Annotated in this window: 41 protein-coding genes and 1 tRNA gene (1 of these 42 cut by a window edge); 21 read left to right on the top strand and 21 right to left on the bottom strand. The window is 55.5% G+C overall.

Annotated elements, in window-relative coordinates; genetic code table 11:
• Positions 1 to 246 precede the first annotated feature (246 nt).
• A complete protein-coding gene (gene sucB / locus JIN85_RS10010; RefSeq protein WP_200270209.1) occupies positions 247 to 1,680 on the bottom strand; it encodes a dihydrolipoyllysine-residue succinyltransferase in 1,434 nt (477 codons plus the stop codon).
• Between the two features lie 30 nt (positions 1,681 to 1,710).
• The gene (locus JIN85_RS10005; RefSeq protein WP_200270207.1) at positions 1,711 to 4,500 is read right to left on the bottom strand and encodes a 2-oxoglutarate dehydrogenase E1 component; all 2,790 of its coding nucleotides are present in this window, start codon (positions 4,498 to 4,500) and stop codon (positions 1,711 to 1,713) included.
• 127 nt (positions 4,501 to 4,627) lie between these two features.
• Here JIN85_RS10005 and JIN85_RS10000 point away from each other — a divergent pair, with 127 nt between their 5' ends.
• Positions 4,628 to 5,560 (top strand): ABC transporter ATP-binding protein, encoded by a 933-nt coding sequence (locus JIN85_RS10000; RefSeq protein ID WP_200270205.1) that lies wholly within the window; start codon positions 4,628 to 4,630, stop codon positions 5,558 to 5,560.
• Positions 5,561 to 5,642: 82 nt separating this feature from the next.
• On the opposite strand, the gene JIN85_RS09995 is transcribed toward JIN85_RS10000, so the two are convergent.
• Both JIN85_RS09995 and JIN85_RS09990 read right to left on the bottom strand, forming a co-directional pair.
• Positions 5,643 to 6,887, bottom strand: coding sequence for a PDZ domain-containing protein (locus JIN85_RS09995; RefSeq protein ID WP_200270203.1), 1,245 nt, complete (start codon positions 6,885 to 6,887; stop codon positions 5,643 to 5,645).
• A 37-nt stretch (positions 6,888 to 6,924) separates the two neighbouring features.
• Positions 6,925 to 7,926, bottom strand: a complete 1,002-nt coding sequence (locus tag JIN85_RS09990) for a S1C family serine protease (RefSeq protein WP_200270201.1) — start codon at positions 7,924 to 7,926, stop codon at positions 6,925 to 6,927.
• A 95-nt stretch (positions 7,927 to 8,021) separates the two neighbouring features.
• Between JIN85_RS09990 and JIN85_RS09985 the strand changes: the two genes are divergently transcribed.
• From JIN85_RS09985 to JIN85_RS09960, 6 genes are all read left to right on the top strand, one after another.
• The gene (locus JIN85_RS09985; protein WP_200270199.1) at positions 8,022 to 10,391 is read left to right on the top strand and encodes a transglycosylase domain-containing protein; all 2,370 of its coding nucleotides are present in this window, start codon (positions 8,022 to 8,024) and stop codon (positions 10,389 to 10,391) included.
• Between the two features lie 283 nt (positions 10,392 to 10,674).
• Positions 10,675 to 11,766 carry a PDDEXK-like family protein gene (locus JIN85_RS09980; protein ID WP_200270197.1) on the top strand — a complete coding sequence of 364 codons (1,092 nt, stop codon included), beginning with the start codon at positions 10,675 to 10,677 and terminating at the stop codon, positions 11,764 to 11,766.
• A 292-nt stretch (positions 11,767 to 12,058) separates the two neighbouring features.
• A complete protein-coding gene (locus JIN85_RS09975) occupies positions 12,059 to 12,292 on the top strand; it encodes a type II toxin-antitoxin system VapB family antitoxin (protein WP_200270195.1) in 234 nt (77 codons plus the stop codon).
• A 2-nt stretch (positions 12,293 to 12,294) separates the two neighbouring features.
• Positions 12,295 to 12,660, top strand: coding sequence for a PIN domain-containing protein (locus JIN85_RS09970; protein ID WP_200270193.1), 366 nt, complete (start codon positions 12,295 to 12,297; stop codon positions 12,658 to 12,660).
• A 336-nt stretch (positions 12,661 to 12,996) separates the two neighbouring features.
• Entirely contained in the window at positions 12,997 to 14,709 is a 1,713-nt protein-coding gene (locus tag JIN85_RS09965; RefSeq protein WP_200270191.1) for a transglycosylase domain-containing protein, read from the top strand.
• Between the two features lie 64 nt (positions 14,710 to 14,773).
• The gene (locus JIN85_RS09960; protein ID WP_234047350.1) at positions 14,774 to 15,229 is read left to right on the top strand and encodes a Minf_1886 family protein; all 456 of its coding nucleotides are present in this window, start codon (positions 14,774 to 14,776) and stop codon (positions 15,227 to 15,229) included.
• A gap of 19 nt (positions 15,230 to 15,248) precedes the next feature.
• Here the strand turns inward: JIN85_RS09960 and JIN85_RS09955 are convergent, their stop codons facing one another.
• Complete coding sequence (locus tag JIN85_RS09955) at positions 15,249 to 16,193, bottom strand: ABC transporter permease (protein WP_200270189.1); 945 nt, start codon at positions 16,191 to 16,193, stop codon at positions 15,249 to 15,251.
• Positions 16,194 to 16,313: 120 nt separating this feature from the next.
• Here JIN85_RS09955 and JIN85_RS09950 point away from each other — a divergent pair, with 120 nt between their 5' ends.
• Together JIN85_RS09950 and JIN85_RS09945 are read left to right on the top strand one after the other, a co-directional pair.
• The gene (locus JIN85_RS09950; protein ID WP_200270187.1) at positions 16,314 to 16,685 is read left to right on the top strand and encodes a DUF2237 family protein; all 372 of its coding nucleotides are present in this window, start codon (positions 16,314 to 16,316) and stop codon (positions 16,683 to 16,685) included.
• A 96-nt stretch (positions 16,686 to 16,781) separates the two neighbouring features.
• A complete protein-coding gene (locus tag JIN85_RS09945; RefSeq protein WP_200270219.1) occupies positions 16,782 to 18,194 on the top strand; it encodes a TonB-dependent receptor in 1,413 nt (470 codons plus the stop codon).
• 88 nt (positions 18,195 to 18,282) lie between these two features.
• On the opposite strand, the gene JIN85_RS09940 is transcribed toward JIN85_RS09945, so the two are convergent.
• The 6 genes from JIN85_RS09940 to JIN85_RS09915 all read right to left on the bottom strand — a co-directional run bounded on the left by JIN85_RS09940 (position 18,283) and on the right by JIN85_RS09915 (position 24,052).
• Complete coding sequence (locus JIN85_RS09940; RefSeq protein ID WP_200270185.1) at positions 18,283 to 19,218, bottom strand: transporter; 936 nt, start codon at positions 19,216 to 19,218, stop codon at positions 18,283 to 18,285.
• A 125-nt stretch (positions 19,219 to 19,343) separates the two neighbouring features.
• The gene (locus JIN85_RS09935; protein WP_200270183.1) at positions 19,344 to 20,387 is read right to left on the bottom strand and encodes an ABC transporter substrate-binding protein; all 1,044 of its coding nucleotides are present in this window, start codon (positions 20,385 to 20,387) and stop codon (positions 19,344 to 19,346) included.
• A gap of 33 nt (positions 20,388 to 20,420) precedes the next feature.
• Positions 20,421 to 21,203, bottom strand: a complete 783-nt coding sequence (locus JIN85_RS09930; protein WP_200270181.1) for an ABC transporter permease — start codon at positions 21,201 to 21,203, stop codon at positions 20,421 to 20,423.
• The gene (locus JIN85_RS09925; protein ID WP_200270179.1) at positions 21,200 to 22,033 is read right to left on the bottom strand and encodes an ABC transporter permease; all 834 of its coding nucleotides are present in this window, start codon (positions 22,031 to 22,033) and stop codon (positions 21,200 to 21,202) included. The genes JIN85_RS09930 and JIN85_RS09925 overlap by 4 nt, the downstream gene beginning before the upstream one ends.
• Positions 22,030 to 23,184: an ABC transporter ATP-binding protein gene (locus tag JIN85_RS09920; protein WP_200270177.1), complete on the bottom strand. Its 1,155-nt coding sequence runs from the start codon at positions 23,182 to 23,184 to the stop codon at positions 22,030 to 22,032. Before JIN85_RS09920 ends, JIN85_RS09925 begins: the two co-directional genes overlap by 4 nt.
• Positions 23,185 to 23,338: 154 nt before the next feature.
• Positions 23,339 to 24,052, bottom strand: a complete 714-nt coding sequence (locus JIN85_RS09915) for a PEP-CTERM sorting domain-containing protein (RefSeq protein ID WP_200270175.1) — start codon at positions 24,050 to 24,052, stop codon at positions 23,339 to 23,341.
• Positions 24,053 to 24,507: 455 nt separating this feature from the next.
• Between JIN85_RS09915 and JIN85_RS09910 the strand changes: the two genes are divergently transcribed.
• On the top strand, positions 24,508 to 25,158 hold the full coding sequence (locus tag JIN85_RS09910) for a PEP-CTERM sorting domain-containing protein (RefSeq protein ID WP_200270173.1): 651 nt from the start codon (positions 24,508 to 24,510) through the stop codon (positions 25,156 to 25,158).
• A 198-nt stretch (positions 25,159 to 25,356) separates the two neighbouring features.
• Here JIN85_RS09910 and fusA read toward each other — a convergent pair whose 3' ends face one another.
• Entirely contained in the window at positions 25,357 to 27,447 is a 2,091-nt protein-coding gene (gene fusA, locus JIN85_RS09905; protein WP_200270171.1) for an elongation factor G, read from the bottom strand.
• 158 nt (positions 27,448 to 27,605) lie between these two features.
• Between fusA and JIN85_RS09900 the strand changes: the two genes are divergently transcribed.
• The 5 genes from JIN85_RS09900 to JIN85_RS09880 all read left to right on the top strand — a co-directional run bounded on the left by JIN85_RS09900 (position 27,606) and on the right by JIN85_RS09880 (position 32,831).
• Positions 27,606 to 28,505: a hypothetical protein gene (locus JIN85_RS09900; protein WP_200270169.1), complete on the top strand. Its 900-nt coding sequence runs from the start codon at positions 27,606 to 27,608 to the stop codon at positions 28,503 to 28,505.
• A gap of 48 nt (positions 28,506 to 28,553) precedes the next feature.
• Positions 28,554 to 29,822: an aminodeoxychorismate synthase component I gene (pabB, locus tag JIN85_RS09895; protein ID WP_200270167.1), complete on the top strand. Its 1,269-nt coding sequence runs from the start codon at positions 28,554 to 28,556 to the stop codon at positions 29,820 to 29,822.
• Positions 29,823 to 29,901: 79 nt separating this feature from the next.
• A tRNA-Arg gene (locus tag JIN85_RS09890) sits at positions 29,902 to 29,976 on the top strand.
• Between the two features lie 50 nt (positions 29,977 to 30,026).
• Positions 30,027 to 30,488 carry a hypothetical protein gene (locus JIN85_RS09885; RefSeq protein ID WP_200270165.1) on the top strand — a complete coding sequence of 154 codons (462 nt, stop codon included), beginning with the start codon at positions 30,027 to 30,029 and terminating at the stop codon, positions 30,486 to 30,488.
• Positions 30,489 to 30,782: 294 nt separating this feature from the next.
• Positions 30,783 to 32,831 (top strand): TonB-dependent copper receptor, encoded by a 2,049-nt coding sequence (locus tag JIN85_RS09880; RefSeq protein ID WP_200270162.1) that lies wholly within the window; start codon positions 30,783 to 30,785, stop codon positions 32,829 to 32,831.
• A 72-nt stretch (positions 32,832 to 32,903) separates the two neighbouring features.
• Here the strand turns inward: JIN85_RS09880 and JIN85_RS09875 are convergent, their stop codons facing one another.
• The 6 genes from JIN85_RS09875 to JIN85_RS09850 all read right to left on the bottom strand — a co-directional run bounded on the left by JIN85_RS09875 (position 32,904) and on the right by JIN85_RS09850 (position 38,337).
• Positions 32,904 to 33,428, bottom strand: coding sequence for a hypothetical protein (locus JIN85_RS09875; protein WP_200270161.1), 525 nt, complete (start codon positions 33,426 to 33,428; stop codon positions 32,904 to 32,906).
• Positions 33,425 to 34,579 carry an ABC transporter permease gene (locus tag JIN85_RS09870; RefSeq protein ID WP_200270159.1) on the bottom strand — a complete coding sequence of 385 codons (1,155 nt, stop codon included), beginning with the start codon at positions 34,577 to 34,579 and terminating at the stop codon, positions 33,425 to 33,427. The genes JIN85_RS09875 and JIN85_RS09870 overlap by 4 nt, the downstream gene beginning before the upstream one ends.
• Positions 34,580 to 34,617: 38 nt before the next feature.
• Positions 34,618 to 35,757: an ABC transporter permease gene (locus JIN85_RS09865; RefSeq protein ID WP_200270157.1), complete on the bottom strand. Its 1,140-nt coding sequence runs from the start codon at positions 35,755 to 35,757 to the stop codon at positions 34,618 to 34,620.
• A 3-nt stretch (positions 35,758 to 35,760) separates the two neighbouring features.
• Positions 35,761 to 36,453 (bottom strand): ABC transporter ATP-binding protein, encoded by a 693-nt coding sequence (locus JIN85_RS09860; protein WP_200270155.1) that lies wholly within the window; start codon positions 36,451 to 36,453, stop codon positions 35,761 to 35,763.
• Positions 36,450 to 37,835: an efflux RND transporter periplasmic adaptor subunit gene (locus tag JIN85_RS09855; RefSeq protein ID WP_200270153.1), complete on the bottom strand. Its 1,386-nt coding sequence runs from the start codon at positions 37,833 to 37,835 to the stop codon at positions 36,450 to 36,452. Before JIN85_RS09855 ends, JIN85_RS09860 begins: the two co-directional genes overlap by 4 nt.
• A 97-nt stretch (positions 37,836 to 37,932) precedes the next feature.
• Entirely contained in the window at positions 37,933 to 38,337 is a 405-nt protein-coding gene (locus tag JIN85_RS09850; protein WP_200270151.1) for a hypothetical protein, read from the bottom strand.
• A gap of 66 nt (positions 38,338 to 38,403) precedes the next feature.
• Between JIN85_RS09850 and JIN85_RS09845 the strand changes: the two genes are divergently transcribed.
• The gene (locus tag JIN85_RS09845; protein ID WP_200270149.1) at positions 38,404 to 39,045 is read left to right on the top strand and encodes an HAD family hydrolase; all 642 of its coding nucleotides are present in this window, start codon (positions 38,404 to 38,406) and stop codon (positions 39,043 to 39,045) included.
• Positions 39,046 to 39,050: 5 nt separating this feature from the next.
• On the opposite strand, the gene JIN85_RS09840 is transcribed toward JIN85_RS09845, so the two are convergent.
• Positions 39,051 to 39,572: a C40 family peptidase gene (locus tag JIN85_RS09840; protein WP_200270147.1), complete on the bottom strand. Its 522-nt coding sequence runs from the start codon at positions 39,570 to 39,572 to the stop codon at positions 39,051 to 39,053.
• 43 nt (positions 39,573 to 39,615) lie between these two features.
• Positions 39,616 to 40,209, bottom strand: coding sequence for an RdgB/HAM1 family non-canonical purine NTP pyrophosphatase (gene rdgB / locus JIN85_RS09835; protein ID WP_325108938.1), 594 nt, complete (start codon positions 40,207 to 40,209; stop codon positions 39,616 to 39,618).
• Positions 40,210 to 40,287: 78 nt separating this feature from the next.
• Between rdgB and JIN85_RS09830 the strand changes: the two genes are divergently transcribed.
• The 5 genes from JIN85_RS09830 to JIN85_RS09800 all read left to right on the top strand — a co-directional run bounded on the left by JIN85_RS09830 (position 40,288) and on the right by JIN85_RS09800 (position 46,656).
• Positions 40,288 to 40,764 (top strand): thioredoxin family protein, encoded by a 477-nt coding sequence (locus JIN85_RS09830; protein WP_200270145.1) that lies wholly within the window; start codon positions 40,288 to 40,290, stop codon positions 40,762 to 40,764.
• Positions 40,765 to 40,868: 104 nt separating this feature from the next.
• Positions 40,869 to 44,102, top strand: coding sequence for a class I tRNA ligase family protein (locus JIN85_RS21945; protein ID WP_325108935.1), 3,234 nt, complete (start codon positions 40,869 to 40,871; stop codon positions 44,100 to 44,102).
• A 68-nt stretch (positions 44,103 to 44,170) separates the two neighbouring features.
• Positions 44,171 to 44,950: a hypothetical protein gene (locus tag JIN85_RS09810; protein WP_200270143.1), complete on the top strand. Its 780-nt coding sequence runs from the start codon at positions 44,171 to 44,173 to the stop codon at positions 44,948 to 44,950.
• Positions 44,928 to 45,704, top strand: a complete 777-nt coding sequence (locus tag JIN85_RS09805) for a hypothetical protein (protein WP_200270141.1) — start codon at positions 44,928 to 44,930, stop codon at positions 45,702 to 45,704. Before JIN85_RS09810 ends, JIN85_RS09805 begins: the two co-directional genes overlap by 23 nt.
• Before the next feature lie 70 nt (positions 45,705 to 45,774).
• Complete coding sequence (locus JIN85_RS09800; protein ID WP_200270138.1) at positions 45,775 to 46,656, top strand: endonuclease/exonuclease/phosphatase family protein; 882 nt, start codon at positions 45,775 to 45,777, stop codon at positions 46,654 to 46,656.
• Between the two features lie 239 nt (positions 46,657 to 46,895).
• Here the strand turns inward: JIN85_RS09800 and JIN85_RS09795 are convergent, their stop codons facing one another.
• A protein-coding gene (locus JIN85_RS09795) for a glycoside hydrolase family 16 protein (RefSeq protein WP_200270136.1) crosses the window boundary here: on the bottom strand, position 46,896 shows a 1-nt sliver of it. 848 nt of this gene lie beyond the right edge of the window; just 1 of its 849 coding nucleotides falls inside the window; the start codon falls outside the window, past its right edge; its stop codon straddles the right edge of the window (only 1 of its three bases is visible, at position 46,896).

The following is a 46,896-nucleotide window of genomic DNA, read 5'->3' as shown; positions in this document are numbered from 1 at the left end:
CTTCACTCCAAACGCTTCTCGATCAACCGCGAACCGTGAGCTCCGTATGCTCACTTCCGAATCTCAATCGGAAATGAGTTCTGGCAATCAGTCTAGTCTAAGTTAGGAGGGTGGATTCACCCCAATCTCATCAGAGACGAGAAATAGAAAAAAGACCCGGGAAGCCGGTCTTACCAATCTATCGGTAATCGCGTCTTCCTGGGCCTGAATTTTGAGTGGTCAGTTCGACCCCACCTCAGCGGAAAATCACATTTCCAGCAGCAAGCGGGTCGGATTTTCGAGGCAATCCTTGATGCGGATCAGGAACGTCACCGCCTCCTTGCCGTCCACCAGGCGGTGGTCGTAGCTCATCGCCAGATACATCATCGGGCGAATCACGACTTGGCCATTCACCGCAACCGGGCGTTGCTGGATGGTGTGCATGCCGAGGATTCCGCTTTGTGGAGGGTTGAGGATCGGTGTGCTGAGCAACGATCCGTAAGTGCCACCATTCGAAATGGTAAACACACCACCGGTGAGATCCTCGATCGTGATTTTGCCATCGCGAGCTTTGGTCGCGTAGTCGATGATGTCTTTCTCGATTTGGGCAAATGACTTTTTGTCAGCATCGCGAAGCACTGGAACCACGAGGCCTTTTTCTGTGCCGATCGCGACTCCTATGTCGTAGAAATGGTTCTCGATGATTTCGTTGCCTTCGATCCGGCCGTTGATCGCAGGCACATCCTTGAGCGCCTGTGCGACGGCTTTCACGAAGAACGACATGAAGCCGAGCTTCACTCCGTGCTTCTTGATGAACTGATCCTGAACCTGCTTGCGGAGGTCCATGACGGCGCTCATGTCGACTTCGTTGAAGGTCGTGAGAATCGCCGCCGTTTGCTGGGCATTCACCAAGTGAGTCGCGATCTTGCGGCGCAGCATCGACATTTTCTTGCGGGTCGTGCGGCCATCCGATGCTTGCGGAGTCGCTGCCGCCTCAGCCGGTTTTGGCGAAGAAAGCACGGTGAAATCCGGCTTGAGCTTGGCTGGTGCTGCGGGAGCAGACTCAGCCGCTTTCGGCGCAGGCGCGGGTGACGCAGCCGCTGCTGCTGGAGCAGGAGCTGGTTTCGACTCGGCAGCAGGAGCTGCTGCTACAGCACCTGGCTCAATCTTGCCGATCACCGTGCCGATCGAAACTTCCTCACCTTCGTGCACCAAAATGCGGAGGACGCCATCGACGTCGGCTTCCAGTTCGTTCGAAACTTTATCGGTGTCGAGCGTGACCAGGATTTCACCTTTCTTCACGACATCGCCGTCTTGCTTGCGCCAGGCAGCTACGTTCGCAGAAGTGATCGATTCGCCAGCTGCCGGCACCTTGATGTCGACTGGCTCACCCGATGATGGTGAAGCTGCGGGAGCTGCGGCTGGGGTAGGCGCTGCAGGTTCACTGGCGCTCGCAGGAGCTGCTGCACCTTCTTCGATCCGTGCAATCACGGTCCCGATGTTCACCTCTTCGCCTTCGTTCACCAGAATTTCGAGAGTGCCGTCGACATCGGCTTCCAGCTCGTTCGAGACTTTATCGGTTTCAAGGGTGACAAGGACGTCGCCTTTTTTCACGGCGTCACCGCTGCTTTTATGCCAGCGGGCGACATTGGCGGAGGTGATGGATTCACCGGCTGCGGGGACTTTTACATCGAGAGACATGGATCTGCGGAGTGGTAAAGATAGGGAAAATCAGACTTCGAAGGCTTTGGCGAGGAGCGCTTTTTGCTCGCGGTAGTGCTGGGCTTTGGACCCGGCAGCCGGGCTGGATGCCTGGCCGCGACCGGCGTAACGAACTTTCTGGCCGACGACTTTTTCGAGTCGTGGGAAAATGTAAGACCAGGCCCCCATGTTGAGCGGCTCTTCCTGGCACCAGACGAACTGCGAGGCGTTCGGATACTGGCTGATGATCGCTGCGACCATTTCGTCGTGGAATGGATAAAGTTGCTCCATCCGGACAATGGCGGCGTCTTCGATGTTGTTCTCCTGACGATGGTTGACCAGATCGTAGAAAACCTTGCCGGAGCAGAATACCACGCGCGAAACGTCGCTCGGGTTGGAAAAGATTTTGATATCCGGGAGCACTTCCTGGAAGCAGGTGCCTTCGAGGAAATCCGATTCTTGGGAAACTGCCTCGGCCCGCGTCAGCAAGCTCTTCGGCGTCATCAGAATCAGAGGCTTGCGGAAGTCACGGCGTTTCTGACGGCGCAGTGCGTGGAAATACTGAGCCGGTGTGGTGAAATTACCGACGATCAGGTTTTGCGCGGCGCAAAGCTGCAGGAACCGCTCAAGTCGTGCGCTTGAGTGCTCAGGCCCCATGCCCTCGTATCCGTGAGGAAGCAGCATCACCAAATCAGATGGGGTCTGCCATTTTGACTCTGCCGAGGAAATGAACTGGTCGATGATGACTTGGGCACCGTTTGAGAAATCGCCGAACTGGGCTTCCCAAAGCGTCAGCATGCTTGGGTAACCGAGGGAATATCCGTAATCGAATCCAAGCACGGCGAACTCGGAAAGGAACGAGTTGTAAACGCAGAACTTCGCTTGATCCGCGGAGACTTGCTCCAGCGGGATGTGACGCTCACGGGTTTCATAATCGTAGAAAACCGCGTGGCGCTGGGAGAAGGTGCCGCGGCGGCAGTCCTGACCGGAAAGTCGGACCGGATTGCCTTCCATCAAGAGGGAACCCATCGCGAGCGATTCGGCGAAGGCCCAGTCGATCGGTCCACCGCTGGCCAAAGCCTCGATGCGGCGCGGAATGAAGCGTTTAGCCAAAGTCGGATTCAGATGGAATCCATCCGGAATGCTGGTGAGAACCTTACCGATGTGCTGGAACTTCTCGCGATCGATTCCAGTCGGAACCGGAGCGTGGGAATATTCCGGCTGCGCAATCGCGGTCGATCCACTGAACACGGTGCGATCACCAGCTTCGGTGAGCTCGATCATCTTCTGATAACCCGCTTCCAGCGTGTCCCATATGGTTTGCTCGACCTGATCCGCTTGCGGTTGGGTGAGCGTGCCATCGTCGACCAAGCGCTTCTTGTACATCTGGCCGAATGGCTGACGTGCGGCGATTTTCTTGGCGATGATCGGTTGGGTGAATGCTGCCTGGTCCGCCTCGTTGTGGCCTTGGCGGCGGTAGCAATACATATCGATCACGATGTCGCGGCCGAATTTCTGGCGGAATTCCAGAGCGAATTGCGCCGCCCAGTAAAGTTCCATCGGCTCTTCGCCGTTCACGTGAAGAATTGGAGCATCGATCATCCGGGCAACGTCCGTTGCGTAGGACGACGAGCGCGCATCGGCTGGCGACGTGGTGAAACCGATCTGGTTGTTGATGATCAGGTGAATCGTGCCACCGGTGCGATAGCCCGGGAGCTGGGAAAGGTTGAGCACTTCGGCAACCGAACCTTGACCCGCAAAAGCCGCGTCACCGTGAAGGAGAATCGGCAGCACCTGGGTGCGGTCGGTTTTGGCACCGTCGTCACCGAGGATGCGCTGACGGGCGCGGGCCTTGCCCTCGACCACTGCGTTGACAGCTTCCAAGTGACTTGGGTTTGCAGCCAGGCTGACGCGGACGGTGCCGTCTTCCAGCTCGCGCACACTTTCGTAACCGAGGTGGTATTTCACGTCGCCATCACCGGCCACGAGATCCGGCACGTAGTTTGGCGTGAATTCGTAAAGAATGGTGGTGAGTGACTTGCGGACGAAATTCGCCAGGACATTCAAGCGACCGCGGTGTGCCATGCCCATCTCGATTTCCAGCACGCCGTTGGATGGGCAGCTTTCGAGAATCGCGTTCAGGACCACCATGGTACCTTCGCCGCCTTCGATCGAGAAGCGCTTCTCGCCGAGGAATTTCTTGCCGATGAAGTTTTCGAACACTTCGGCTTCGAGCAACCAGCGCAGGGATTTGACCTTCCGCTCAGCGGCGAAGCCCTTGTTCAGCGCATGCTTTTCAATCCGCTCACGCACCCAATGGCGCACGGCGGTATTGTGGATGTGCATGAATTCGAAGCCGATCTTGTCAGAGTAGGTCGACTGCAGGGCGGCCACCATGTCGCGCAGCTTCATCGTTTCGCCATTGCGGAACCATGGATTCGACGCTTCGCGATCCATGTCTGTTTCGGTGAAACCGTATTGGTCGAGGCTCAGGCGTGGATTCCACTCCGGCTCGTCTTCCAGGGGATTGATGGCAGCCTGGGTGTGGCCAAGCGTGCGGAAATTGTAAACCAGGCTCACGACCCGACCGTAAAACGCCAGATCCATGTCCGGGGTCGAACTGACCGATACCGGTGTGGCGGCAGGTACCGCGGCGGTCGAAGAAGACTCCTCTTTTTTACGGGATTGTGCTGCACCAAGTTCGAAACCTTCAAAAAAGGCAGCCCAAGTAGGTTCAACCGAATGAGGATCTTCGCACCATTGTGCGTATTTATCGTCGAGCAAATCCGCGTTGAGACGCGCCGAAACCGAGGAGTTCATGGGAGATGGATGAAATTCAACGTGCAGTCCGCGAATTTCCCGCTTGGCCCGCCACGCACAACGCTTAGTTAAGGGGAACACACCACCCCGTCAACCGAACATGCGGGATTTTCACCCGAAGTGCGCCATGATTGAAGTTCAGCAACTCTCCAAACGTTTCGCCCGCCACGAGGCCGTCCGCGGAATCTCCTTTTCCGTCGACCGCGGCGAGATCGTCGGCTTCCTCGGCCCCAACGGCGCCGGCAAGACCACCACCCTGCGCATGCTCACCGGATACCTGCCACCCACCTCGGGCAGCGCCCAAGTCGCCGGATTCGACATCTTCCGGCAATCGCTAGAAGCCAGAAAACGAATTGGTTACATGCCGGAAAACGTCCCGCTCTACGAAGACATGCGGGTCCGCGAATACCTGAAATTCCGCGCGCGGCTGAAGGGACTCAACTCCAAGCAAACCCGCCAACGCGTGGGCGAAATGCTGGAAACCTGCGGGCTGGAAGCGGTGCGCCGTAAAATGATCAAAACGCTGTCGAAAGGCTACCGCCAGCGCGTCGGCCTCGCCGATTCGCTGGTCCACAATCCGGACCTTCTGATCTTGGACGAACCCACCAACGGATTGGACCCCAATCAGATCCGACAAATCCGAGAACTGATCAAACGGCTGGCGGAGTCTCACACGGTGCTCGTTTCCACGCACATCCTGTCCGAAGTCGAAATGACCTGCAATCGCGTGATCATCATCGATGGCGGCAAGATCAAAGCGGCCGACACGCCGACCAATTTGATCAACCAGATGCGATCCGCCGGGCGGGTGCATGTCGAACTCCAGGCCGATGCCGAAGTCGCCAGCGGTGCGATTTCACGGCTCGACCGGGTGAAAAAAGTCAGTTCCGAGGCATTGGACGAGGGCTGGACCCGTTTCACCGTCTGGGTCGATTCCGGCACGGACGCCCGGGAGCGCATCAACAACCTGGCCGCTCAATATGGCTGGCCACTGCGCTCGCTGTATCGCCACGAGGCAACTCTGGAAGACGTTTTCGTCGAACTGACTCGAAAGGACTGAACCCAAAGGCGGTTCCGAGAACGAAAAAAGGAAGGCAGATTCAGATCCTGCCTTCCTTCGTTCAGCATCAGGGAGATTTCCTTTACTCGTTATCCAGCGCACCCAGCTCACGCATGATGCGATCGGCCAAGCGCCCCATATCGGTGAGATTCCGGTTCATTTTTTCCATCATATCCCGTCCTTCTTGCGGCGAAAGCGGGATGACTTGCGGGCGTAGACGTGGAGCGGATTCCAGCGCTTCTTCCCGCTCTTTCAGCTTGGCCAATGCAACCGCGGGATCCGTCGAGGGTTGACCCAGCAATTCCTGAACCCGGCTGGCAGATACAAAGTAGTTCCGGGTCCGGGATGCCTGCGCCAAACTGACTCCGACGACATTGCCGTGGAGGTCAACCAGCGGCCCGCCAACCTGATCCGGCAGCAGGACCATGTCGGATTCGACAACTTTGGAAAATCCGGAGCGCACCTGGCTCCAACCTTCCTCAAGGCCCATTCGCTCCATTTGCGCGAGACGGCTACCGGCGAATTGCGAGGCATCCGGCTTGCTGCCAAGAATGGTATCGACCGCCAGCTCCTGGCCATCGCGCTTGATCAACAGGTCGACTCCCGTGCCCGGGCTGGCACCTGCGAGCGCATCGACGAGTTCCGACATGCCGGTCAGCACCTTGTCGTTCACGCGCAGGATCAAATCCCCCTCTTTCAATCCAGCATCATCCGCCGCGGTCCCGCGCAGGACTTCCTTCACCCGCACACCCGGTCCATTGAATTCCGGATCGCCGTAAACGCCGAGATAGCCGGGCTCACCATCGCGCAGATTTCGCTCCAACACCCCAACAACTCCGTAGGCTGCCATTTGGCCATCGGGCTGGGTTGCGATCAAAAATTTGCCGAGCGGTAATGGTTCCGAAGACCACTTCACCGGCACCAACGGGTCTCCGGTGATGGTCAGCACCGCCAAATCCTCGTCTTCATAGACTCCGCTGACTTCCACGGGGCGCACCTGGTGATCCCAGGTTTCGACGCGGAAATCCTCCGTCACCTTGGCCACTTGGCTCCATTTCGTTAAAATCTGGTGACCATCCCCGATGACCGTTCCGTAGGCGAGACGAACATCCCGTCTCCCCTGAACGCCCCAAATCCGAACGGTTGATTGCGAGGCTTTTTCCAACACCGGGCGGACTGCGGAGATGAATTCCGCGTCCTGTTCCTGCACCACCGCTTTTTCATCCGCACTCAGTAGAGGAACTCCGAGGTCTCCGTCCGGATTGCGCTGTGCGAGAAGCACACCGGGAGATCCCAATAGCAGCAAGATACCCAAAACTGTCTTCATGACTTCTTTCTAAATGATTGATTCTTCGTTGCTAAACTCAGCGTTCATCCTCGTTGGTCTGCTGGAGGCTCTCCAGCTTGGCCAGGGTTGCCTTGAACTCCATTTTTTGATCGTCCCGCAAAACGCCGATCGTGACCTCATCGCCGGCCCGTCGTTTGACGATGTTCTGCTCCACATCCTGCGGGCTGCGAACCTCGTCGCCATCAATGCTGGTGATCAAATCCCAACTGTGCAAACCGGCTTGCGCGGCAGGACTGCCTGGCACGACCGATTCCACCAAGGCCCCGACAACTCCGCGCCTGCGCCCGTAGTCGATGCCCAAGGCCGGCCGCTCCGGATTGACGAATGGGTTCATTTCCAGCCGTCCCCAGGATTCTCCGGCAATCAGCCGATCCCAGTCTTCCTGGAATCCATCGATCCCGGCGTGGTTGTTGTTTTTCAGATCCTCACCAATGGAGGAATTGATGCCAATCACCTTGCCATCGAGATCAAAAAGCGGGCCACCCGAGTCACCACCGATCAAGCGGCAATCGGTGGTGAGGAAATTTCCAGGACCTTTCGAGACCACACGCCCGAATCGCACCGGTGGTGTGCGGAATTTATCAAATCCGGCCGAATGTCCCATCGCGATCACCCAATCTCCGGCTTCCAGCGAGTTGGATTTGCCCAGATCGACGAACGGCCAGGGGCCTTTTTCCTCGATTTTCACCATGCCGATATCCTTGGAGTAATTCGCTCCCAGAACCTTACCGGTGGCTTTGCTACCGTTCGGAAAATTCACGGTCAGTTCCTCCGCTCCCTGCACCACGTGCGCAGCAGTCAGGATCAATCCATCTTTCGAAACGATCACCCCGGAGCCTGACGACCCGACTTTTTCCGAAACCAATGCCACCGTCGACGGCTGGACTTTGACGGCGACCGCTTCCACCTTGGATTCCAGCTTTTCCAAATCTGCAACACTTCGCAGCGGCTCGCGCCCCATGAGCGGAAGTTGCAGCGTGAAGATCAAGGCGACTGAAAGAATTGGCAACGCTCTCATATTAACAACTTCAATAGCGGCGCTGCACTTCCCCTTCGTCTGAGGAGTAATCAGAGTGGAACGTCGCCCATCAATGAGCTAGTCTAGCGACGCACATGGCACAACGCAAACCTGCAGACCCAAATCGGCGCCGCAATCAAAAGGCAGCTGCGACCAAGCGCTCCCCCGACGCCTTCAACCTTTTCCTGTTCTGGCCGTTTTATCTGGTGAATTTCCTCACCAGAAATCTCAGCTTTGCCCTGCGCATCCTGGCCCGCCTGATCGGTCATCCGCTCGCCGCCAGCCTTTACGTTCTGCTTTTCCTCTCCGTGGTTTATGGCTTCCGGGCATCCCGCTATGATTTGAACAAGTTGCACGCCATGCCCGAGCGCACGATCATCCTAGATCGTAATGGCGAGGAAATCGGCCGCATCCATGGCGAAAAACGCTCGATCGTCCCACTGCGGCAAGTCGCGGAAAATTTCCGCAAGGCAATCATCGCCCGTGAAGACGAGCGATTCTACAAACACGGGGCTTTCGATATCATGGGGATCGGACGCGCGGTCATGAAGAACCTCGAAGGCAAAAAAGAAGGTGCCTCCACCATCACCCAGCAGCTCGCCTCGGATATTTTCCAGCTCAAGCGCCGTGACCAAGGCCAAACCATTCGCCAGATCGATCGCAAATTCCTCGAAATCGCCATCGCCGTCCGCATCGAGGCAGCGATGAGCAAAGACGAGATTCTCGAAGCCTACATCAACCAGATCAACTGGGGCCGCCAGATCAAAGGCGTCGGTGAAGCATCCCGGATTTATTTCGAAAAACACCCATCGGAGCTCACTCTTTCGGAATCCGCCATGCTCGCCGGGATCGTTCGCGGACCTGACGTGTTCAACCCGTTTTCCTCAAACGAAGCTGCCACCCGCGAACGCAATACCACGCTCGAACGCATGGTCGATGCCGGCGTTCTGACCCGCAAGGAAGCGGACGAGGCCAAGAGCAAAGCCATCGAGGTGCGTCCTGAGTGGCGCCGCAAATACCACGAGTCCTATGCCATGGATGCCATCCGCCGTGAGCTCGAGGTGATCTTGGAAAAAAGCAACATCGAGCTCGGCGGCCTGACCATCCACACCACCATCGACCTCCGCTTGCAACAATCCGGTGAAGAGGCGCTCAACAAGAAACTTCGCGAGGTGGAGCGCCAGCCCGGCTACGCCCACCAGACCCGCAGCCAATGGGCAGAACTGCCGGAGGACAAACGGGGCGACCCCGACTACATGCAGGGCGCGGCCCTCATCATGGAAAACCACACGGGAGCCGTACTCGCCATCATCGGCGGGCGCGATGCCGATGAATCCCGCTACAACCGGGCCATGCAAGCGCGGCGGCCGATCGGCTCCGTCTTCAAACCCTTCGTTTACCTCGCCGCCTTCGACAAGGGCCTCACCCCGCAAACTCAGATCAGCGATGGCCCAATCCAACCCGGAGAAATCAAAGGCGGCGGCAACTGGCGCCCCCACAACTCCGACGGGAAATTCGGTGGCATGTTCCCCGCCTCCTACGGCCTCATCCGTTCCCGCAACACCATGTCTGTCCGCGTCGGCAATTACGCCGGAATGGACCATATCAAAGAAGTCGCCCGCAACGTTGGCTTCACTTCAGAAATCACCAACAACCCGGCATCCCTCCTGGGCACCTGGGACGCATCGCCATGGGAAGTGACCTCCGCCTACAGCATTTTCCCCAATGAAGGCGAACGCCAGATGCCCTTCCTGATCACGGAAATCCGCGACCGCGATGGCAACGTCCTGCACAAACCCCGCGTCACCTCCTACACCGCCACCAACGCCGGCTCCGCCTGGTCCGTTTCCCAAGTCCTCAACCAAGTCACCGTCAGCGGCACCGCTTCAGCGATCAAGCGCCTCGGGTTTGACAAACCCTGCGGCGGCAAAACCGGCACCACCAACGATTTCAAGGACGCCTGGTTCGCCGGCTACACCTCGAACCTCACCTGCGCCGTCTGGGTCGGCTTCGATCAACCGAAAAAAACCATCCAAGGCGGCTACGGCGCGACACTGGCACTGCCGGTCTGGGTCGACATCATGAAAACGGCCGATCGCCTCGGCTACAAAGCCGGCGAATTGAATCGCAAAGTCAATCTCGTCACCTGCCGCCTCTGCAATCTGTCCGGCAAGCGCGCGACCGCAGGCTGCGAAGAAGCAGGCACCGCCTACGACGCCCAAGTCCCGTCCGACATCGCGCCTGACACCAACGACTTCTGCCCGATCCACCCGGTGCGAGCCCTACCCGTCAGCCCCGAAGACCTTCGCGACGCTCAACCTGCCAATTCTCCGCAGCAACCGACCCGTCGCGACAATCCCCCCCGCGCCCTCCCCGTCCAGGACCCACAGCCGCCACGAGCTCTCCCCATCGACGAACCCGACTACGAAGACCCACCACCCCCAAGAGCCCTACCGGTGAGGTGATGGGAAAGTTTGCTGGTTTTCAGGGTTCAGTTTTCAGGACTCGTTCCGCTGGAACAACTTCCCGCCTCGACTATGCCTCAACGCATCGCTTGAGTTCCTAAACGGGCACCGACTCATCACTGACGATGCGGGGCCACGTTCCGATTTTTGCCACCCACATGCACTGGACCGAACCCGCTTTCCTCAGACGCCTGATTAGAAACTTGAGTGACCGCAATCAATCCCTTCGCCAAACCCGCGCCCTGCTGCTTCCCAAGCTGCTTGCGCCCCCCGAATGCCACAGATGATTGATTCCGAATATTGGAGGGAGCTTGGTCCGTTCTTCGAACGGGTGTCGGAGCATGCGCCATCTCAGGTTGAAGAGACGATCTTTTCATTGGGTGGGCGTGGTTACTATGAGAACCCGACATCCGATTTGTTGGCGTTTTTCCTAAAGCCCGATGGGGCGCACGGTTTGGGAAGACTCTTTCTGGATGCCTTTTCTGTATGCATGGGAGTGGGGCTTGCGGACGCTTTGGGAGCAGGTGTGGATGTGATGCGGGAGAAAGACACAGGAACTGGCGGGCGCATCGACTTGATCTTAAAGGGAAGTGACGGGATGCTGCTGATCGAGAACAAGATCCGCCACCATCAGGATTTTAACCCGTTCGATGCCTACCGGGAGTTTGGCAAGGCACTGAACCGGGGGCGGGTTCCCTTCCTCGCCATTCTTTCTCCGGATGGATCCACCGCACATGCGGAGTGGACAGGTGTTTCCTACCGGGACTTCTGCGGTAGTTTGAGAGTTGCTCTCGATGCCGTAGTTCCAGCGTCCGAAAGGTCAAAGTGGTGGTTCTTTGCCAAGGAGTTTGTGAGCCATCTCCAGAACGAGCTTTTTTCCCCAACAATGACAGAAGAGCAAATCAAGTTCGCCGAGCAGAATGAGTTCCAGATTCAAAAGTCCAGAGAGCTGGGCGACGCATACAGACAGTTTCTGGTAAGCTCGCTTCGTGAAGCCCTCGCAAAGGAGTTCCCCCATCACGGTATGATCACGAAGGATGCTGGATGGGGAATCCGGTGCCAGTCCGATAAGTGGATTTATTCCGAAATCGTCTGGAGGTCGGAGATTGCCGCCAGCAAGACAATATATGGATTGAACCTATACCTGTGCGACCCGACGCAAGAGCAATTGGAACTCGCGGTTAAACTGCTGACCACGGAACTCGGTATGGATAATTGGACCGAAAGATCGAGTGGGCGCCTTTTTCATAGTTGGAGCTCCGAAGGGAAAGCCATATCTCGTGAGCACTCTGTAGAAGTTCTGATCCAGATGGCCCGAAGATTGGAGATCATCCTCAACAATGGTGCCTGCCGACCTGATGATGGGCCTCCATGACTTCAACCTAGCCTTTGGAAGGAACAAACAGAGATTAGTGACTGATGATAGGCTACACCGGAGATCTAGCTGATGGAGCACGAGCTGGGCTGAGTTCGGTAAATGCTTAAGACGGGTATGAGCAGCCGCCGCCGAGAAGCCGAGTGTGTGGTCTATGGGGGATTCCGCCAGTGGATGGATGCCAGGGGTTTGCAAAACCCACCGTTTCACCTTCTCGTGAGAGCCCCAGCATGCTTAAAACCCTCCAAAAATGACGATTGAAGGAATCCATTTTTGGGGTAATTTGGAATCCATGAAAACGACCATCGATATTCCGGAGAAGGAGCTGAGGGATGCGATGCGCTTTACCAATGCGAAGACGAAGCGGGAGGCTGTGATCAAAGCCATTGAGGATTTCAATCGCCGGAGCAGGGTGGAAGCACTGATCGCCCAAGCTGGCACCATCCCCGATTTTCCGACGAATGATGAGATTGAACGGGCGGATGTCGAGGATGCCGAGAATCAAAGGAAACTTTGGGAGGGTTGATCATGATTTCACTGATCGACACGTCGGCTTGGGTGGAATTCATCCGAAGGGGCGAGACGGCGCAACCCGCCGTGGCAAGCGCGCTCCGGGATGGCACTGCGGCGATCACAGAACCCATCTGGATCGAGCTGTGGAGCGGCTCCCGCAGCAAGCGGGAAGATGAATTTCTGCATGGAGTGAAGGCGAGCTGCCGGTGGCTGGAATGTGACGGTGAGTGCTGGGAGCGCAGCTACGACCTGCGACGGAAAGCAGTCAGGAAGGGGCTGAATTGCCCGTTGGCGGATGTGCTGATCGTGGCATGTGCCCTCAGGCATGGAGCCGGACTTTGTCATGCGGACAAACACCTGACCGCGCTTTTGGAACTCTGAGCGATATCCGGCTACACCGATGGCCACCTGATTGAGCAGTCGCGATCCTGGCCTGGCGAAACAAGCGGACGACATGCGCCGCGGTGTGGGGTCCTTTCCAACACGTTCTGGAGAGGTATCCAGATCAAGGGCAGCGATTTACTCTGAGACTGGCAGACCGCAGAAGCCGCATCGTCCAAATCTTGAGCTGCAGGACCCCAGAAGAAATCGAAGTCCCACGGTTCTTCATCATTTTTTCACGGTTGTCTCACCTTCCGAGGCTTGCGGGAGGCTGGGAGACAATTCATGTTGCTGTGGCAGCTGCTTCACTGAACCTTCCATTCTAAACCGCATTTCATGTCCACCTGGCGTCCGCTTTCCCGACCTCCTTGGTGGCAGCGTTGGCTCCCGGAATTCCTGCATGGACCGGTGAAAATCGCGTTTATCCTTGGAATCCTGGGGACGATCGCCGCTGCGGGATTGGCGTTTTTCTATTTTTCACTGGCGATGCGGTTCGATCTGGATGAGATCGAGAAACTCCCGGCCGGCACGGTTTTTCTGGATCGAAAAGGGGTGGAATTGCCAGTCAGTGCGGCATCGAGCCGGAAATTGGCGACCCGTGAGGATTTGCCGGATTTCCTGGTGAAAGCGCTGCAGGCACGCGAGGACGCACGGTTTTTCGAGCATTCGGGGGTAGACGTGCGCGGCTTGGCGCGGGCGACGGTCCGCAATATCAAGGATTGGGAGTTTACCCAAGGAGCCTCGACCCTGACGATGCAGCTGGCGCGGAACACGTATGACATTCGGGCGAAATCGCTGCATCGGAAGTTCCTGGAAATCGCGCTGACCCTGCGGGTGGAGTCCCGCTACACAAAGGATCAGATTTTGACCGCTTATCTGAACCGGATTTACTTCGGGTCCGGCGCGGATGGCATTGAGCAGGCATCGCAAACGTATTTCGGCAGGCCGACACGCGAGCTGAATGACAACGAGTGCGCGATGATCGTGGGCATCATTCGCGGGCCGCATATTTTTTCTCCGCTGCGGAATTTGAAAGGCGCTCTGGAACAACGCGACCAAACGCTGGACCGGATGATCGCCATGGGGTTCATCAATGAAGCGCGCAAGGAGGAGATTCAGAAAATCCCGCTTCACCTGATGAACTCGGATGACCAGGAATCCCGGCCATCTTATGCGTTTCGGGCGATCGAATCGGAATTCGATCGGATTCGCGAATTGGAAGACATTCCGCCAGGGAAACTGACGGTGATCACGACTCTGGACAGCGATTGGCAATCCCGCTTGGAGGAGGAGCTGAATCGATCCGTCGAGTCACTGGAAAACGAGAAATCGTGGAACCATCCAACGCGGGCGGAGCATGTCGCCGGTGAAGATCCGACTTATTTGCAGTTTGCCGCAGTGACGACGGAAACGAAAACCGGCGCCGTTCTGGCACTGATCGGCGGGCGGGATTTTCGCCATTCGCGCTACAATCGGGCGACCAATGTGCGGCGCGATTTGGGATCGGCCTTTGAGCCGTTTGTGGCTGCGGCTGCGGCAGAGCGAGGCAAGTTGGTATTGGCGGGCAGACCGGTGCAAACGGGACGGCAGATCGGCCCGGCAGAGGTGGAGCGACTGGCGAAGCGCTGTGGACTGGCTGGACCCTTCCTGAAAACCGAGGATCTTTTCCGTGGCTCGGTCGCGGCAAGTCCAATGGAAATGTCAGTCGGGCTCGCCACACTCGGCAACGATGGGAAACGCCCGAAACCTTATTTCATCCAGCAAATTCTCAACGAGGACGGCGATGTGCTCTACACTGCGGAGCCGCAGCTCACCCCTGCCCTGAGCGCGAACGCTGCCCGCGATGCCCGCAGTGTGTTGCACTCCCATGCTGGAACGAGATGCTTCACGGGTGCCACCGGTTCCGAGCGCGAAGCGTGGACTTTGCGGCTCGGCCCCAGCGGCTCGACTGCAATTTGGCTGGGCTTTGATGTTTCCACCAAAATCGCCAACCACGAGCGGCTCGAAGCGCTGTTGGATGAATTTGTCGACCGCCTCGGCAACGATTGATCTTTCGGGCGGCAATTTCAAAAGCGCCTGCCGATCAGCCTGTAACGGCGCGGACTCTGGCTCCTTGACTCGCCGTTCCACAACAGGAATCATTCGCCGCATGCAAGCCATGCAGTTCGAACAATCGGTCGCTTCCATCTTGAGGCGGGACAAGCGATTCGATCCACAGGCCTATTTTTTCCTCAAGGAAGCGCTCGATTTCACCCTCAAGCGGATCTGTGAAGGGAATGGCGGCGATGAAAGACACGTCACAGGGCCGGAGCTCTTGGTTGGCTTTCGCGATCACGCCTTGGAACAATTCGGCCCGATGGCCTGGACCTTGATGGACGAATGGGGCGTGAGGCGTTGCGAGCACGTGGGCGAGATGGTTTTCCAACTCATTGAGGAGCAGGTATTCGGCAAGCAGGAGTCCGACAAGCGCGAAGACTTTTCCGAGATGTTCGATTTTGAAATGGAGTTGATCCAGCCATTCCTGCCATCCCGTGGCGTTGCGAAGCGGGACTGCAATGTGAATTCCTGAGCCTCTTCTTCACAGCCGATCAGGATTCAACGCCAGGTGGCAGTGATGGTGGTAGTGGTGGCGGAACTGGAATGTTCGGGGCCGGCGCAGCAACCCACTTGGGGGCTTTTGGCGTGACATCCAATCGGATCGAAATCAGGGCCAAGCCCAAAGTGCCGAGGAAGCCTAACTTGCCGAGCGTAATCGCCGTCATGAAGGCCAGGAAAAAAGGGGAAATCAGCAATAGCGTCACCAGCATCCGGCTCGGGCGCACTTCGTAGGGGTCCAGCGATAGCCGTATTTTCGAGCGGGCGATCGCCAATCCGCAAGCGGTGAAACCAATGATTTCCCCTAGTGAATTCAGCACCTGAAAAGTTGTACCGAAGAACGAGAAAATTCCTTTTGATCCGCTAAAAGCAATTGTCGTGAATCCACCGATCGCGGCCGAGATCAAGAAGATCAGCAAAATACTGATTTTGAATCCCATGTGGGTGTAGGCAGAAGCGGCAATCGCCCCGGAACAGACGATTGCGGCAAGACCCATGACCGTGAAGAAACAACAGAATTCATACCACCACTCTACCCCGCCCACCATGTAGCGAACGATGACATAGGGCAACAGGGACACCAAAGTCAGCACACACAATCCCCACAAGGTCAGCATTTTACCAATCACAACCCGCCAGCGACTGAGATGGGTGAGCAATAACAACTCATGATTTCCCTCCTCCAGTTCCTGCCCCATGAGCATGAAACCACCCAAAGGAATGATAACGGCGCAAATGACACCTGCGATGGCCCAGAACGGCCCGGAGTGCATGAGCAAAAATGGGTTTAAGGGAACGAGGAGTCGGTTGGATGGCATGCTGCCAGTGCCATTTTGAAACTCAATCGCGGTCGCGAACACTGCCAACAGCTGAATGCCTAAAAACGGGTAGATGAAACTTCCACGGCGCAGACTTTGCCGCAGTTCTTTTGTCGTCATTGCGCCGAATTTATCCGGCAAGTCGTCTTTTAAAATTTCGCTCAATGTGCCTGAATCCTTTCAAGACCTGATCGAATTCGCAAGCGGATCAGGCAACAAATTCTCAACTGGCCTCTAGCGATGCAAAAGTTAGCCCGCAATGTTCTCGGTACCGAATTGGTGGCTTGTTCTTCACAACCCATGACCGGATGGTTCCGGGATGGTTGCTGCCGCACCGGGGCTGGTGACATCGGCGTCCATGTGGTCTGCGCGAGATTGAACGCCGAGTTTCTTGAGTATTCGAAAAGTCGCGGCAATGACCTCTCCACCCCTCGGCCTGAATTTTCGTTTCCCGGCCTGAAGCCTGGCGATCAATGGTGTGTTTGCGCATCGCGCTGGCAGGAATCATTTGAAGCTGGTGCCGCGCCCGAGGTGATTCTGGAGGCTACTCACGAATCGGCTCTGGAATTCATTGATCTGGAAAACCTTCGAAAACACGCAGTTCAAATTTAGAAAATCGAACTGACGAAGCAATCGGCCCCCTTTGCCAGTTCGGTATCTGCATCCATCTTGCTGCATGGCCTGCTTTTTGCTGGCAGAGCGATCATGATGCCACCCAGAAGAGACGAAGCGCTGGACACTCACTATAAGGCACTTTCGATCAATCTGGACTCCCGATGGTATGGCACATTTGCCGAAATCGGAGCCGGGCAGGAAGTCGTGCGCTGGTTTTTCCGGGTAGGAGCCGCAGCTGGGACCGTGGCGAAAAGCATTTCTGCCTACGACATGACGGTAAGCGACGCCATCTACGGCTCCGGCGGTAGGTATGTTTCTCGTGACCGCGCCCAGGCGATGCTTGATCGCGAGTTCCGGCTCAATCTGGAGCGGCTCAGCGACAAGCGTGGCGATAACACCGCCTTTTTCGCTTTCGCAGACACCGTGGTGGCCCGCAGTTATAAGGGCGGCAACGAATGCCATGGCTGGATGGGCGTCAAATTCCAGTCTCGGCCACGCGATGAACCGAGTCAGATTTTGATCCACGTCCGGATGCTCGATACCGAAGCATCGCTGCAACAGGAAGCGCTCGGCGTGGTCGGGGTGAACCTGCTGTATGGCGCGTTCTTTCTCCATCACGAGCCGGAAAAATTGGTCGAGAGCTTGTTGGACCAACTGACCACCGGCCGAATCGAAATCGATGTGATCGAGTTTCAGGGCATCGAATTCAGAGCGGTGGACAATCGCTTGATCAGTCTCAAGCTCGTTCAGCTCGGTCTCAGCGGCGCCGCCATGTTCGGCCCGAATCACGAAGTACTACAACCATCCGAGGCGCTCTACAAGAAAGCAATTCTGGTGGAACGTGGCAGCTTCCGCCCGCCGACATTCGTGAACCTCAACATGCTGGAATGCGCTCTGGAGAAATTCAAATCCGATCCGGCGGTAGCTGGCAAAGAGGTCTTACCTATCTTCGAACTCACCATGCGCAACCTGCTTGCCGGAGGACAGGATGTCGACCGCCGGGATTTCCTGGCGCGCGCGGATCTGCTGGCAGCCTGCGGCATGACCGTGCTGATCTCTGACTATTTCGAATATTACCGGCTCGCAGCTTACATTTCCTGGCGCACCAAAGAGCGGATTGGCATCGTGATGGGAGTCCCGAGCTTGGTCGAATTGTTCAACGAAAAGTATTACACCCAGCTCCCAGGTGGCATTTTGGAATCGTTCGGACGATTGTTCAAAAACAACCTCAAGCTCTATGTCTACCCGCTCAAAAGTCAGGAAACCGGCGAGCTTTCGACCGTCGAAAATCTCCAGGTGGCGCCAGAGCTGAAGAAGCTATACGGCTACCTGCAGGATCGCGGCAGTTTTGTCGGATTGGACAACTTCAATGAACCTTATCTGGATATCTTCTCGCGCGATGTTCTGAAAAAAATCTCCTCAGGAGATATGACCTGGGAAGAAAGTGTTCCCATCGAGGTCGCCAGCATGATCAAGCATCGCAAATTCTTCGGCTATCTACCGTGAGCGAGAAAAGGCCGGGAGGTAATCCCCCCGGCCCACTCAATTCCTGCTTGGGACCTCGTTTAGGTGACCCACCACTTGCCATGAAATTTCAGAACTTCCAGACGAAGTCGACGGTCAGGCGTGACTCCATCAAACTGGTATCTTCTGATGTGAGAGGAATTTCGTATGCAATACCGGCGTCCACAGAATCGCAGAGCCGTGAACGGAAACCAAATGCCGCAGTGACCAGATCGCGATTTTGATCTGCGTTCGATGCACCGAGGTTGAAATAATCTCCACCTTCAAATTCCACGATGGATGAAACGGCCGTGGTGCTGCCGTCACCGGCATCAAGCACGTGGAACCAATTCAATTCGACCAATGGAATGAACCAGGGGCTGACTTCATAGCTGACATGAGTGCTCATCCAGGACGAGGTGGATTGCGAATCGGAAAATGGAATCTGCAATCCGGCACCACCGGCAAACTGCCAGTCGTCGATCAATTTCAGCGCCGACACGCTCAGATTTGCCGCGCCTTTGCCTTCACCTTGGAACACATCGGTGTTTCCGGTTGGGAGTTCCAATCCAAAGGTGCCGCTCACCGCAGTGCGTGAAACGGGATCGAGAAGGAAGGCATATTTCAATCCGGCACCGAGGTTTCCGAAACCATTTTCATCACTCAGGGTATTGTCTGGATTCATGTCCACGTAGCCATCTTTCGAGGCCACAACCGAGAGACGATCATTCAGAGCGATCTCGAATTGAAGTGCGTAGACATCGACATCACCACCCAGTGGAAGTCGGCCAGCCGTTGTTTCGATATGATTCGGCAATGCATGGTGAATGTAAATTGGATGCACGTTGGTGGTAGGCAGTGCGAGATCAAACAAGGTCGGATTGCTGATCGGGCGGCGTGCTTGGGCAAAGCCATCTACCACTGGCTCTGGAGCCATGGATGGGGCCATATCGATGATGGGCTCACCGGCATAAACGATACTACTCAGCAAGCTGGTTGCTACGAACGCGATGTGGATTGATTTCATGAGAGTGGTGCCTTGATGGCGTCACCACTCTGCAATTTGACCGCGTGATCGACTACTCACCGACGGCCATTTACCACGCATATCTTGCTCTCTTGATTTGTCGATCCAACTGGCGTGAACCCACATCAAGCGGATTTCACCTTATCCCACTCGCTGGTCCATAGCGGGAGTTGATCGCCCAAATCGGCGATGGCTTCGCACGCATTGAAAATCTCAATCGGCGGGAATAACACGGGGATGCCACGAAATTCTTCAGATAGCTTCGGATATGCCGCCGAGTTTGGCGCGCGGTAACCGATCCATTCCATATTTTCAGCAGCGACATCCGCACCTGTTAGATAATCGATGAACGCATGGGCCAGATCAACCTGCTTGGCGTCTTTCGGAATGCACAGGTCATCGCAAGAAAAGGTAGAGCCCTCTTTCGGAATGAAAATCCGCATGTCTTCATTTTCCTCGCGGGCCTGGATCAGATCGCCTGCATATCCCTGCACCAGGAAGAACTCCCCGGAAGCGATGCCGGTCTTGTATTGCTCGTTCTCGAACTTCGCGATGTTCTTCTTCCACCGGATCGCCACATCCCGCGCAGCAGCAAGCTCGGCAGGATCGGTGGAGTTCAACGAGTGGCCCAGGAATTTCAGGCCAGCGCCGAGCACTTCCCTCATATCGTCTAACAAGGTCACCCGACCAGCTAGATCCGTGCGATCCAGCATCGACCATGATTCCACGGGATCACTGACTTTCGATGAGAGATAGCTGAGGCAAGTCGGAGCCATCATGTAAGGCACTGAAAATTCCATGGCTGGGTCAGCTGCCTTGGCCAAATAATCCGTATCGACATTTCCCAAGTTCTTCAGTTTGGCATGATCGAGAGGTTGCAGAAGATTTTTTCGTTTAAGAGCGGTAACCGCATAGGAGGAGGGAACCAAAATATCATAACCACCTGCGCCTGACTCAAGCTTGGCGAGCATCGCTTCATTCGAATCAAAGGTATCGATGACCAGGGTGCATCCATGCTTCTTCTCGAAGCCGGCCTTGGCTTCATCACTCAGATAGTCCGCCCAGGTGAAAACCGTCAGAGTTTTCTGATTGGCTGATGACTTGCATGATGGCAGAGCTGAGGCGGCAAGCGTAGCGGATGCAGCAGTGATGAATTGGCGGCGGTTCATACGGCTATCATCAATACAATAATCCCGAAGAGTTCAATCCCGAACCGTTCCGGATCGAGTCAATCGCTGGGAAACCGCAACCGTTGCAAAAGTGGCAACCAGCACCAGCGAGGACAGCGCATTGATCACCGGCAAATCCTTGCTTTTTTTGATCATCGAATAGACCAACGTCGGCAAGGTATCCGATCCAGGACCTTTGACAAAGTAAGTGATGACATAGTCATCGATGGATAGTGTGAACGCCAGCAAGCCACCGGCCAGTATCCCCGGGGCTAACAACGGTAGCGTGATTTTGCAAAAAGCCTGAAATTTCGTCGCCCCGAGATCACGCGCGGCTTCGACCACGTGGAAATCAAAATCCTGCAATCGGGCCTGAACGACAAGAGCCACATAACTTAGGCAAAAAGTCACATGAGCTACCGTGATGGTGATTAGATTGAGTTTTACTCCCAACGAAACGAACAACAGCAACAAGCTCATCCCCATTAAAATATCCGGCAATACCAATGGCACGGTCACCAACAGGCGATGCGCTTGCTGGAATCGTGAACGATATCGGTTCATCGCAAAGGCTGCAGCCGTTCCTAAAATCATGGAAATGGCGCTCGCATAGGTCGCGATTTTGAGTGAGTTCATCAACGCAGCCAGCAAGTCGTGGCGCTCAAACAATCTCTCATACCAACGCAGGCTGAATCCATTCCACTTCGAGGCGAACCGCGAGGCATTGAATGAATTCATGACCAGGAAGCCAATCGGCAGATAAAAGAATACCAACACCGAAATCAGACACGCCAACGGCCATCGACTCGGTTTCACGCTTCGGCCCCCTTTCTTTTCAAAAACATGGGGGCCAGGACCAGCAATGCAAGTGCTCCAGACAATGCAGCCGCCTCAGGCAAATTGCGGTCATTGAAATTCCGCTGAGCAATTTTATTCCCGATCATTTGGGAATCAGCCCCTCCCACCATATCCGGAATCACATACGAACCAAGCATGGGAATAAAGACCACCAAAACCGCAGTGATGATTCCCTGCCGAACACCCGGAATAAAAACCTGAACGAATGCGCCCAATGGCTTCGAACCGAGATCCCTGGCAGCGTCTAACAGGCCAAAATCAAATTTCTCAGCCGCAGCGAACAATGGCAGAATAGCAAACGGCAGATAAGTATAAATACTGACCATGACAACCGCCGCTTGAGTTCCTAACAACCTGTCATTTTCACCAAGCAAGCCGATCGCTCGAAGCATCTGTGCCAAATATCCCTCCGCATGCAGGATCTGCTGCCAAGCGAATACCCTGATCACAAAATTGGTCCAGAACGGAACAATGACTAACAAGAGTGCCCGGGATCGCCAAATCGGCGTCAGACGTGCCATCGCATAGGCGACAGGCAGGGCGACAAGAATGCAGGCAAACGTCGTGATAAAACTAACCCACAGAGTTCGAACCAGCAAAATGGGATAACTGGGATCCGCCAATGCTCGTATCGCTTCCAAACTCCAGCCGGATCCGATGCCTCCGCCAGCAAGCGCCGGGCGGAATGCGATGCCGAAGATGATCAACACCGGCACCAAAACAAACATGGCCAGCCATAGAAAACTGGGAGCGGATGCCAGAAATTCCGATTTTCGCTGCGGTTTCATGCGTCTTCATCCGGTAAGGTCAGCAATTCCTCATCCTCAGCCCGATATTGGTCCAGTAGATACCCATCGCTTGCCTGCCAACTCAGCCATACTTCATCTCCCCACTTAGGCCTGGATTCATTCAATTGAAAATTCCGATGTTGCATCTCCGCGCAAAGTTTCCACTCACCGCATCGAATCCAGTAGCGGGTATGAGATCCATAGTAGATCACATCTTCCACCTCACCCCGGACGATATTTTGTGAAATCGCAGGATTCGGCATTTCCCGCAGCACATTCAACTTTTCCGGGCGGAGCGATAGATGAATCAAATCCCCAACCGCTACGGGCTTGTCGTTTTCAATCGTGATCGTTCCAAAACCACAAACTTCACAGCGTGAAAATTGACGATCGATCACTTCCGTAATCCTGCCATCCAGGAAATTGGTATCTCCAATGAACGCTGCGACAAATGAACTACGAGGAGTTTCGTAGATCTCTGCCGGCGGACCGATTTGTTCAATCACGCCTTTATTCATCACGGCGATCCGATCGGATATCGACATGGCCTCGCCCTGATCATGGGTCACATAGATGAAAGTGATCCCGACTTCATCATGGATGGCATCAAGCTCGACCAGGAGGCGCTGGCGGAGTTTGAGATCCAGTGCGGCGAGTGGTTCGTCCAAAAGGAGGACTTTGGGTTTATTGACCAAGGCCCGAGCGATGGCGACGCGCTGTTTTTGCCCGCCGGATAGTTGGGATGGCTTTTGATTCGCATGGGATTTCAGGTCGACCAGCTCCAGCATTGCATCCACATCCCGTTGAATCGATGCCCGGTCATGCTTTGCCATTTTTGGCCCGAAGGCGATGTTGTCACGGATCGACAAATGGGGGAACAGCGCGTAGTTCTGGAAGACCGTATTGACCGGCCGCAGTTCCGGCGGGAGCAGAGTGATGTCCTTCCCGTCGAGGAAGATTCTGCCTGAATCCGGGCGATCGAATCCCGCGGCCATTCGCAAAAGGGTTGTTTTCCCACAACCGGACGGCCCCAGTAGGGAAAAGGTTTCCCCTTGGCCAATTTCCAGGCTGACTTCGTTGACAGCCGTGAATGAGCCGAATTTTCGGGTTATGTTTTCAAAGCGAAGGAATGAACCCATTTCGTCGCTCATCAAGGGTCAAGCGGCACGCCTGGTCAAAGGGAAAGATCATCGCCAGCTTCCAAACGTAGGGGAACTCAACACCACGCCTCCAACCCGGAATGGTTGAAAATAAAACAGGGCCCGACAAACCGGACCCTGTTGAAATAGTTCATCTAGAGAAAGCTCAAGCCAGCTTGCGACGGCGGCGACCTACTAGAGCACTAGCTCCTGCTGCCATACCCAACAAGCCGACTGATGGCTCTGGCACTTGAGTCAGGGACACACTGGTGATTTCCCAGTTTGGAACCGTGCCAGTAGCAAAGTTATCCCACAATGCCACCCAGCGGATCTCAACGGTATCCCCTGAAGTCAAATCACCCAGATCAACGGTAGAAGTGATGTATTCACCGGAGCTATATCCATCAGAATCCCCGTTAAAGACGTCCGCATCCATGTATTCAGAGATCGTGAACAATCCTTCTGGATCATTCAAATTGTAACCATTGGTAAGAAAGGAAGCGAGAGTAACATAAGTTGGTGTTGCTCCGTTGATGCTTACCTCCAGAACGCCACCATCCCAGCCTTCTTCAAAGCTGTAACGATGCGTGAAGCTCAAAATCGTTTCGCCAGAGGATGTGACACTGATCAGAGAGGAGATCAGGATCGAGGTTGCACCACTGGAGTCTCCACCCTCAGCACCATCCGCCTGCCATGTACCTGAGCCAGAGTCATAACCCCATGGTGAGAAAGACGCAGATGGAGCACCTTGAGTGTTTTCAACAGTATACCCACCATCACTGGAGGTAAAATCCTCCTCGTAAATGGTCGCAGCACTCGCAGGAAGTGCAGTCGCAAGGACGCAACCCGCAAACCAACTAAGTTTGTTATTTTTTGCCATAACCCTAACAGGTAGCAAAGATCGAGCCTACCTTTCAAAAAACTATCGATAACAAATCAACTCAAACCCTCATCCACATCGGTATTCATCCTCATTCATTGCAATTATGATAGTTGCCATTACGCATTAATAACGAGCAAACCTCATTAATTTAGAGAAAAATTTCCCCCATACTTATAATTGCCGAATAGCCATATTAAGAAACGATTAAGAAGATCTAGCACGAACGGATTTCATAAATTCACCGAACAGACTCAGTCGCCCAATCGTTTGCATGAATTACTTATTGAAATCATTTAGTTAGAATCACTGCCAAATCTAGATTCTATTGATTCAACCATTGATTCTCAAACACCTACCCAGCCTGGTAGTATTCGGTCCAAGAGTGTTCCAAACTTGTCACCGGACGATTCATCAACGAGCAAACGGATCGCAATTCCATTTCATTTGCTCCCATGAATCGAAAATCACTTCTCATTTCCACCGCCGCGCTCGGCTTGCTCGCTTCCGCATCCTCGGCAGCAACCATCACCTTGATCAATGGTAGCTTCGAGGCACCAGCAACCGGAAAAATCCAGTCTGGCTATGATGGTGCCACCGATATCCCAGGATGGATCAACAACGATGCTGGCCCTTACACCGATACCGGAGTCGAAAATTCCGGAATCACGGGCAAAGATGGAGACTGGACCACTTTCCTCCGATCCACGGACGGCGGCGCCTATCAGGTCACGTCCTACACCATTGGCACCGGCGATCAATTTACCCTCAGCTGGCTGGCCGGATCGACCAGCGGTGAAGGTCTCAACACCTTACAGCAAGTCACCCTGTTCCTGACCACCGATGGTGGCGCAACACGCACCGTTCTTGCCACGAATACCGACAGCTTTGGCACCTCGGCAAACGTGTTCAATTCGTTCACGCTTGAGTATACCGCCACAGCTGCGGATGCCGGGGCACAGATTGGAATCGAGTTCGACTCACTGAACGCGTCCGATGCCTGGGTGGGTTATGACAATTTCAATCTCGCTGTCATTCCTGAGCCATCCGCTCTCGTGCTGGGAGTATTTGGCCTCGCCGCGTTCACCCGCCGCCGTCGCGCGTGAACGCCTCTGACGTTCGTTCGGGTAAACGATCATTGCGCTCGAACGCCGCCGGATGCGGAGAACTAGCGAGTCCGCTTCAAAAACAGGGTTCGGGTTTCCGGACCCTGTTTTTGTTTACCCGAAACCAGCCAAATAAAAACCCCACTGCCTGAGGGAGGCAGCGGGGTTGGATTCGATTGAAATCGAAAATGGATCGGATTACTTCCGCATCGCTTCTTCGCGAGCTTTCGCTTTTGCGATCACGTCGTCAGAAACGTTCTTCGGACATGGGGAGTAGTGGCTGAATTCCATCGAGAACTGACCACGACCGGAAGTCATGGTACGAAGGTCACCGATGTAACCGAACATGGCGCTGAGCGGAGCTTCTGCTTTGACGCGGACGCCACCTGGAGTTGGCTCCTGGCCTTGGATCATTCCGCGGCGGCGGTTCAAGTCGCCGATGACGTCACCGATTTTTTCTTCAGGCGCGAACACGTCGAGCTTCATCATCGGCTCAAGGATTTGCGGGCCTGCTTTTGGCATCGACTGACGATAAGCGGCTTTTGCTGCGATCTCGAACGCGATGGCGGAGGAGTCAACAGCGTGGAAACCACCGTCGGTAAGAGTGACCTTGAAGTCCAAGCAAGGGTAGCCGGCAAGTGGTCCACGATCGACTGAGGTTTTGAAGCCTTTGTCGACAGCAGGGATGTATTCCTTCGGCACGTTACCACCGACCACGGTGGATTCGAAAACGAAGCCGGAGCCTGGCTCGCCTGGCTCGATGGTGTAGTCGATCTTCGCGAACTGACCGGAACCACCGGACTGCTTCTTGTGGGTGTAGCTGTCGGAAACTGGCTTGGTGATGGTTTCGCGGTAAGCAACCTGCGGAGCACCAACTTCAACCTCGACCTTGTGGGTCCGCTTGAGGATGTCGATTTTGATGTCGAGGTGGAGCTCGCCCATGCCCTTGAGAATCGTCTCGTTGGTCTCGGTGTCGGTTTCAACGCGGAACGATGGATCTTCCGCCACCATCTTGCCGATGGCGTTGGCAAGCTTCTCAGCGTTCGCCTTGTCCTTAGGAGCAACGGCGATGGAAATCACCGGATCCGGGAACACCATCGGCTCGAGAGTCGCTGGGTTCTTCTCGTCACAAAGGGTGTGACCAGTCTGAACGTTCTTCAGGCCGACGATGGCCACGATGTCACCCGCTTGCGCGGTATCAATCTCGTTGCGGTCGTCCGCGTGCATTTCAACCATCCGGCCAACACGCTCAGTCTTACCGGTGAAGGAGTTGAGAACGGTATCGCCCTTCTTGATGGTGCCGGAGTAGATCCGGGTGAAAGTGAGAGCACCGAACTTGTCGTCCATGATCTTGAACGCCAACGCACGCAGCGGAGCGCTTGGGTCGATGATGGCGAATTTGCCGGTTTCGTTTCCTTCTTCGTCCACTTCTGGAAGTGGCTTCACGTCCAGTGGGTTTGGAAGGTAGTCCACGACTGCGTCGAGGATCAGCTGCAGACCTTTGTTTTTGAAGGAAGAACCGCAGTAGGTTGGGAAGAAGGAAAGGTTGATGGTGCCTTTGCGGATACAACGGCGAATCGTTTCCAGGTCTGGCTCCTTACCTTCGAGGTAAGCTTCCATGACTTCGTCGTCCTGCTCAACTGCGGACTCGATGAGTGCTGCGCGGTATTCTTCGACCTTGTCGACCATGTCGGCAGGAACGTCTTCGATTTTGAAGTTTTCCGGCTGGCCGGACTCGTCCCAGATGTGAGCCTTGCGGGTCAAGAGGTCGACCACGCCGACGAAATCGCTCTCAGTTCCAATCGGCAGAACCATCACCAGTGGATGTGCACCGAGGACGTTTTTGACCTGATTGACGACGCGATAGAAATCTGCGCCGATCCGGTCGAGCTTGTTGACGTAAATGATCCGGGAAACGCCGGAATCGTTGGCGTAGCGCCAGTTGGTTTCGGATTGAGGCTCAACACCGCCGGAACCGCAGAAAACACCCACACCACCGTCGAGAACCTTGAGGGAACGATAAACTTCAATCGTGAAGTCAACGTGGCCTGGGGTGTCGATGACGTTGAACTGGTGATCTTTCCAGAAGCAAGTGGTCGCAGCGGACTGAATGGTGATGCCGCGTTCTGCTTCTTGTTCCATGAAATCCATGGTGGATGCGCCATCGTGAACCTCACCGATCTTGTGAATTTTTCCGGTGAGCTTGAGAATACGCTCCGTGGTGGTGGTTTTGCCCGCATCAACGTGGGCGAAAATGCCGATGTTGCGGTATTTGGTGAGGTCCTTCATTGCCGGTGAGTGTGTACGAGTTTGCGCGACGCTATTGAAACAGCGGGGCGCATTCCTAGACCGCTTGCGAGTTTTGGCAACCCTAGAAACTCGTTTTTGTGGCTAATCCTGCGGAAATTGTGAATGGAAAGGCCGGAAATCCCGTCCGACTCTGAACCATGACCCGCTTCAGAATGCTCCCAGCTTCCCCGTGGAAGAAGCTCTCTGCCCTTGCCGCTCCCCTCATTTGGGCGATCTCCAGCACCCAGGCCGCGATCCCCGGCGCCTGGGAAACTTTCCCCACCCAAGCCAATGCCGACGCTTGGCAGGTTTACGATTTCAACGACGGATTTGACTATATTCCCGACTACAACGATTCCGAATCGGGCGGAAAATTCATCGAGTTCCAGCACATCGACGACGAGCCTCTCATTTTTTACGCCGACTACCTCCCGGGGGACGAAGCCCTGATCGGTGATTACACCGAGGCAAATGTCGGCGCCATATCTTGCGAAATCTACATCGAGGATCTGGACAAGTTTGAATACACCGACTGCACGGTCTACGCGGATGGCCCGGCTGGCCTCACGACTTACTACAGCGAGGCGTTTTTCTACGACCAATTCGACGACGACGGCTGGTGGAAGCTCACCTACAGCTTCGATCGGCCCTGGTATTACTTCAACGACGACGATGAATTCGTTCAAGTCGCCGACAATTCGACATTTTTGCACGATGTCCGACGCTTGGAATTCGGCTTTTACCCACGGGAAGGAACCACAGCCGGAGCCTACGCCGCGCTGGATGATGTAAAACTGGAGCCACGCCTCGAACCCGCCGATCTCACGACCGGGGTCACGGACGGGGCCTTCACCCTCTCGTTCACCAAGTTGCCTGCAGTTTCCTACGATCTGGAAAAACTCTCATCCGCCGAACCTTTCAGCTGGAGCACCGTCAGCGGTCAAACGGGTCAAACCGCGCCCGGGACTTTTGCGTTCAGCACGCCGACCGATCAGCAACGTGAAATTTTCCGGGTTTCTTCGGAACCCATCTACACGGAAATCGAGACCGATCCGTGAGCTTCCCGCTTGCGTGAATCGCCGTGTGACGGTTTTGTTTCGCGTAAGATGAATGATCGCTCCGCGCCAACCTTGGCACGACAGCCTCGGCTCGAAGGAATGACACCGCTTGAGGTGGCCGCCCGCTTGCGGCATCTCGATGGACTGGTGTTTTTCGATTCAGTCAGCCAATCCGCCCCAGGTGGAAAAGGCGCGATTTCTGTGATTGCCGCGCGGCCGATCCGCGTCTTGCGCGGCAAAATCGATACCGAACCGGATCGACAAGCACTGCGCCAAGCGCTCGCGGAAGGCCCGCAAGTCGCACGCGATCACGGATTTCCGCTCGGCGGTTTATGTGGATGGGTCGACTATGAAGGGCAGTTTGTCTTCGGCGACTACCGCGAAATGCTGGTCCACTGCCATGAGGATGACAGTTGGTGGGAAGCGGGACGACTTTCACAACATCTCGCCGAGCCCTCCGCCGCAAAAGCCACCCTCGGCGAAACCCGAACACTGGGAACCCAGCAGGCATTTATCGATGGAGTCAAAAAAGTGAAGGACTGGATTGCCTCTGGTGATATCTATCAGGTCAACCTTTCCCAAGCCTTCGAAGTCCCGGTGCATGGCGGTTCCCTGTTCGGGCTTTATGAAACTTTGCGGGAAATGTCCCCTGCCCCGATGGCTGCCTGGCTTTCGCTCGACGATACCGAGGTTCTCAGTTCATCGCCCGAAACGTTCCTCCGCATGTCGGGTCGCGGCATCGAGACCAAACCGATCAAGGGGACCCGCCCCCGATTCGCCAATGTCGATGAAGACCTGCGATCCGCCTACGAGTTACAAACCTCGGCCAAAGAAATCGCCGAACTGGTGATGATCACCGATCTCCTCCGCAACGACCTCGGCCAAGTGTCTGAGTTTGGCAGCGTCGCCGTCACCGAAATGTTGCGACTCGAAACCCTCGCGCAAGTCCACCATTTGGTATCCACCGTCACCGGCAGGCTGCGGCCGGAAATCGATGCTATCGCTGCCCTCGCCGCCTGCTTTCCCGGCGGTAGCATCACCGGAGCGCCCAAAAAGCGTGCCATGGAAATCATTCGCGAAATCGAAGGCAAACCACGCGGCATCTACTGCGGAGCCATCGGATGGTTTGGCTACAACGGTGAAAGTGCATTCAACATCGCCATCCGCACCATCATCCGAAAAGGCGAGAAGCTCATCTATCAAGTGGGCGCAGGCATCGTTGCCGATTCCGACCCACAAAAGGAATACGAAGAAACTCTCCACAAAGCGGCCGGCATCCGCCTGGCGATCGATCGCTGGCAAAGCAAAGATGGATGAATCGTGGGCGAATCAGACAGGATGAGATCGATGCTTGCCTGCCAGATCGCCCCCCGCTAACCATTTCCCCAGCAATCCAGCCCCCGTAGTTCAATGGATAGAACGAGGGTTTCCTAAACTCTAGATCCAAGTTCGATTCTTGGCGGGGGCACCAAGCGATTTACGATTGGGATCACTTCCTGTTGCGCCGAATTTGGCCTTGCAATGGCTCTGGCACGGACCACTCTTCACGCGTCCTTGCGCTTCCAAGCTGTCATCCATCTGAAGAAGCCTCTCCAACTCCTGTTTTGCCTGTTCGCCTGCCTCCAGTTGCTTGGCGGCCCGTATGCATTGATGCAGCTTTACGCTTGGGGAAGCATGCTCTCGGCTTATTCGAAAGATTCCGGATTTTTACAGGGAACGATCGAAACCTTTGATGGCAGCCGCCCATGCCAGCTTTGTCGGCAAATTGCAGCAGCCAAACAGGATCAAAAGGAAGACCAACCAGCGGTTCCTAACAGCGAGAAACTCAGCAAGCTGATATTGGACTTTGATCTTCCGCGCCAAGATTTCCTGAAAGCTCCCACTGCGATCATCGCCAGCCAGGCGACATTCATTGCGCCTCATTTTCTGAATGGATTAGGAGCTCTTGCTCCTCCATTGCCCCCGCCGCAGTTGCAGGCATAAGTTCCCTCCAAGCGTCAGAATTCAATCTTCGCAAGATGCCACCACTGCATTCGTGGTGAGGCCTTCTAACGAATGTTAATGATCATTCTTTGCTAGCTTGTCGCACTCCGTCTCCACCCGTGGATTCCGGAAACGTGTATCATTCCGCTTTCTCCATCGTTTGGGAGAAGCGTCCATTTCACCGCAGGATTGCCATCATCTTGGCGGAAGAAATCCAATCACTCACATGAATCATTTTCTACCCGGATCGCCTGATAACAGGTCGTTCCAGCTATTTCGATTTTACCCATTTCCATGAAACCAAAGTCCATTGTCCGTAATTCTCACCTCTTCATTTCTCTTACACTTGCCGGATTTTCCACCGCATCTGGTGCAGTCACTGCCGTTCCAACTGATGGCACGTTGCAATCGTTAGAGCCGATCATCGTTACAGCGTCGGCATCGACGGAATCTCCACTCGAAACGATTATCGATACCTCCAATGCGGCGCAACCGATCCCTGCTCAGGATGGCGCCGACATGCTCAAACTGGTTCCCGGATTTTCCGTTTCACGAAAAGGTGGCTCGGGTGGCGAACCAATCTTGCGCGGCCAGTCAGGCTCCCGCATCGGCATCCTATTGAATGGCGAGACGCTATTTGGCGGCTGCCCGTATCGGATGGACCCGCCGACCGCTTACATTTTTCCAAATGCATTTGATCAGGTCAGAATTCTGAAAGGACCGCAAACCGTGATTTATGGCCCCGGAAATTCGGCCGGTGTGGTGCTATTCGAGACCAGTTCCTATCAGTTGGAGTCGACCGGCACTTCCGTGGATGCATCCGCCACCTATGGAAGTTATCAGCGGAACGATCAGGATATCGAGATCACCACCGGCACACCGGATGTGTATCTCAAACTCGGCTACAACCATACCCAGTCCGATGATTATGAAGACGGCGATGGCAACAAGGTTCACTCCAACTACGATCGTTGGAACACCCACGCGGCGATTGGCTGGACACCGGATAGCGACACCGTGCTGGAGTTGTCTGGAGGCCTCAGCGAAGGGGAAGCCGCCTATGCGGGAAAGTCGATGGACGCGACTCAGCTCGATTATCAAAACCTGGGACTCTTCTTTCAGAAAAAGAATGTGTCGGACTTGGTATCAAAAATCGAAGCACGCTTCGCATACAATTACGCGGACCACGTCATGGATGATTTTCGTTTGAGAACGCCAGGCATGATGTCGATGGGAGAAGCGGAAGTCGACCATCAGGTGTGGTCCGGGAAATTTCTAACCGAACTTAAACCCGCTGATGGCACGCTCGTCACCGCGGGTGTGGACTTCCGGGATTCGCGCCATCGTAATTATGACAGCGGGAGCTGGGTGACCGATGGAGAAATCAATGACATCGGCATTTTCACCGAACTTTCACAAGATCTCACGCCGAACAGCCGCCTCATCGCCGGAGCTCGCGCGGACCGGTGGAATGCCGAAGACAAACGTGAAACGATCTGGTCTGGCAGCATGATGATGGGAAGTTATGTCGATAATCCAACAGCTGGTGAAGATCGGATGGAAGTGATGCCATCCGGGTTCATTCGCTACGAACAGGATCTAACCGCCATCCCTGCGAAAGCTTACATCGGAGTCGGATATACGGAACGCGCGCCGGACTATTGGGAACTTTTCCCGAACCCCAGCACGAACAGCATCAGCTCTTTTGATACTGATCCCGAAAAAACCGTTCAGCTTGATGCGGGACTGAATTATCAGGATGGACCGCTCACAGCGTGGACTTCCGGGTTCATCAATCGTGTCGATGATTACATCCTTTACCAAAGCAATTACCCGATCGATTCGATGAGCACGGGCACCGTGACCAGAAACGTCGACGCTTGGTCCTGGGGTGGCGAAGCCGGTGTTAGTTATGAATTTCTCAAATACTGGAAGGCTGATACCAGCATCAGCTACGTCTGGGGAAAAAATCGCACCGATGACCGGGCCCTGGCCCAGCAACCTCCGTTAGAAGGCAAAATCGGACTCACTTATGCGAGGGATAACTGGTCTGTGGGCGGACTCATGCGCCTCGTTTCTGCTCAAAATCGCTACGCGGAAGATCAAGGAACAATCGTAGGACAAGACCTGGGAGCTACCGGCGGCTTCGGCGTATTTTCGTTGAACGCGGATTGGCGTGTCACAAAAAATACAACGTTGGCTGCCGGTGTGGATAACCTGTTCGACAAAACCTACGCCGAGCATGTGAATACCGCAGGCACCGATGTCGTGGGTTACACGACCACCACCCGCGTCAATGAACCAGGCCGGGTGTTCTGGATGAAGCTGTCGCTCAAATTCTGAAGCGTTCCGGTTTTATGTTTACGATGGGTGCCGTAGTTGAGTGCTACGGCACCCATTTTGATAGAACGCCGATCAGTTGGCAACATGCAGCGATGAGGCGTTGATCACCAGAGCTTCCGGCGTCGATGATTGATCCAAGGTTCCGGTTAGCGTGACACTGCTGAGCTCTTTCAGGCCGTGATTGCCTTTAACGGACGTTTTCAAAACCCGCCCGTCCTCACCCAAAATCTGGATGGTTGCGGTTGCCTTACTGATGGCTTCTTTCGTTTCGCAACAAGCATCCCACGGAGTCTCACACTCATCATCCGGCATGTCATTGCAGGCCGTAATGACTTCAGGATCGCCTAAAACGAATGCCGCACGGCCATCGACAAACGGAAACTTGCGGCCCATCACCCGGCCGGAAATGGTCACGGCATCGCCCGGCTTGGCAGTTTCGCGAATCAAATGGATCGGCTGGGCATCCGGCGGTGCGGAATCGGTGAAATAAGCATCTAACGAGATTGCCGGTTCATGGGTGACCGCGACAGATGGTTTTTTCCCGCAGGAAGTGAATAGGAATAACGAAGTAAGTGAAATCAGCGGTAGAGTCTTCATGATGATCGTAATGCGGTGGGAAGTTGGGGTTTGAGACAACGAATGGCTGGAGGCAACGCACCGAGCAGACCGAGAGCGAGGCCAGTAAAAAGTCCGGAAAAGGTTACGGCTGGGGTAATGGACATCGTGAACGCACCGATCGAAAACGGGATCGTTTTTCCATCGAGAAACAACAACGCAACCACCGAGGCAATGAGAGTGCCGGTCAGGCATGCAAGCAGGCTTTCCTGAACCAGACTTGTTAGAATCGCAAATCTGGTGAAGCCGATTGCCTGCAAGGTCGCGAGTTCCCGAATCCGCGAAGCAAATGCCGCATAAAGGGTGTTCAATCCACCGAACAAGGCGCCGGCGGCGACAAGACCTGCGGTGATCCATGTCATCACCCGCAATGGTTTAAAAAATTGCGAGAGGTGAGCGTAGTAGTCACTCTCACGCATCGCCGTCAGTTCCAAATCGAGCCGCTGCTTCGAGAACAGATCCGCCTCTGAAAAATCATCCGGAGTTTCCATTCGCAAAACCACACACGATACCGTGTCACGTTGGGAGAGCGTTCGGAGATCGGACAAGGTCGCCCAGATTTCCGATTCCATCACGGTTCCCGGTGCGGCAAAAACGCCGGAGACCTTCATTTCGGCTCCATCTAACAACACCGACTTCCCGACTGCCAGAGACGAAGCATCCGCAAACCCCAGCTTGCGCCAGGCGAGTTCACCGGCCATCAATTCGCCCGCTTGCGGAAAAGTTCCTTCTAACAAACGAACCTCAGGATGAACCACCATGGCCTGTGGTGACACACCCCGGAAGAGCCCCTGCCCGCGTTTGCCATCGGGTGTTTGCAGGAAGGTCATGTAGTGAATTTCCGTCGACACCGCCGGAGTTCCAAGCGGATGAGCCACTCCCGCTACTGCGGAAGCGGCGATGCCGGCCGTTTGTTCGGAGACCTCACTGCGTTGCATGCTTTCCTCACTTCCAGTCCCGATCAGAATCGCATTCAAGGGAGATCCGGATGCCGAAAGCACTTCTTTCATCCCAACATTCAATGCTGCAGCAGCCATGACTAACAACACCACCAGCGCACTGCCACCCACCGTCTGCGCGAGGCGGGATTTGTCGCGGAATAAGTTCCGCAAGGCATAGGTGAAGGGTAACATGAGCGAACGGGCGATTGGTGATATCTTCGACTTCGGTTTTAGCCGCGCAGACTTTTTACAATGGGTTGTTGGATGGCTTGCAGCGCCGGCAGGATGGACGCCACAACTCCGAGCAAAAGAGCCGCCGCAATCGCGTTCACGGCTGTCTGAAATTCCGGGATCACGGCCAGGGTGTGCCCTTCACTGCCGAGCGTGAAACTTTGCCAGCGAAGAAATGTCCAGGCGAGGCCGGTTCCGAGGACACCGCCTAACAAGCCGAGCATCCCACCTTCACTCATGACCAAAAACAGGATCGCGCGCGCGGGATAGCCTAGTGTTCGGAGCACGGCGTTTTCTTTAACTCTACCGCGCACGACCAACAAAATTGAATTCGCAACCAGCGCGATCACCGCCAGCACCGCCCCCAGCGCCAGCCAGCGGGTGAATCCGATCAGTTCAATCAGCTGGCTCGCCGTTTCTGCGAAAAATGCCTTTTCCGGCCGGGTATTGGTAGGTTGCTGATCAGACTTGAATCGCAGATCAATCGCTTCCGCTACCGGCTTCAAATCCGCAGATGAATTCACCCGGACATTGAATTGCGTGACCACCCCGAGACCGGCTCGCGATGCCTGTTGCAGGAAGGGCAGCTTCACATAAGCGACGTTGTTGTCCTGAGCGAAGGGAGATTGGATAATACCGGCGACATGAACCGTGACGCCAACCGCATCAAACCGATCTCCCGGATGAAGGCCGCGCCGGCGTGCAAATTGTTCGCCTAACAACGCTCCATCATCGCGCCGTTCCCATTCGCTGATATCGCCGGAAACCACTTCGATTTCCGGAGCGAATTTCCGCAACAAACCATCGGGCACCCCGCGAAAGGTGATCACATCGAGACTCGCTCCGCAGTTATTGACCACGATCTGAATGGGGATCACTTCGCGAACTCCCGGGATCTGGCGGATTTCATCGGCATAATATTCCGGCAGACGGCTGGTATTCGGACAAAACCGATTTTCCCGATATACGACGAGTGTCGTATCTGCCGCAGTTTGCTCGGTCGCCTCGGCGAGTGAATCCTGCAAGGTCTCAACCGCCATGAACAAAAACATGCCAGAGGCAACGCCGAGAACGGTTAGAATCGTCCGCAGACGATACCGTATCAATTGTTTCCAGGCGAGTGAAAGAAGTCGGATCATCGGTTAGGGATGCGGACCGGGTGCAGTTTCTAACAAGACACCCTTTTCCAAATGCAGGACTCGATCGGCAGCAGCGGCGGCAGTCGGATCGTGTGTGACCATGACGATGGTTTTCCCATGATCGCGGGTGAGACTGCGTAACAGATCAAGAATCCGATTGGCGGACTCACGGTCGAGATCTCCCGTTGGTTCATCCGCGACGAGCAAAGCCGGATTGGTCACCAAAGAACGGGCGATCGCAACCCGCTGTTCCTGTCCGCCGGAAAGTTCGGCAGGTGTGTGATCCGCGCGATCCGCGAGGTCGACCAATTCCAATGCGGCGCTCACTTTCGCGCGCCTGTCCCGCCTGGAAAGTTTCGTGAGGAGTAACGGAAGCTCAACATTCTCAAAAGCACTCAGCACCGGAACCAAATGATAGAGCTGGAAAATGTAGCCGACGCTGCTCGCGCGCCAGCGGGTCAACTCTCGCCGGGACAGCTTTGAAATATCCTGTCCGTTGATCAGCAACTCGCCGGAGGTCGGTGAATCGATCCCGGCAATCAGGTTCAACAGCGTGGTTTTCCCTGAACCCGAAGGGCCCATCAGGGCGAGGAACTCACCCTGCGGCACCTCAAGATCAAGCGCGGAAAGCGGGGTGACCAGATTCGGCCCCTTGCGATACGATTTGCTCAGCGCGCGGCAGGAAATAAGACTCATGAGGGATCGGATGTCGGATGAACGCGTTGTCCACTGCGCAGGTTTTCCGGATTGAGAACCACGCGCTCGCCGGCGCGAATGCCCTCACGAATACGTTGGTAACCCTCCCGTGTTTCATCCGCCGGGATTACACTGCGGCGTTCCACCCGTTGACTGGCAGGATCATAAATCCAGGCCGAGTTGTCCGGCTGGAGCGCCTCTCGGGGAATGTAGATCGATAGGTTGGACGATGCTTTCGTTTCACGTGATCCAGCTTCAAGGAATTCGACACGGCATAGCATTTCCGGCCGGAGTTTGTCGTCTGGAGCCTCAATTCGGACCTTTGCCTGAAGTGTGTTGCGCTGCAAGTCCGCCTCGCCCGTGATGCGTGTGACCTCGCCGTGGAAAATTTGATCCGGCAGCAGGTTGCAGCGGATGTTCGCCATCTGGCCAACACTCAAGCCCGATGCATCGGCGAGCGGAACATCCACCCGGACCTGCAGATGCTCCGGTTGGTAAAGGATGGCGATGGTCGCGCTGTCGACCTCATCCATACCCAGCATTTTTTTCTGCCCGGGCGCTGCCATCAGCCGAAGAACCCGGCCATCGATCGGGGAAAGGATGCGCGTCCGCTGGTGGGCGAGCTCGGCTTTTGCGAGCGCCGCCTTTGCCGCATTCACCTTCGCCTCCATCGCGGTGGCTTCGTAGGCGATCCGATTGAAATCCTCACTGATGGCATCGATGCGCGCCTTGCGTTCGCCGATCGCTGCCTCTTTGCGGGTCTTGTTGAGGCGCGCCGCCACCCGCTGGCCTTCGCCGTAGTTGGCGCTTGAGGTGGTTTCGATCCGTTTGAGTTGATCGAGCGCCTCGTCCAGATCCGCTTGATCCGCCACCAGCCCGGCCTTCTCGGCCTCCAACTCCTGAATCCGCACCAAGGTTCCGGTGCAGTGCGCCTGGTAATTCGACTCCGCCATCTGCAATTCCGCTTTGGCCGTGTCGCATTCCAATTGGGTGTCGATCGCCACCAGCGTTGCCAGCAAATCGCCCTTTTTGACCGACTGCCCTTCCAACACATGGACCTCGTCGATCACGCCGTCCTGCAATGCCGTCGCCTTCACCGGCAGTGGATCCGGCTCAATCCAGCCGGATGCCTGAAATAGCATTTTGCCGGAAACTGGAGTCGATTTCGTATTCTGCAGCGCTTCCTCCAGCAGCAAGGCCGGAGCGATTTTCACCTCCGGGGAAGGCAGCAATTGGTCGCGGAACAAAAGCAGAAAGATCAGCACAAACCCCAGCAATATCCCCGCTGGCAAAAGCCAAGTCATGCGACGAAACACGCCGGCTCTCGGCGTGAAGCCGGATGGGGAAAAGTCAGATAGATGATTGGAAAAAAGATCGGACATCAATGGGATCGCTGAAAGAAAAGATGCTCATCACGGGGCGTGAACACGAGCACGGGTTTGAGGACGGAATCCAGACAAGCCGGATTGCCTCAACCTTTCAAATCAACAACCATTGGTGCCGTAGATAAATCGGCAGCGGATCAGGAGGGGCCGGATCGGGCAGCCATTTCAATACCAGATGTCCTGTCTGCTGCCGGTAGGGCTGCGGCAGCTCCACCTCAGGAATCACAGCAACCGCCAGCGGCGGCAGCTGGAGCGGATGCTGCACCAGCGAATCCGCGACCGGCTTCACCGTGATCATGCATTCGGATCGGTCCTGTTTTTGTGAATCCTTCGCGCACTTCGGACATTTGGCACAGGGACAATCGCCAGAGGTCACCATCTTGCCAGTCACGGTGCAAAAACGATGCGCCGAGCCTGCCGCGGGTAAAATCATCCCGAAGACAAACAGCAAGAACAACGCTTTTAGGCGATGTGACATCGAACCGATCCGTAACGCCATTTTTCAAAGACGCAAGTTCAGGAATCGACACTTGCCGATCCGGGCCAGCCGCGCCACGGATCTGGCATGGAGATTTCTGCGGTGCTTTTTGATTTCGACGGCGTGTTGGTGGATACCGAATGGGCGATCTATGACGCCTGGCACCGGACCTTTCGCAATCACGGTCAGAATCTTCCGCTCGAGACCTACACCCGATGCATCGGCTCCGATTTCGACACCTGGTCACCGAAAACCCATCTGGAGGAACTCACCGGAAAATCGTTCGACTGGCATGATCTGGACGCTCAGCGACAAGTCGAAATCCGCGCGGATCTGGCAGGTTCCGGTCCGATGCCGGGAGTGGTCGACTTGCTCAACAAGCTGACTCAACGCGGCATCCGGCGAGCTGTCGTTTCCAGTTCTGGCCATGAATGGGTCGATGGCTGGCTGGAAAAAATCGGTCTCACCGACCGGTTCGAAACCGTGGTGTGCCGTGGCGACGCGGCAAAAATCAAACCCGAGCCGGATCTCTACCAGGAAGCAGCCAAACGATTGGGGCTCGATCCGGCCAGTTGCCTCGTCATCGAAGATTCGCTCAATGGATTGAAGGCCGGCAAAGCCGCAGGCATGCCGGTCTGGGCAGTGCCGAACCGGGTGACCGCTTGCCTGGATTTCTCACAAGCCGATGCGATTTTCCCTTCGCTGACGGCGATGATCGACCGTTTTTGAAAAAATCAGAGCCCGGACGGGTGACGGACGACGTGACCGCTTCCGCCTCGTGTCTGCGGTTTCCAGCGTGGTCCGGATTCACCTCCAGGCCCGCCAGTGTCCAATCGCAGGCCTGCCACGGTCATGAAAACGTGGCCTTTGCGGACGTAGATATTGATCCAGTCACCGTATCCTTTTTTGCCGTAGTCGAAGAAATTGCCGGAGACCAGCGAACCGCGCAGCAGTCCAGACTCGCGCAGCACATAGGAAACCGTGCCGGAGCAATCGTAGCCATTGTCTTCGAACTTTGCGTGCCCGCCGCCCCATTTGTAGGGCTTGTTTTGCAAACGATTCCCGGCAGCAATCGCACGCTTCACCGCTGCGGGTGCTTTCCTCGGCGCGTAAGCGATCCCGCCTTTCAACAAGGCGGTTTTGCCGTTGTCGAACTGGTAGGACACCGGCTGCTTGACCTTGACCTGACTGGAACAGGAAACAGCCCCCAACCCGATGAGGAGAGTGGCAAAAAGTGGAAGCGACACGGATTTCATGGCGCCGAACTTACAAAATTTTGTTAATTTCAGCAAATAGTTTTTAGAATTTAGAGTTCAACCACTCCAAAGCTTTTGTCAGCGCGATCGACCGGTGGCTCAGCGCGTTTTTCACCGAATCGCCAAGTTCGGAAAAAGTTTCCTCGTAGCCCTCCGGGATGAAAAGCGGGTCGTAGCCAAATCCGCCATCGCCGCGCAGCTTTGCGATGATCCGCCCTTCAACTGCTCCGGTGAAACTCGCCTGCAGCTTGCCATCTTTAGCCAACACCATGGTGCAGCGAAATCTGGCGCTGCGATCCTCCTTTCCGTCCATCTCCGCCAGCAGTTTGGCGTTGTTCATCGCGTGATTTCCCTCTTCTCCGCCAAAACTGGATGACCAAACGCCAGGCGCGCCGCCCAAGGCATCGACTTCCAGTCCCGAATCGTCCGAAAGCACCCAGCCGGTCGCGTGCTTGCTGATCCCCTCTGCCTTCAGGGTCGCGTTTTCCAAAAAGGTCGTCCCGGTTTCCTCGATTTCCGGCAAATCGGGAAAATGCGTCACATCCAGAACTTCAAAATCCGCGCCGACGATGGAACGGATTTCCGCAGTTTTATGCGCGTTGCGGGTGGCGATGATCAAGGTTCGTGGAGCACTCACGCGCACTGGCTACCGCGTCCGGCCGAGCCAGACGAATTTTTTTTGAATAAATCCAAGAGTGTGCTCGCTTAAGGCATCATGAAAGCGATCACATGGCTCGCCGCCCTTACCGTCGGGATGGCTGCGGTCACCACCACTTCCTGCTCCGAAAACCAAAGCGTCGCGACTTCCAACGCCGAGTGGGGAACCAATATCGACACTGCGGTCAAACTGGCCAAAGCCGAGAATAAATCCGTGTTGGTCGAGTTCACCGGCTCCGACTGGTGCCCGCCCTGCATCATGATGCACAAGGAGGTCTTTTCGAAAGACGAGTTTCTGAATGAAGCTTCGAAGAACTTCGTTTTGGTCAAAATCGACCTTCCGCACAGCGATCCGGAACTCACCGAGGCCAACCAGCCAGTTGTTGAAAAATACAAAATCGACGGATTTCCATCGGTGCTTCTACTCGACTCCGAAGGCAAGGAATTCGGTCGGTTTTATGCTTCGGACTATCCGAAAACCGACCAGTTTCTAGCCCATCTCGACAAGATCCTGACGCTGCACCAGCCGAACTGAAAACCGCGCCTGTATTTCCCAACCCCGCCCGGCTTCACGTCGCGGCGGGGTTTTTCTTTTCAATCGCCCCTTCACTCACCACAGTCCCGCCTCCTTTTCCGACCATGTCCGACCGCCGCAAACCATTCCCCTTCGACGAATTCGAGCCAAAATGGCAGGCCCACTGGGATGCTGAAAAAACCTTCCGCACCCCGGGACCGGGCGACGAAGGGTTCGATCCCTCCAAGCCGAAGTATTACGTCCTGGATATGTTCCCCTACCCCAGCGGGGCCGGACTCCACGTCGGACACCCGGAAGGCTACACCGCCACCGACATCATCGGCCGCTACAAGCGGATGAAAGGATTCAACGTGTTGCACCCGATGGGCTACGATTCGTTCGGTCTGCCTGCGGAGCAATACGCGATCAAAACCGGCCAGCATCCGGCGATCACAACGGCGGCCAACATCGAAAATTTCCGCCGCCAGTTGAAGGCGCTCGGTTTCGGCTACGATTGGGATCGCGAAATCGCCACCACCGATCCGGAATACGTGCGCTGGACCCAGTGGATTTTCCTGCAGCTGTATTCGTCCTACTACGACGAAAACGCGCAACAGGCGAAGCCGGTTTCCGAGCTGGAAGCGAAAGGCTGGAGCCGCGCTGAAATCGACGCGGTGCGTCTGGCCTACGTCGCCGACACCCCTGTTTGGTGGTCACCCGATCTCGGCACGGTCTTGGCCAACGAGGAAGTCGAGGAGTGGAAATCGAAAGGCCACACTGTCGAGCGTCGCCCGTTGCGCCAATGGATGTTCCGCATCACCAAGTATTCGCAACGCTTGATCGATGAGCTGGAAACGCTCGATTGGCCGGACGGCATCAAGATGCTGCAGAAAAACTGGATCGGCCGCAGCGAAGGCGCGGAGGTCGATTTCACCATCGGCGATCGCACCGTTACCGTTTTCACCACCCGTCCCGATACCTTGTTCGGAGCGACCTACATGGTGCTCGCGCCCGAGCATCCATTCGTGCCGGAAATCACCACTGCTGAGCAAAAAGAGGCAGTTGAAGCCTATCAAAAAGCCTGTGCCTCCAAGTCCGATTTGGACCGCGGCGACCTGAACAAAGACAAATCCGGCGTCTTTACCGGAGCTTACGCAATCAATCCCGTAAATGGCGAAAGCATCCCGGTGTGGATCGCAGATTACGTCATGATGGGCTACGGTACCGGCGCCATCATGGCCGTGCCCGCACACGATGAACGGGATTTTGAATTCGCCGAGCGATTTGAGCTGCCGATCAAGGCAGTGGTTGGAAAGGAAAAAGAATGTGGCACAGGCGTCCCGCCTGTGGTGACAGACGCCGAATTTCCTACCATCTCCAATGGTGGCGAAGTTGTAAAAACACGCCGCAACCTCCCCCATTGGCAACAAGAAGGTCGTTACCATTTCATCACCTGGCGTTTGGCGGATAGCCTGCCGATGGGAAAATTGAACGAACTCCAAGAGCAGAAGGCCACCTGGATCGCCGCACATCCAGAACCGCATTCGCCGGAACTTGAGGAGGAATTCCACTCACGCTTCGGCGGAAAAATCGAACGATGGCTCGATGCCGGCGAGGGCGAATGCATTTTGAGTGAACCCAGCATCCGCAGAATTGTGGATGGCGCATTGCTGCATTTTGATGGCGAGCGCTATGAGCTGATCGCATCCGCCGTGATGCCAAATCATGTGCATGTGATCATTCGGATTTTCCCGGGAGAAGATCTGTCGAAAATCACGCATTCCTGGAAAAGTTTCAGCGCCAAGGAAATCAACCACGCACTTGGGAAAACGGGATCTGTTTGGCAGGATGAGTCGTATGATCGGATCGTGCGCTCGCAGGCTCAGCTCGAGACACTGATTGCTTATATCGAAGAGAACCCATCGAAGGCACGAATCGATGCAAGCAAGTCGAGTGTTTATGTGAGGCAGACCACAGGCGGGACGCCTGTGCCACAGTCTTCCAAGTCGGGCGGGACGCCCGCGCTCCCTTATTGCGAACATGGCTTCGCCATCAACTCAGGTTTCCTGGATGGCCTTCCAACAGCCGAAGCGAAAGCCAAAATGATCGACTGGTTGGAGGCAGAAGGCAAAGGCAAGCGCCGCGTTCAATACAAGCTGCGCGACTGGTTGTTCTCCCGCCAACGCTACTGGGGCGAGCCGTTTCCGATCACTTGGAAGGACGGCGAGCATCATCCTTTGCCGGATGCCGAGTTGCCGTTGTTGGCTCCGGAATTGGAGGACTACACTCCGACCGGAACGCCTGATCCGATGTTGAGCAAAGCGCGCGACTGGGTGGAACTGCCCGATGGATCGCTGCGCGAAACCAACACCATGCCGCAATGGGCCGGCTCCTGCTGGTATTACCTGCGCTACTGCGATCCTGGTAATTCCGAGCGCTTTATCTCCAAGGAAGCGGAGGAATACTGGAGCGATGACAAACCTGGAATGGTCGATCTCTACGTCGGTGGTACGGAACACGCCGTACTTCACCTGCTCTACGCCCGCTTCTGGCACAAGGTCTTGTTCGATCTCGGCCACGTCCGCACTCCCGAACCATTCCAGCGCTTGGTCAACCAGGGGCTGATTCTCGGTGAGGACAATCAGAAGATGTCCAAATCGCGCGGCAACGTGGTGAACCCGGACGATGTGGTTTCCGAGTATGGCGCGGATTCGCTGCGGCTTTATGAAATGTTCATGGGTCCGCTGGAACAGGTGAAGCCATGGCAGATGAAGGGCGTGGAAGGCGTTTCCCGCTTCCTTGCCCGGGTTTGGCGCGTCGCGTTCGAGCAGGATGGCGAAGGTGAATGGAAGCTCACCGACAAAGTCCAGGACGTGGAATGCACTGACAAGGAACTGCTGCGCGTGGTTCATGAAACGATCAAGAAAGTCGGCGAAGACATCGAGAAACTCAGCTTCAACACCGCGATCTCCCAAATGATGGTCTGCACCAATGCCTTCACCCAAGTGGAAGTGGTGCCGTTGAAAGAGTTCACTCAATTCCTCGCCGTGCTGAATCCGTTCGCACCGCATTTGACGGAAGAAATCCGCGACCGGATCGGAAAATCGACCGCGCTGCTTTCCGAAAGCAGCTGGCCGGAATTCGACCCCGCCGCGCTGGTGCGCAATGAGGTGGAATTGGTCATTCAGGTGAACGGCAAGTTGCGCGATCGGATCACGATGCCCAAGGACGCGGACGAAGAAGCGGTCAAGGCCGTTGCCTTCGAATGCCCACGGGTGAAGGAATACACCGATGGCAAGACGATCCGAAAGATCATCCACATTCCGAACAAGATCCTGAACATCGTGGCCACCGACTGAGCCACGGTTTCACAAAATTCTCACACAACCTGCATCAGGGATTCATCGTTTGAATTCCTAATGCAGACGTGATTGCCCGCCACTACCTCCAGCCAGATGCCAAGTCCTTGGACGACGCATCGGCAAAGGAAATTGCAGTCGCGGCACTCATCACCATCGGCGGCATGAGCTTTTACGGATTTTCCGTAGGCTTCTGGCGGTCGCCGCTGATGGGCGCGTTCGTGGCAGTAAAAATGCCGCTGCTGATTTTTCTGACGCTCGCCTGCAACGGTCTGCTCAACGGACTTTTCGGCATTCTATTGGGCGCCGGGTTCGCCTTCCGGCAATCGTTGCTGGCACTGCTCAATGCGTTTGCGGTCGCCGCGCTCATCCTCGGCTCACTTGCACCAGTCACGTTTTTGTTGGCGCTCAATGCTCCCGCTCCTGATGCTCCGGGAGCGGTCACCGCCCATGCGGCGTATCTGCTGACGCACACCTGCCTGATCGCCTTCGCCGGAATCATGGCGAATATCCGGCTGCATCAAGTGCTCGCGGCCAGAGCTGCCAGTCGGTTCGCCGCCAACGCGACCTTGGTTGCCTGGCTCGCCGGAAATGGATTTCTCGGGGCTCAGTTTTCGTGGATACTTCGTCCTTTTTTCGGTTCGCCGCATTTAGAGGTCGCCTTCCTCCGATCCGATCCAATGCGCGGCAATTTCTACCAGTCCGTCTGGCACTCATTTGACCGGATCACCCACGGCCAACCGATCCCCACTCTGGTCATTCTAACCATTTTCGCGTCCCTGCTTTTTTCCGTTTCCAAGCATTTGACTTCCAACCGCAAACGTTATGAACCCCGACGAGCCAACTAATCCGAAACCACCGGAAATCCACAAGCCGGTCCTGCCGCAGCCCGCTATCCCCGTCCAGCCCCCACCGCTGGAGCCCCCCGTGCCGGAAAACGCCGACATCCGCACCTTGATCGAAGCCCTGCTGCGCCGCCCGCATGCACTGGCCCAGCACCTGGCCAATCCCAAAAACGGAGCAACTCCGAAATTTGCCCTGATCAGCCTGATTTCGCTTCTGTTGTTTGGCATCGTTCTCGGTTGCTTCGCCAAACACGAACAGCTTTGGGCCGCCCCTTTGAAAATCGCTGCGGGCCTTCTCATTTCCGGCGCGATCTGCTTTCCCAGCCTCTACATTTTCGCGACACTCGCCGGCTCGCGCATCCAAGCGCAGCAACTTGCGGCTTGCCTGACTGGCGCACTCGCCCTTGCAGGCTTGCTGTTGCTAGGCTTTTCCCCGGCCATCTGGATTTTCGCAGAATCCACCAATTCCTTCGGCTTCATGGGCGCGCTCGGCATCGGAGCATGGATCATCGCTGTCTTTTTTGCCTTCAAGTTCCTCAAGCAAGTCATCTTCAGCAATGGCGGAACTCAGCGCGCTCCGTTAACCATCTGGTGTGCGGTATTTCTCCTGGTCACGCTGCAAATGACCACATCGCTTCGCCCCATCCTCGGGCGGTCACCGACGGTCTTGACCCAGGAAAAGAAATTCTTCCTCGAACATTGGTCGGAATATTTTGCTGAAAACCTCCCAACCACCGTGACTTTCACGGAGGAATAAACAAACGCATGGCATGCGCCGCGCTCCATGTTTCGTTTGTAGCTCTGCTCGGTATTTTGGCCAACTTATCATGAAATCCTTCCGCCGTTTGCTTTCCGTAGCACTTTTCATCCTGGCATTTTGGTCTCACCAAGCCGCTGCAGCTGATCTTCGATTCGTCGTCTGGAACATTGAGTGGTTCCCCGGTTTACGCCCAACCGCATCCGCTGAAGAGGCGGACAAGCACATGAAGGCCTGCCAAGCTGAATTGAAAAAGCTCAACCCGGACATCTTCGTCGCCGAGGAAATTCACGATTGGGCAGCTTTCAATGAATTAATCTCCGCAGTTCCCGGTCTAACCACCCATGTTGTCAGCAGTTTCACGGATCCAGCGACAGGCGAACTCCGCCCTCAACAAATCGGAATCGCCTCCAAACTCCCCTGCCACGGAGCGTGGTGGGAGCCCTGGAAAGCGAATGTTCCGAACATTTCCCGTGGATTTTCGTTTGCCGCTCTCGAATCCCCAGCTGGCCTGATCATGGTCTACGGCAATCATCTCAAGAGCAACGGCGGCAGCGACAAACCTGGCGGAGCCCAACTCGTCGCCGATATGCGGGCGGAGCAAACGAAGCAATTGCTGGCTCACCGCGAGGTGATCAAAGCTGCATTTGCCAAAGAAAAAATCTTCGGCTGGATCGCCGCCGGAGATTTCAACACGAATCACGACGGCCAATTTCCACTCTGCCATGTGGTCGATCTCATGACGAAGGGCGGTTACACCAACACTTGGGCCAACACGCCACGGGAAAAGCGCCTCACCTGGCGCAGCGAACCCGACAGCAAATTCGAACCAACGACCTTTGATTATATTTTTACCCAAGGCATTCCCAAAACAGATGCATTCATCATTGATGCTCCGCGCGAGCTATCCGATCACTACCCGGTCGGATTAGTGATAAAAACCGACTCTTGAGGTTTTGATAAGATAAGAACTCATCATGCCGGGATCGAGTTCAATTCCTCCGGAATGGTGTTAGCGGTGAAAAAGTTTGCGCATGATCAGTTGCCCAATATCGCCAGACTTTTCCGGTTTAGGCTGCTGCCCGTTGAGTGGATTCAGCGGGAATTTCATCAGACCTTCCACGGATCACTGCTAACACCATTCCAAAGGAATTGAATCGATGGTGAGAGAAAGCCCCGGGCGGTGTTATTT

The sequence above is a fragment of the Luteolibacter pohnpeiensis genome, assembly GCF_016595435.1.
In the GTDB taxonomy this organism is placed as follows: Bacteria; Verrucomicrobiota; Verrucomicrobiia; order Verrucomicrobiales; family Akkermansiaceae; genus Luteolibacter; species Luteolibacter pohnpeiensis.
This window is presented reverse-complemented; position numbering and strand designations above follow the sequence as displayed.

Bases quoted from the DNA above. Each gene is read 5' to 3' on its own strand.
- sucB (WP_200270209.1), bottom strand. From the start codon at position 1,680: ATGTCTCTCGATGTAAAAGTCCCCGCAGCCGGTGAATCCATCACCTCC.
- JIN85_RS10005 (WP_200270207.1), bottom strand. From the start codon at position 4,500: ATGAACTCCTCGGTTTCGGCGCGTCTCAACGCGGATTTGCTCGACGAT.
- JIN85_RS10000 (WP_200270205.1), top strand. From the start codon at position 4,628: ATGATTGAAGTTCAGCAACTCTCCAAACGTTTCGCCCGCCACGAGGCC.
- JIN85_RS09995 (WP_200270203.1), bottom strand. From the start codon at position 6,887: ATGAAGACAGTTTTGGGTATCTTGCTGCTATTGGGATCTCCCGGTGTG.
- JIN85_RS09990 (WP_200270201.1), bottom strand. From the start codon at position 7,926: ATGAGAGCGTTGCCAATTCTTTCAGTCGCCTTGATCTTCACGCTGCAA.
- JIN85_RS09985 (WP_200270199.1), top strand. From the start codon at position 8,022: ATGGCACAACGCAAACCTGCAGACCCAAATCGGCGCCGCAATCAAAAG.
- JIN85_RS09980 (WP_200270197.1), top strand. From the start codon at position 10,675: ATGATTGATTCCGAATATTGGAGGGAGCTTGGTCCGTTCTTCGAACGG.
- JIN85_RS09975 (WP_200270195.1), top strand. From the start codon at position 12,059: ATGAAAACGACCATCGATATTCCGGAGAAGGAGCTGAGGGATGCGATG.
- JIN85_RS09970 (WP_200270193.1), top strand. From the start codon at position 12,295: ATGATTTCACTGATCGACACGTCGGCTTGGGTGGAATTCATCCGAAGG.
- JIN85_RS09965 (WP_200270191.1), top strand. From the start codon at position 12,997: ATGTCCACCTGGCGTCCGCTTTCCCGACCTCCTTGGTGGCAGCGTTGG.
- JIN85_RS09955 (WP_200270189.1), bottom strand. From the start codon at position 16,193: ATGACGACAAAAGAACTGCGGCAAAGTCTGCGCCGTGGAAGTTTCATC.
- JIN85_RS09950 (WP_200270187.1), top strand. From the start codon at position 16,314: ATGCAAAAGTTAGCCCGCAATGTTCTCGGTACCGAATTGGTGGCTTGT.
- JIN85_RS09945 (WP_200270219.1), top strand. From the start codon at position 16,782: ATGCCACCCAGAAGAGACGAAGCGCTGGACACTCACTATAAGGCACTT.
- JIN85_RS09940 (WP_200270185.1), bottom strand. From the start codon at position 19,218: ATGAAATCAATCCACATCGCGTTCGTAGCAACCAGCTTGCTGAGTAGT.
- JIN85_RS09935 (WP_200270183.1), bottom strand. From the start codon at position 20,387: ATGAACCGCCGCCAATTCATCACTGCTGCATCCGCTACGCTTGCCGCC.
- JIN85_RS09925 (WP_200270179.1), bottom strand. From the start codon at position 22,033: ATGAAACCGCAGCGAAAATCGGAATTTCTGGCATCCGCTCCCAGTTTT.
- JIN85_RS09920 (WP_200270177.1), bottom strand. From the start codon at position 23,184: ATGAGCGACGAAATGGGTTCATTCCTTCGCTTTGAAAACATAACCCGA.
- JIN85_RS09915 (WP_200270175.1), bottom strand. From the start codon at position 24,052: ATGGCAAAAAATAACAAACTTAGTTGGTTTGCGGGTTGCGTCCTTGCG.
- JIN85_RS09910 (WP_200270173.1), top strand. From the start codon at position 24,508: ATGAATCGAAAATCACTTCTCATTTCCACCGCCGCGCTCGGCTTGCTC.
- fusA (WP_200270171.1), bottom strand. From the start codon at position 27,447: ATGAAGGACCTCACCAAATACCGCAACATCGGCATTTTCGCCCACGTT.
- JIN85_RS09900 (WP_200270169.1), top strand. From the start codon at position 27,606: ATGACCCGCTTCAGAATGCTCCCAGCTTCCCCGTGGAAGAAGCTCTCT.
- pabB (WP_200270167.1), top strand. From the start codon at position 28,554: ATGAATGATCGCTCCGCGCCAACCTTGGCACGACAGCCTCGGCTCGAA.
- JIN85_RS09885 (WP_200270165.1), top strand. From the start codon at position 30,027: ATGGCTCTGGCACGGACCACTCTTCACGCGTCCTTGCGCTTCCAAGCT.
- JIN85_RS09880 (WP_200270162.1), top strand. From the start codon at position 30,783: ATGAAACCAAAGTCCATTGTCCGTAATTCTCACCTCTTCATTTCTCTT.
- JIN85_RS09875 (WP_200270161.1), bottom strand. From the start codon at position 33,428: ATGAAGACTCTACCGCTGATTTCACTTACTTCGTTATTCCTATTCACT.
- JIN85_RS09870 (WP_200270159.1), bottom strand. From the start codon at position 34,579: ATGTTACCCTTCACCTATGCCTTGCGGAACTTATTCCGCGACAAATCC.
- JIN85_RS09865 (WP_200270157.1), bottom strand. From the start codon at position 35,757: ATGATCCGACTTCTTTCACTCGCCTGGAAACAATTGATACGGTATCGT.
- JIN85_RS09860 (WP_200270155.1), bottom strand. From the start codon at position 36,453: ATGAGTCTTATTTCCTGCCGCGCGCTGAGCAAATCGTATCGCAAGGGG.
- JIN85_RS09855 (WP_200270153.1), bottom strand. From the start codon at position 37,835: ATGTCCGATCTTTTTTCCAATCATCTATCTGACTTTTCCCCATCCGGC.
- JIN85_RS09850 (WP_200270151.1), bottom strand. From the start codon at position 38,337: ATGGCGTTACGGATCGGTTCGATGTCACATCGCCTAAAAGCGTTGTTC.
- JIN85_RS09845 (WP_200270149.1), top strand. From the start codon at position 38,404: ATGGAGATTTCTGCGGTGCTTTTTGATTTCGACGGCGTGTTGGTGGAT.
- JIN85_RS09840 (WP_200270147.1), bottom strand. From the start codon at position 39,572: ATGAAATCCGTGTCGCTTCCACTTTTTGCCACTCTCCTCATCGGGTTG.
- JIN85_RS09830 (WP_200270145.1), top strand. From the start codon at position 40,288: ATGAAAGCGATCACATGGCTCGCCGCCCTTACCGTCGGGATGGCTGCG.
- JIN85_RS21945 (WP_325108935.1), top strand. From the start codon at position 40,869: ATGTCCGACCGCCGCAAACCATTCCCCTTCGACGAATTCGAGCCAAAA.
- JIN85_RS09805 (WP_200270141.1), top strand. From the start codon at position 44,928: ATGAACCCCGACGAGCCAACTAATCCGAAACCACCGGAAATCCACAAG.
- JIN85_RS09800 (WP_200270138.1), top strand. From the start codon at position 45,775: ATGAAATCCTTCCGCCGTTTGCTTTCCGTAGCACTTTTCATCCTGGCA.